The 57,671-nt window shown below is 67.7% G+C and carries 47 protein-coding genes (2 of these 47 only partly in view); 25 read left to right on the top strand and 22 right to left on the bottom strand.

All coding sequences use genetic code 11. The features are described 5' to 3' along the window. Both ISP14_RS01170 and ISP14_RS01165 read left to right on the top strand, forming a co-directional pair. Positions 1-355, top strand: partial view of an Lrp/AsnC family transcriptional regulator gene (locus tag ISP14_RS01170; RefSeq protein WP_404535363.1) — the 3' portion only. 116 nt of this gene lie to the left of the window's left edge; 355 of the gene's 471 nt are visible here — the last part of the coding sequence; its start codon lies off the left edge, out of view; its stop codon occupies positions 353-355. An 88-nt stretch (positions 356-443) separates the two neighbouring features. Next, the gene (locus tag ISP14_RS01165) at positions 444-854 is read left to right on the top strand and encodes a hemerythrin domain-containing protein (RefSeq protein WP_404535361.1); all 411 of its coding nucleotides are present in this window, start codon (positions 444-446) and stop codon (positions 852-854) included. A 24-nt stretch (positions 855-878) separates the two neighbouring features. On the opposite strand, the gene kynU is transcribed toward ISP14_RS01165, so the two are convergent. From kynU to ISP14_RS01150, 3 genes are read right to left on the bottom strand one after another with little or no spacing between them, the layout of a single operon-like run. Continuing rightward, positions 879-2,153, bottom strand: a complete 1,275-nt coding sequence (kynU, locus tag ISP14_RS01160) for a kynureninase (RefSeq protein WP_404535359.1) — start codon at positions 2,151-2,153, stop codon at positions 879-881. A gap of 52 nt (positions 2,154-2,205) precedes the next feature. Beyond that, complete coding sequence (locus tag ISP14_RS01155; RefSeq protein WP_404535356.1) at positions 2,206-2,736, bottom strand: hypothetical protein; 531 nt, start codon at positions 2,734-2,736, stop codon at positions 2,206-2,208. A 9-nt stretch (positions 2,737-2,745) separates the two neighbouring features. Next, positions 2,746-3,768, bottom strand: a complete 1,023-nt coding sequence (locus tag ISP14_RS01150; protein ID WP_404535354.1) for an amidohydrolase family protein — start codon at positions 3,766-3,768, stop codon at positions 2,746-2,748. Positions 3,769-3,937: 169 nt separating this feature from the next. Here ISP14_RS01150 and ISP14_RS01145 point away from each other — a divergent pair, with 169 nt between their 5' ends. Together ISP14_RS01145 and ISP14_RS01140 are read left to right on the top strand one after the other, a co-directional pair. Beyond that, on the top strand, positions 3,938-6,763 hold the full coding sequence (locus ISP14_RS01145) for a serine/threonine-protein kinase (protein WP_404535351.1): 2,826 nt from the start codon (positions 3,938-3,940) through the stop codon (positions 6,761-6,763). Further along, complete coding sequence (locus ISP14_RS01140; RefSeq protein ID WP_404535347.1) at positions 6,760-7,320, top strand: ECF-type sigma factor; 561 nt, start codon at positions 6,760-6,762, stop codon at positions 7,318-7,320. Before ISP14_RS01145 ends, ISP14_RS01140 begins: the two co-directional genes overlap by 4 nt. A 6-nt stretch (positions 7,321-7,326) precedes the next feature. Here ISP14_RS01140 and ISP14_RS01135 read toward each other — a convergent pair whose 3' ends face one another. Continuing rightward, the gene (locus ISP14_RS01135) at positions 7,327-9,402 is read right to left on the bottom strand and encodes an FUSC family protein (protein ID WP_404535344.1); all 2,076 of its coding nucleotides are present in this window, start codon (positions 9,400-9,402) and stop codon (positions 7,327-7,329) included. Between ISP14_RS01135 and ISP14_RS01130 the strand changes: the two genes are divergently transcribed. Continuing rightward, positions 9,401-10,051 (top strand): DinB family protein, encoded by a 651-nt coding sequence (locus ISP14_RS01130; protein WP_404535342.1) that lies wholly within the window; start codon positions 9,401-9,403, stop codon positions 10,049-10,051. The genes ISP14_RS01135 and ISP14_RS01130 overlap by 2 nt on opposite strands. Before the next feature lie 33 nt (positions 10,052-10,084). On the opposite strand, the gene efpL is transcribed toward ISP14_RS01130, so the two are convergent. From efpL to ISP14_RS01115, 3 genes are read right to left on the bottom strand one after another with little or no spacing between them, the layout of a single operon-like run. Then, positions 10,085-10,648, bottom strand: a complete 564-nt coding sequence (gene efpL / locus ISP14_RS01125) for an elongation factor P-like protein EfpL (protein ID WP_404535340.1) — start codon at positions 10,646-10,648, stop codon at positions 10,085-10,087. Then, a complete protein-coding gene (locus ISP14_RS01120) occupies positions 10,645-11,541 on the bottom strand; it encodes an alpha/beta hydrolase (RefSeq protein WP_404535338.1) in 897 nt (298 codons plus the stop codon). Before ISP14_RS01120 ends, efpL begins: the two co-directional genes overlap by 4 nt. 28 nt (positions 11,542-11,569) lie before the next feature. Further along, on the bottom strand, positions 11,570-12,337 hold the full coding sequence (locus tag ISP14_RS01115) for an SDR family NAD(P)-dependent oxidoreductase (RefSeq protein ID WP_404535336.1): 768 nt from the start codon (positions 12,335-12,337) through the stop codon (positions 11,570-11,572). Between the two features lie 206 nt (positions 12,338-12,543). On the opposite strand from ISP14_RS01115, the gene ISP14_RS01110 reads away from it, so the two are divergent. After that, positions 12,544-12,975 (top strand): RcnB family protein, encoded by a 432-nt coding sequence (locus tag ISP14_RS01110; protein WP_404535334.1) that lies wholly within the window; start codon positions 12,544-12,546, stop codon positions 12,973-12,975. A gap of 46 nt (positions 12,976-13,021) precedes the next feature. Here the strand turns inward: ISP14_RS01110 and ISP14_RS01105 are convergent, their stop codons facing one another. The 8 genes from ISP14_RS01105 to ISP14_RS01070 all read right to left on the bottom strand — a co-directional run bounded on the left by ISP14_RS01105 (position 13,022) and on the right by ISP14_RS01070 (position 20,865). Beyond that, positions 13,022-13,594, bottom strand: a complete 573-nt coding sequence (locus ISP14_RS01105) for a GNAT family N-acetyltransferase (RefSeq protein ID WP_404535331.1) — start codon at positions 13,592-13,594, stop codon at positions 13,022-13,024. 13 nt (positions 13,595-13,607) lie between these two features. Continuing rightward, a complete protein-coding gene (locus tag ISP14_RS01100; protein ID WP_404535329.1) occupies positions 13,608-14,210 on the bottom strand; it encodes a YdeI/OmpD-associated family protein in 603 nt (200 codons plus the stop codon). A gap of 254 nt (positions 14,211-14,464) precedes the next feature. Further along, on the bottom strand, positions 14,465-14,953 hold the full coding sequence (locus tag ISP14_RS01095) for a GNAT family N-acetyltransferase (protein ID WP_404535327.1): 489 nt from the start codon (positions 14,951-14,953) through the stop codon (positions 14,465-14,467). After that, on the bottom strand, positions 14,950-16,266 hold the full coding sequence (locus tag ISP14_RS01090; RefSeq protein WP_404535324.1) for a metal-dependent hydrolase family protein: 1,317 nt from the start codon (positions 16,264-16,266) through the stop codon (positions 14,950-14,952). The genes ISP14_RS01095 and ISP14_RS01090 overlap by 4 nt, the downstream gene beginning before the upstream one ends. A 63-nt stretch (positions 16,267-16,329) precedes the next feature. Continuing rightward, positions 16,330-17,232: a hydroxymethylglutaryl-CoA lyase gene (locus tag ISP14_RS01085; RefSeq protein ID WP_404535320.1), complete on the bottom strand. Its 903-nt coding sequence runs from the start codon at positions 17,230-17,232 to the stop codon at positions 16,330-16,332. A gap of 8 nt (positions 17,233-17,240) precedes the next feature. Further along, positions 17,241-17,954 (bottom strand): alanyl-tRNA editing protein, encoded by a 714-nt coding sequence (locus tag ISP14_RS01080; RefSeq protein ID WP_404535318.1) that lies wholly within the window; start codon positions 17,952-17,954, stop codon positions 17,241-17,243. Between the two features lie 18 nt (positions 17,955-17,972). Beyond that, positions 17,973-19,961: an acetyl/propionyl/methylcrotonyl-CoA carboxylase subunit alpha gene (locus tag ISP14_RS01075; RefSeq protein WP_404535315.1), complete on the bottom strand. Its 1,989-nt coding sequence runs from the start codon at positions 19,959-19,961 to the stop codon at positions 17,973-17,975. Between the two features lie 112 nt (positions 19,962-20,073). After that, positions 20,074-20,865, bottom strand: a complete 792-nt coding sequence (locus ISP14_RS01070) for an enoyl-CoA hydratase-related protein (protein ID WP_404535313.1) — start codon at positions 20,863-20,865, stop codon at positions 20,074-20,076. 124 nt (positions 20,866-20,989) lie between these two features. Between ISP14_RS01070 and ISP14_RS01065 the strand changes: the two genes are divergently transcribed. The 3 genes from ISP14_RS01065 to ISP14_RS01055 are packed head-to-tail and all read left to right on the top strand — an operon-like array spanning position 20,990 to position 23,414. Further along, a complete protein-coding gene (locus tag ISP14_RS01065) occupies positions 20,990-21,235 on the top strand; it encodes a FeoA family protein (RefSeq protein ID WP_404535311.1) in 246 nt (81 codons plus the stop codon). Then, complete coding sequence (gene feoB, locus ISP14_RS01060; RefSeq protein ID WP_404535309.1) at positions 21,232-23,067, top strand: ferrous iron transporter B; 1,836 nt, start codon at positions 21,232-21,234, stop codon at positions 23,065-23,067. Before ISP14_RS01065 ends, feoB begins: the two co-directional genes overlap by 4 nt. Next, on the top strand, positions 23,064-23,414 hold the full coding sequence (locus ISP14_RS01055; protein WP_404535307.1) for a DUF6587 family protein: 351 nt from the start codon (positions 23,064-23,066) through the stop codon (positions 23,412-23,414). Before feoB ends, ISP14_RS01055 begins: the two co-directional genes overlap by 4 nt. Positions 23,415-23,429: 15 nt before the next feature. Here the strand turns inward: ISP14_RS01055 and ISP14_RS01050 are convergent, their stop codons facing one another. From ISP14_RS01050 to ISP14_RS01040, 3 genes are all read right to left on the bottom strand, one after another. Continuing rightward, on the bottom strand, positions 23,430-25,037 hold the full coding sequence (locus ISP14_RS01050) for a carboxyl transferase domain-containing protein (RefSeq protein WP_404535305.1): 1,608 nt from the start codon (positions 25,035-25,037) through the stop codon (positions 23,430-23,432). A gap of 175 nt (positions 25,038-25,212) precedes the next feature. Next, positions 25,213-25,488: a hypothetical protein gene (locus tag ISP14_RS01045; RefSeq protein ID WP_404535303.1), complete on the bottom strand. Its 276-nt coding sequence runs from the start codon at positions 25,486-25,488 to the stop codon at positions 25,213-25,215. 164 nt (positions 25,489-25,652) lie between these two features. After that, the gene (locus ISP14_RS01040) at positions 25,653-26,837 is read right to left on the bottom strand and encodes a thiolase family protein (protein WP_404535301.1); all 1,185 of its coding nucleotides are present in this window, start codon (positions 26,835-26,837) and stop codon (positions 25,653-25,655) included. Positions 26,838-27,076: 239 nt separating this feature from the next. Here ISP14_RS01040 and ISP14_RS01035 point away from each other — a divergent pair, with 239 nt between their 5' ends. Further along, complete coding sequence (locus ISP14_RS01035) at positions 27,077-29,851, top strand: S8 family serine peptidase (RefSeq protein ID WP_404535298.1); 2,775 nt, start codon at positions 27,077-27,079, stop codon at positions 29,849-29,851. Between the two features lie 34 nt (positions 29,852-29,885). Here ISP14_RS01035 and ISP14_RS01030 read toward each other — a convergent pair whose 3' ends face one another. The 4 genes from ISP14_RS01030 to ISP14_RS01015 form a co-directional block, all read right to left on the bottom strand. After that, the gene (locus ISP14_RS01030) at positions 29,886-30,755 is read right to left on the bottom strand and encodes a DoxX family protein (RefSeq protein ID WP_404535296.1); all 870 of its coding nucleotides are present in this window, start codon (positions 30,753-30,755) and stop codon (positions 29,886-29,888) included. A 92-nt stretch (positions 30,756-30,847) separates the two neighbouring features. Next, positions 30,848-31,663, bottom strand: coding sequence for a DeoR/GlpR family DNA-binding transcription regulator (locus ISP14_RS01025; protein WP_404535293.1), 816 nt, complete (start codon positions 31,661-31,663; stop codon positions 30,848-30,850). Next, a complete protein-coding gene (locus tag ISP14_RS01020; protein ID WP_404535291.1) occupies positions 31,660-32,883 on the bottom strand; it encodes an amidohydrolase family protein in 1,224 nt (407 codons plus the stop codon). Before ISP14_RS01020 ends, ISP14_RS01025 begins: the two co-directional genes overlap by 4 nt. A gap of 169 nt (positions 32,884-33,052) precedes the next feature. Next, positions 33,053-33,970, bottom strand: a complete 918-nt coding sequence (locus tag ISP14_RS01015) for a class I fructose-bisphosphate aldolase (protein WP_404535289.1) — start codon at positions 33,968-33,970, stop codon at positions 33,053-33,055. Between the two features lie 56 nt (positions 33,971-34,026). Here ISP14_RS01015 and ISP14_RS01010 point away from each other — a divergent pair, with 56 nt between their 5' ends. The 15 genes from ISP14_RS01010 to ISP14_RS00940 form a co-directional block, all read left to right on the top strand. Then, the gene (locus tag ISP14_RS01010) at positions 34,027-35,268 is read left to right on the top strand and encodes an SIS domain-containing protein (RefSeq protein ID WP_404535287.1); all 1,242 of its coding nucleotides are present in this window, start codon (positions 34,027-34,029) and stop codon (positions 35,266-35,268) included. Continuing rightward, the gene (locus ISP14_RS01005; protein WP_404535285.1) at positions 35,265-36,191 is read left to right on the top strand and encodes a carbohydrate kinase family protein; all 927 of its coding nucleotides are present in this window, start codon (positions 35,265-35,267) and stop codon (positions 36,189-36,191) included. Before ISP14_RS01010 ends, ISP14_RS01005 begins: the two co-directional genes overlap by 4 nt. After that, positions 36,188-37,120: a 1-phosphofructokinase family hexose kinase gene (locus ISP14_RS01000; protein ID WP_404535282.1), complete on the top strand. Its 933-nt coding sequence runs from the start codon at positions 36,188-36,190 to the stop codon at positions 37,118-37,120. Before ISP14_RS01005 ends, ISP14_RS01000 begins: the two co-directional genes overlap by 4 nt. Before the next feature lie 121 nt (positions 37,121-37,241). Next, on the top strand, positions 37,242-40,265 hold the full coding sequence (locus tag ISP14_RS00995; protein WP_404535280.1) for a TonB-dependent receptor: 3,024 nt from the start codon (positions 37,242-37,244) through the stop codon (positions 40,263-40,265). A gap of 301 nt (positions 40,266-40,566) precedes the next feature. Further along, positions 40,567-43,635 (top strand): TonB-dependent receptor, encoded by a 3,069-nt coding sequence (locus tag ISP14_RS00990; protein ID WP_404535278.1) that lies wholly within the window; start codon positions 40,567-40,569, stop codon positions 43,633-43,635. A gap of 82 nt (positions 43,636-43,717) precedes the next feature. Next, complete coding sequence (locus tag ISP14_RS00985; protein WP_404535276.1) at positions 43,718-44,671, top strand: formylglycine-generating enzyme family protein; 954 nt, start codon at positions 43,718-43,720, stop codon at positions 44,669-44,671. A gap of 62 nt (positions 44,672-44,733) precedes the next feature. Next, positions 44,734-46,311: a sulfatase family protein gene (locus tag ISP14_RS00980; protein WP_404535274.1), complete on the top strand. Its 1,578-nt coding sequence runs from the start codon at positions 44,734-44,736 to the stop codon at positions 46,309-46,311. A 120-nt stretch (positions 46,312-46,431) separates the two neighbouring features. After that, positions 46,432-48,450, top strand: a complete 2,019-nt coding sequence (locus ISP14_RS00975) for an enterotoxin (protein ID WP_404535271.1) — start codon at positions 46,432-46,434, stop codon at positions 48,448-48,450. 2 nt (positions 48,451-48,452) lie between these two features. Then, positions 48,453-49,913: a hypothetical protein gene (locus ISP14_RS00970; protein WP_404535268.1), complete on the top strand. Its 1,461-nt coding sequence runs from the start codon at positions 48,453-48,455 to the stop codon at positions 49,911-49,913. Between the two features lie 46 nt (positions 49,914-49,959). Continuing rightward, entirely contained in the window at positions 49,960-50,946 is a 987-nt protein-coding gene (locus ISP14_RS00965; RefSeq protein ID WP_404535265.1) for a metallophosphoesterase, read from the top strand. Beyond that, the gene (locus ISP14_RS00960; protein ID WP_404535261.1) at positions 50,943-52,700 is read left to right on the top strand and encodes an alpha-L-fucosidase; all 1,758 of its coding nucleotides are present in this window, start codon (positions 50,943-50,945) and stop codon (positions 52,698-52,700) included. Before ISP14_RS00965 ends, ISP14_RS00960 begins: the two co-directional genes overlap by 4 nt. A 6-nt stretch (positions 52,701-52,706) precedes the next feature. After that, complete coding sequence (locus ISP14_RS00955) at positions 52,707-53,927, top strand: metallophosphoesterase (protein ID WP_404535256.1); 1,221 nt, start codon at positions 52,707-52,709, stop codon at positions 53,925-53,927. A 27-nt stretch (positions 53,928-53,954) separates the two neighbouring features. After that, on the top strand, positions 53,955-55,415 hold the full coding sequence (locus ISP14_RS00950; RefSeq protein WP_404535254.1) for a GH1 family beta-glucosidase: 1,461 nt from the start codon (positions 53,955-53,957) through the stop codon (positions 55,413-55,415). Further along, positions 55,412-57,607 (top strand): alpha-N-acetylglucosaminidase, encoded by a 2,196-nt coding sequence (locus ISP14_RS00945; RefSeq protein ID WP_404535252.1) that lies wholly within the window; start codon positions 55,412-55,414, stop codon positions 57,605-57,607. The genes ISP14_RS00950 and ISP14_RS00945 overlap by 4 nt, the downstream gene beginning before the upstream one ends. 25 nt (positions 57,608-57,632) lie before the next feature. Then, positions 57,633-57,671 carry the 5' end (the start) of a right-handed parallel beta-helix repeat-containing protein gene (locus ISP14_RS00940; protein ID WP_404535250.1) on the top strand. The gene runs 1,827 nt beyond the window's last position, so only the first 39 of its 1,866 coding nucleotides appear in the window; it begins with the start codon at positions 57,633-57,635; its stop codon lies off the right edge, out of view.

The following is a 57,671-nucleotide window of genomic DNA, read 5'->3' as shown; positions in this document are numbered from 1 at the left end:
GGTGCAGCGTCGGCTGAAGCGCCTGCGCCAGCTGGGCGTGATTACTGCGGAGATCGCGCTGCTCGATCCCGCCGCGGTGGGGCAGGCGATGGCCTTCGTGGTGTCGGTGGAGATGGAGCGCGAGCGCGCCGACGTGCTGGACGCCTTCCGCCGCGCCGCACGCGCCGACCCCAATGTGCAGCAGTGCTACTACGTCACCGGCGCGGCGGATTTCGTGCTGATGGTGACGACGCGCGACATGGCCGATTTCGAGGCGTTTTCCCGCCGCCTGCTGTTCGACAACGAGAACATCCGCCGCTTTACCACCAACGTGGTGATGGCGCGCGACAAGGTGGGGCTGGCGGTGCCCGTGTAGCGAGGCCAGGTGCGGACCGCCGGGAACTCTCCTAAAGCGCGTGTCGTCGTTGCCGATATCTTGGCCGACAACCACTGGGAGGGGTGGCATGGATATCGAAAAGCTCAGGCGGCAGCACGGGGAGTTGCTGTTGGCGATCGGTGGCCTGCGGGAACTGGTGCAGGCGGGTGCGCGCGAGCATGCGACGGCGATCCACGATCAGCTGGTTGCGATCAGCTCGGCGATCAAGCTGCACCTCGCCGTCGAGGATCGCGTGCTTTATCCGGCGATGGAACACGCGGCCGACAGTGACGTGGCGCGGACCAGTCGACAGTTCCGCGAGGAGATGGGCGGTCTGGCAGCGGCCTATGCGGCTTTCGCCGGGCGCTGGAGCCTCAGCACGAGGATTGCCCAGGATCCGCAGGGTTTCCGCGACGATGCCAACGCCGTGTTCAAGGCGTTGCACCAGCGCATCCAGCGCGAAAATAAGGAGCTCTATCCGCTGGCCGAGCGGGTTTGAGAGCCTGTGGACAGGCTCTGAAGCTCAGCCGGCCCACTTCCGCACCGTCTGCGCAAACGTCAGGCAGTCGGTGTGGCGGTTGTACAGCGGCGCCGGCGAGATGCGGATCACGTCGGGCTCGCGCCAGTCGCCGATCACGCCATTCGCCATCAGATGCTCGAACAGCGAGCGGCCGCGTTCGCGGCCGCCGAGCACGCGGATGGAGAGCTGGGCGCCGCGCCGTGCGGGGTCGGTGGGCGTCACCACTTCCAGCACGTCGGCGAGCTGGGTGTTCACCAGCCACTCCAGGTAGCCGGTGAGCTGCAGCGATTTGGTGCGCAGCCGCGTCATGCCGGCGCGATGGAAGATTTCCAGCGACACGCGCAGCGGCGCGAGCGCGAGGATGGGCGGGTTGGACAGCTGCCAGCCGTCGGCGCCCGGCGTGGGCACGAATTCGGGACCCATGCGGAAGCGGGTGGTCTTGTCGTGGCCCCACCAGCCGGCGAAGCGCGGCAGCGCGGCACGCGCGTGGCGCCCGTGCACGAAGGCGCCGCCCACCGCGCCGGGGCCGCTGTTGAGGTATTTGTAGCTGCACCAGATCGCGAAGTCGGCGCCGCTGTCGTGCAGCGCCAGCGGCAGGTTGCCCACGGCATGGGCAAGATCGAAGCCGACGCTGCAGCCGTGCTTGTGCGCGAGCGCGGTGATCGCCTTGAGGTCGAAGGCCTGGCCGGTGCGGTATTGCACGCCGGGCAGCAGCACCAGCGCGATGCGCGAGCCGTGTTCGGCCAACGCGCGTTCGATCGCCGCCATCGACAGCGTGCCGTTCGGCTCATCGGCTTCCAGCTCGATCAGGGCATCGGCGGGGTCGTAGCCGTGGAAGCGCACCTGCGATTCCAGTGCGTAGCGGTCGGTGGGGAAGGCGCCGGCCTCCATCAGGATGGCGGGGCGCTCGGCGGTCGGGCGGTAGAAGCTCACCATCATCAGGTGCAGGTTCACGCCCAGGGTGTTCATCGCCACCACTTCGGTGGCTTGCGCGCCGACCACTTCCGCGAGGTGGTCGCGCACGAACTCGTGGTAGTCCATCCACGGCAGGCGTCCCTTGAAATGGCCTTCCACGCCCAGCTCGGCCCAGTCGTCCAGCTCCGCGGCAAGCGCGGCGCGCACCGCGCGCGGTTGCAGCCCCAGCGAATTGCCGCAGAAATAGGCGCTGTCGTGGCCTTCGTGCGGCGGGATCAGGAACTCGTCGCGGAACGAGCGCAGCAGGTCGGCATCATCGGCGGCCTGGGCCCAGGCGGCGGTGGCTTGGTAACTGGAGGTCATCGGCAATCCTTTGGGACAGCTTCTCCCCGCGTGCAGGGGAGAGGCGAAGGCGTTACTTCAGCCGCGCGGCGATCGCGTCGCAGCCGCGGTCGAAGGCGGCGACCCAGGCGGCGCCCGCCTGGCTCTGCTGGGGGCGCACGCAGCGCAGCTGGATCGCGTGGCCGTCCCGGTACCAGTAGCGTTCGCGGTAGCTGGACGCCACGCCGGCTTCGCGCGCGATGTAGCTGTAGCTGTTCGGTTCGGCCGCCTTGGCCACGGCCTGGTAGCCGGGCAGCGCCATCGCCTTGGCGTTGGCTTCGTCCATGTAGGAGTGGAAGTCGCTGGCGTCGGGTTCCTGTTTCACCGTCACGGTGATGCGGGCCAGCGTGGTGTGGCCGGTGGGCGAGGGATCGGGTACCTGGAACACGCGTACTTCCGGATCGCCGTCGGTCTGCAAAATGTCCAGCCAGCCGTCCGGCGTGCTGAAGTTGACGCTGCCGTTGGCCATGTTGACCTCGGCGGCCGGAGCGGCCGGGGCGGGAACGGTCGCCAGCAGGCCGGCGGCGAGCACGACGGCGGCGACGGTGGAGCGCAGATAACCCATGCAGAATCCTCAGGCGTTGGTATCGGGTGCGAAGCGGTGCTTGGGCAGGCCCAGCCATTCCAGCGCGGTGCCGTGGAACAGGCGGGCACGGTCGGCGTCGCCCAGCCCGAGGGCCTCGATGCCGCTACCGGGCACCTGCTCACCCAGCGGGAAAGGATAATCGGTGCCCAGCATCACCTGCTCGACGCCCGTCACATCCAGCAACCAGCGCAACGCGCGGTCGTCGTGCACGCAGGAGTCGAAGTAGAAGCGCTTGAGGTATTCGCGCGGGTTGCGCGGGTTGTCGGTGGCCACCAGGTCGGGGCGCATCTGGAAGCCGTGTTCGATGCGGCCGATCGTCCACGGGAAGCTGCCGCCGCCGTGGGCCAGCATCACGCGCAGCTTGGGCAGCCGCTCCAGCACGCCGCCGAAGGCAAGGCAGCAGGCCGCGCGCGCCTGCTCGGCGGGCATGCCCACCAGCCAGGGCAGCCAGTATTTCGGCATGCTGGCCATACCCATCATGTCCCAGGGATGCACCAGCACGGCGGCGCCGAGGTCGGCGGCGGCCTCGAAGAACGGGAACAGTTCCGGCGCGTCGAGATTCCAGTCGTTGCAGTGTGAACCGATCTGCACGCCTTGCAGGCCCAGCTCGTCGATACAGCGCTCCAGTTCGCGGACGGCGAGGTTCGGCGCCTGCAGCGGTACCGTGCCGATGCCGGCGTAGTGGCGCGGGAAATCGCGGCAGATGCCGGCCATGTGCTCGTTGAGGTGCCGGTGCAGTTCCAGCGCCTGGTGCCCCTGCGCCCAGTACGAGAACAGCACCGGCACAGTGGAGATCACCTGCACGTCCACGCCGAAACGGGCGTAGTCGTCGATGCGGGTTTGCGGATCGAAAGCCGAATCCCACACCTCGCGAAAGAACTTGCCGTCCTTGTAGATGCGGTGGCGGCCGTCGCTGTGGGTCATCACCGGGAAACGCTCGTCGCCATGCTTGGCGGCGAGGTTGGGCCAGTCGCGGGGCAGGATATGGGCGTGGCTGTCGATCTTGAGCATCCCGGCAGTTTAGAACGTCGGGATATATCCAGTCGTGCCGCGAGCGCACATCACGGCGCCGGCATGCCTTGTGCCGGCCCGGCCCGGCACGTGCACACGCGGATGGCGGAAGCCTATACTCCGCGGGTCCAGGAGCGCGTCGCGGAGCGATGCGCACAGGGGGACTGCAGTGAACGAGGAGCGACGATTACGCTACCTCCGCGCGAAGCCGATCGCACTGGCCGCACTGGATCTGGTCGAAGCGGAGCGTGAACCCTACGTCGTCGCGAACTGCGGCGGTGACGACACCTTGCGCAACGAAGTGCGCTGGATGCTGGAGGCCGCCGAGGCGACCGTAGGCTACAGCCTGCCGCGGCTGGTGGCGGCGCAGGAGGCCATCGGCACCACGATCAGCGCGGCGGGCAGCAGCGGTTACCGCATCCTGCGTCGCCTGGGCGAGGGCGGCGGCGGCGTGGTCTATCTGGCCGAGCGGGCGCTGGGCGAGGGGACGCCGGACGAATTGCGCCAGCAGGTGGCGATCAAGTTCCTGCACACCGGCGGCATCTCCGGGCGCGAACCATTGCGGCGTTTCGCGGAAGAGCGCCGCATCCTGGCTACGCTCAACCATCCCAACATCGCGCACCTGATCGACGGCGGCACCACCAGCGACGGCCGCTCGTTCCTGGCGCTGGAGTACGTGCAGGGCGAGCGCATCGATCGCTGGTGCGAGCGCCAGGATCTGCCGTTGCGCGAGCGGGTGGCGCTGTTCCTCAAGGTGTGCGCGGCAGTGCATTACGCGCATCAGCACCTGGTGATCCACCGCGACCTCAAGCCGGGAAACATCCTGGTCACCGACGAGGGCGAGCCGAAGCTGCTGGACTTCGGCATCGCCCGGCTGCTCGACCACGTCGGCGGCGTGGCCGCCACCCGCACGCAGACCGACATGCGCAGCCTGACCCTGGCCTACGCCAGCCCCGAACAGCTGCACGGCCGGCCGCTGGGCACCAGCGCCGACGTGTGGTCGCTGGGCGTGGTGCTGTACCAGCTGGTGTGCGGCGTGCGTCCGTTCGGGGAAAGCGACGAGGTTTCCCCGGCGAGCCTGTCGCAGGCCATCGACACCGGCAAGTTGCTGCCGCCGAGCAAGCGCCTGCGCAAATCCGAGGTAACGTCGCTGCGGCGCGAGGTGCCGGCGGACATCGACGCCATCGTGATGAAGTCGCTACGGCGCGATCCTTGCGAGCGCTACGCGGGCGTGGATGCGCTGGCGGCCGACCTGCAGCGCTATCTCACCGCGCGGCCGGTGCGCGCCCGGCACGGCGCGGCCTGGTATCGCGCGCGGCTGTTCGTGCGCCGGCATGCGGTCGGTGCGGGCGCGGCGATGCTGGTGCTGACGCTGCTGGGGACTTTCGCGACGCAGCGGATGCAGCAGGTGCGTCGGCTGGAGCTGGAACGCGACAAGACCGCGGCGATTGCCGGATTCCTGCAGAACCTGTTCGAGAACGCCGACCCCACCCATGCGCATGGCAGCAATGTCACGGTGCGCGAAGTGCTCGACCGCGGCGCTGCCACGTTGATGTCGCGCAAGGGCATCGCTGCGCCGGTACGGGTCAGTTTGCTGCTGTCGATGGGGCGTGCGTACAACCAGCTGGGGCTGGGCGGCCAGGCGATTCCGCTGCTGCAGGAAGCGCGCAGTCTGCAGGCTTCCTACGATGCCGGTGCGCTGGAACGCGGTCGGGTGCTGGCGGCGCTGGGCCGGGCCTACTCCACGGTGATCAATCTGCCGGCGGCGATTCCGCTCGACCGCGAGGCCATGGCGTTGCTGGCACAGGTGCCCGGCGACCACGCCGACGAGATCCTGCGGGTGCGCATCAATCTGCTCTACAACGAGTTGGGTGGCCCGGCCGAGGCGGCCGGGCCGATCGCGCGCGAGGCGCGCCAGATACTCGCCCAGCTCGACGGACACGCGTCGCCCGATCGCGAACTGCGCCTGCAGGCCGAGGCCGTGCTGGCGATGGCGCAGGGCTCGATGAACGACGATGCCGGGGCCATCGCCAGCGCGCGGCAGGCGCTGGACGAGGCGCGGCATCTGTATGTGCAGGACGACCCCGCGCTGGTCTATTACCGCTTCGTACTGGCGCTGGTATCGATGCGCCAGGACCCCGCCGGCTCGGTGCAGCTGTTCCGCCATGCCATTGCCGACTACGACCGGCAGGTGGGTTCGGCGGGTCCTGGCATGTCCGGCCTGCTCACCTATTTCGGCGTGGCGCTGGCCCAGGTCGGCAGCCTTGCGGACGCGCGCGACGCGCTGGAACGGTCGGCCAGACTCACGCAGTCCTTCGCCGGCGAGTCGCCCGATTTCCAGCTGTACACGCTGACCGAACTCGCCAACGTGTACATGCGGCTGGGGCGAAGCGCCGATGCCGTCGCCTTGCTGCAGCCGCAGCTGGCGCAGTTGGATGCGCGTGCGCGCACCGGCCAGGCGTGGGCCCAGGACAACCGGGTCAGCGCCCTGGTCGTGCTGGGCGAGGCGGCACTGGTCCGCGGCGAGGCGGATACGGCCGTGCGGGATTTCAGCGAAGCGCAACTGCAGATGGGCACGCGCGGGCCGCAGGAAATGACGGACGCCTGGGGCCGGATACTGGCCGGGCAGGGCGAGGCGGCGCTGCTCGGCGGGCGCGCCGGCCAGGCAGCGCAATGGCTGGCGCAGCTGGTGGACTTCAACCGCACAAGCAAGGCCAGTCCCGCCGATCGGCGCACGCTCGATGCGGCGCGCCTGGACGCCCGCTTGCGCCAGGCGCGCAACGGCGCAGCGCAGCTCACCGCGATGGGTGGGCAGACGTCGGGGGCACAGGCGCCTGAGCGGGACTGCCGTCCCCCGGCGGCGTCGGTCCAGCCGTTGCGGGAGGGTACGGCCACGCCAGGCGAGCCGGCAGTCGATTCGTCATCGGCGTCGTGTCACGATTCGCTGCTGATGGTTGCCGAGAAGGCCGCCGATGGAACAGGAGCGAAGCATTGAACGATCCGGTGGAGGTGACCCGACTGCTGCACGACGCCCAGGCCGGCGATCCGGTCGCCCTGAACGAAGCCTTGCGCCAGATGTACGACGCGCTGCACGGCATCGCCCGCGCACAGCTTGGCAACGAACAGATGGAGCGCACGCTGAGCGCCACGGCACTGGTCAACGAGGCCTACCTGAAGGTCTTCGGCGGCACGCAGGCGCCGGACTGGGCAAATCGCCGACACCTGCTGGGCGTGGCCGCGCGCGCGATGCGCGAGGTGCTGGTGGACTCGGCGCGCCGCCGCAATGCCGCCAAGCGGCCGCGCGAGGCAGACCGCCTGCAGATCACCGAAATCTCCATGGAGCTGTCCGACGGAGTCGACTACAGCGCCCTGGTCGAGTGCCTGGACATGTTGGCCACGCTGGATCGCCGCCAGGCGGACATCGTGGCGATGCGTTTTTTCATGGGCATGAGCGCGGAGCAGATCGCCATGGCGCTGGAGATTTCCACCAGCACCGTGCAGCGCGAATGGCGGATGGCGCGGGCCTGGCTGCAGCGCGAGCTGGCCGGCTGAGCCCGGTCATGCGTCTGCGGGGGCCGGGTAGGCGCGCCGGAGCACGTGAGCCAGCGTGTCGATATTGTCGGTCAGGCGGTCGCTGAGCCGGATCAGCGACTCGGCTTCGGGGTGGCTGTCAGCCTGGCGCAGCGTAGCGAGCAGCGACTGCTGCAGTGCGCGCAGATCGGGCAAGGCATCGGGCGCTCGCCGCTCGCGGAGGGCAACGGCGGCCAACTGCACGGCGTTCGCGCAGGTGGCGACGAATGCGTTCACCGCGGCAGGCCGCGTTGCCGGTTCGTCGCCAAGGGCTTCCAGCGCCATCGCGGTGCGCACCAGTCGGTTGCCGTTGGCGAACAGCGTGCGCGCCAGCTCCAGCAGCGTCTGCGGCGTTCCCGGTTCCGCCCGCATCCGCTCCAGCGAGGCGAGCGCATTGCTGCGTGCGGTACGTGCCAGGCTGCGCGTCTCGCGCTGCGCCTCGCCTTGCTCCGGCTGGGCCAGCGCGCGCAGGTAGCCGGCGTAGGCATCCAGCATCTCGGCCAGCGCGCCGTGCGTGCGTCCGCGTTCCCAGGTGGGCCACGCCAGGTAGGCCAGCATCGCCATGCCGCAACCGAGCGCGGTGTTGATCACGCGGTCGGTGACCGCTACGCCGGAGTCGACGCCTTCGAACGCGAGCAGGATCACCACGGTGCCGGTGAGCGCGGCCACCGCGATGCCGTAGTGCGCGTTGGCCAACCAGCGGAACACCATGCACAGCAGCGCCATCAGCGCGAGGTGCGCCCATGGCGAGTGTGGCGTGAAGTGCAGCAGCGCCGTGGTCAGCACCAGGCCCAGCACCGTGCCCACTACGCGCAGCAGGCCGAAGTTGAAGGTGGCGGAGAAATCCGGCCGCAGCACGATCGCGGTAGTCATCGGCAACCAGTAGCCGTGCGGCAGCGCGAGCAGGCGCGAAACCAGCAGCGCCGCGCTGAGGCAGACCGCCATGCGTACCGCGTGCCGGAATGCCACCGAACGCGGCGTGAGATTGGCGCGCAGCATGGCGCGCGCCGAGCCGCTTTGCAGCGAGCGGGGCAACTGCGTTTCCGCCGCTGCCGCGCGCAACTCGCCGCGGCTGCCCGCCCAGTTCGCATTGCGCACTGCGGCGGCCAGCTGGCCATCCAGGGCACGCAGGTGCGACGCCAGCCAGCCGGTGCCTGCGCTGCGGCCGGACTCGGCCTGCACGTCGTGGTGCAAGGCGGCCAGCGCCTGTTCTGCCTGGTGGGGCGGCTCGCCGTTTTCCAGTGCGTGCGCGACATCTTCCAGCACGCGCGCGGCGGCGTCGCGGTAGCGTGCATGCTCGGCGGGACCGGCATGCAGTTCGGGCAGCGCCATCAGCTCCAGCCGGATGCGCTCGGCCAGCTCCAGCAACACGGCGAACGCTTCCATCGCGCGACCGTGTGCGCGATCGCGCCCGAGCAAGGTGTGCTGCAGCGACGTCATCGCGTCGGTGAGTGCGAGGTTCGCGTGATCGTCCTGGTTCGGTTGCCGCGCCAGTGCCGCGAGTCCGGCATACACCTCGGCCAGCGCATGGCGTTCCGGCCGGTAGCGCTGCAGCGGCCAGGCAGCCACCGCGAACAGCGTGAGCAGCAGGCCGCCGCAGGTGATCAGGCCGGAAGCGAGCAGGGCGTTCTTGGACGAGATCGGCGTGGCAGCGGCGATCACTAGCAGGATCATGCTGGTCATGCCCACGCGCGCGGCGTCCGTGCCGAACACCACCAGCATGCCGCCACAGAAGCCGAACGCGGCGGTGGCCAGCAGCATCGGCAGCAGCTGGCCGCCGATGGTGAAGCCCAGCAGTGCGGCCAGTCCCGCCGCCAGCGCCGCCAGCAGCAGCCGGCGCATGCGCTGGCGATAGGGGCCGGGCTGGTCGGAGAACATCGTGTCCAGCGCACCGGCGCCCACGCTCAGGCCGACTTCCGGGTAGCCCGTGGCCAGTCCTGCGCCCAGCGGCAGCACCACCGCCAGGGTATTGCGCAGTACCACCCACAGCGGCACGTCCGGACGCTTGATGACCGTCAGGGTTTCGACGAACTGGGCACGCAGGGAATAGCCGCTGGCGGGCATGGGGTCCGGACGCTGGAGGGGAGGTCGGAATTCTGCCCTAAGCCGGTTGAAACTGTCGTGCCGGTGCGCGGTTTCGTTACCATCGGTTGCACGCTTCGACCATGCCATGACCATGTCGCTCAAGAATCATTTCGAACTGATGGCCGGATACAACCGGTGGATGAACGACAAGCTTTACCACGCCGCGTCACGACTGGACGTGCAGGCCTTGCATGAGGATCGCGGCGCGTTCTTTGGTTCCGTATTCGGCACGCTCAACCACCTGCTGGTGGCCGACACGATCTGGCTGAAGCGCTTCGCCGATCATCCGGCGGCGTTCCGCTCGCTCGATCCCGTGCGTGGCTTGCCGCATCCGTACACGCTCGCAGAGGTCCTCTATCCCGAGTTCGACCAGCTGCGCGCGGCGCGCCGGGACATGGACGAAACGATCATCCAGCTCTGCGCAGAAGCGACGGATGATGCATACGGTCAGGCGTTGACCTATCGCAACCGCTCGGGCCAGGCGTTCGTCAGGAAGTTCGGGCATCTGATGCAGCACTTCTTCAACCACCAGACGCACCATCGCGGACAGGCCACGACCTTGCTCAGCCAGTCCGGCATCGATGTGGGCGTGACGGACTTGTCCGCGATGCTGCCCGAGGCCGGTTGACGGCGCCGGCTTGCCCGGCGCCGCCGTCGTGCATCAGGCGCGACCGGCGAACTCGCCCGTCAGCGTATTCACCCACACCTTCTCGTCGTTGGTGATGTACTCGGGCACCTGGATTTCCACGCCAGTATTGAGCTTGGCGGGCTTGGTGCGCTTGGTGGCGCTGGCACCCTTCAGTTCCGGCGCGGTGTCGACCACGGTGAGCACCACGCTGGTGGGCACCTGCAGCCCCACCGGGGCGTCGTCGATCAACTGCACGTAGAAGCCTTCCACCTCTTCCACGATGTAGCCGGCGTTGTCGCCGACCAGTTCGGGGCCGAGCAGGTATTGGGTGTAGTCCTCCGCGTCCATGAACACGAAGGCGTCGCCGTCCTTGTAGGAGAAGTTCGCGGCGCGGCGCACCAGTTCCATTTCTTTCAGGTCGTCGTCGGCGCGCAGGCTGAGGTCGAACTTGCGGCCGCCGGGGATGGAGTACAGGGTGAAGCGGAAGGTGACATTGCCACCACGCGCGGTCGGCGAGCTGCGCTCGATGTCGCGCACCTGGTACACGGTGCCTTCGTGTTCGACCACGTTGCCTTTCTTGACGTCGGAAGCTTTCATCGATTGGGTGCCTTGCTGCCAGTTTTGATTGAGATGAATCCCTGGTCCATCAGGAATCGTTGTTCGCGTCGATGGGCATCCGCAACTGCGGCCGGGTCCGGATCGAAATCGTCTTCCTGGTTGTCCAGCTTGCGCGTCAGCAGATGCCCCAGGTTCGGGTACAGCGCCAGTTCGCAGGTGACTTGCGCTGCATGCATGCGCTCGCAGAATGCCTTGGCCCCGCCGGGGCGGGTCAACGTATCGGCCTCGCCCTGTACGATCAGGGTGGGGGGCGTGGACGCGCCGGCGTGATCCAGCGGCGAGTACGCGGCAGGTTCCGCGCGCCCCTGCAGCAGGTGGCGGAACCAGCCGTCGCGGGCGGTGTTCACCGCCGGCGAGACCAGCAGCATCGCGTCCGGCCGGGTCTGTTGCAGGCTTCCGGTGTCGCTGGGGCAGGCGAGCGTGCCCGCGCTGGCGACCAGGTGGCCGCCGGCAGAAACGCCGTAGCCGGCGACGCGCGCCGGATCCAGTCTCAGCTCGGCGGCGTGCCGGCGTGCCCAGGCGAATGCGGCACAGGTATCAGCGAAGGCGTCGATCGGTGTGGCCTTGTCGCCCGACAGGCGGTAGTCGATCGCGATCGCCACCATGCCCAGCGCGGCGAAGCGACGCGCATCGTCGAAACTCCATTCGGCGCTGCCGCCACGCCAGCCACCGCCGTGGAACAACAGCACGGCGGCACGTGGCGCGGATGACACTGCCGGCGGCTCGAACACATAGGCACCGAGCGATGCCCCACCTACCGTCTGGTAGACATGGTGTTGCGGTGGTGTGGCGACCGGCGCCGTGGCGGCCGACGCCATGCCAGCCGTCAGCGCCATCACTGCCAGTCCGAGCCACTTGCACGATGCATCCATGACGCCGTCCCCCGTTGGATGTAGCGAATTACTTCGGCTGCAACCGCACCGCGCCGTCGAGGCGGATCGTCTCGCCGTTGATGTAGCGGTTGCCGAGGATGAAGGCTACGGTCTGCGCGAATTCCTCCGGCTTGCCCAGGCGCGAGGGGAACGGGATCGAGGCGGACAGCGACTCCTGCACCTGCGGCGGCATGCCGTCCACCATCGGCGTCCAGAAGATGCCCGGCGCGATGGTCGCGACGCGGATGCCAAAGCGCGACAGTTCGCGCGCCATCGGCAAGGTCATGCCCACCACACCACCCTTCGACGCGGAATAGGCGGCCTGGCCGATCTGCCCTTCATAGGCGGCCACGGAAGCGGTATTGACGATCACGCCGCGCTCGCCGTCCTCGCCCGCCTCGTTGTGCTGCATCAGCGCGGCCGCGGCCTTGGCCACATTGAAGCTGCCGACCAGGTTCACCATCACGGTGCTGGCGAAGGTGGAGAGCGGCATCGGGCCTTCCTTGCCCAGCACGCGGCCAGCGCCGAGGATGCCGGCGCAGTTCATCACCACGTTGAGGCCGCCCAGCGCCTCGCGCGCGGCAGCCACGTTGGCGGCCACGCCGTCTTCGCTGGTGACGTCGGTCTTGTAGAAGCGTGCGACGTCGCCCAGCGCCTTGGCGGCGGCCTGGCCTTTTTCCTCGTTGACGTCGAACAACGCCACCTTGCCGCCGTGCGCGACGAGATGCTGCGCCACTGCGTGGCCGAGACCGGAGGCGCCGCCGGTGATGATCGCCTTGACCTGATTGAGCTGCATGGGAGTCCCCGGAACAAATGCCGAAAGACGATAATGTTAGCCGAGCGGAGGCGGTTGCTGCAGGCTGAACGCGATACCGGCCGTCCCCCGGCGGTTCATGCCGGGTTGGGGCGCCGGGGGCGAATTTTGTGCCGGGCCGCCCGTGGGAGCCAGGCGACTGCCGGTACGATGCGGACGGGTTCCATGATCCATCGAGGGAGATCGACATGAAGAAGCTGCAGAGTCTGTCTGTCGTGTGCGGCGTGATGCTGATGTTGGCGGGCGGCACTGCGCTGGCGCAGGACTACGATCACGGGCACGACCGGGGGCATGACCGTCAATACCAGGACGATGGCGATCGCGGTCACGATCACGACCGTGACCGTGGCTACGACCGCGACGACCATGGCCACGGACACGGCCATGCGTATGGCCATTACAAGAACTGGCACGATCGTGGCGAACACGAGGGCTGGTACAGGCGCGGCGGTTATCTGCCGGTGGAATACCGCAGCACCCGCTACGTGGTGTACGACTGGCGCGCCGACCGTCTGCGCGAGCCGCCGCCTGGCTACCGCTGGGTGCGCAGCGACAACGGCGACTTCCTGCTGGTGGCGATCACCACCGGCGTGATTGTCGACTTGCTGCTCAACCACTGAGCCACATCGGAACGAGTGGCGCGCCCGCAATGCGGGCGCGCCATTTTCATGTGGTCCGGTCCAGCAGGGCGCGCAACGCCGGTGTCGCGGCAAGCGCGGAGAACGGCGTCACCGCCGGTGGTGGGAAGGCCGCGGGTTGCAGGGTCTTCTGCCATACCCCCACGTCCCACCACTGGTCCAGCTTCCAGCCGCACTGCCGCCACACGCCCGCAGGCGTGAAGCCCAGCGATTCGTGGAACGCCACGCTGCTGGCGCCGGGCAGGGTGATCACGCCTACTGCCTGGGTAAGGCCTTGCAGGCACATCGCTTCGAGCAAGGTGCCATAGAGCCGGCGCGCGATACCGCGACGCTGCCCGTCGGGGTGCACGTAGATCGAGGTTTCGGCGATCCAGTCGTAGGCGGCGCGCTCGCGGAAGCGGCCGGCGTACGCATAGGCCAGCACCTCGCCGGATGCCTCCCACACCAGCCATGGGTAGTGCGGCAGGCGGGCCAGGATGCGTTCGCGCATCGCGTCGGCGCCGGGCAGCACGTTCTCGAAGGTGGCGACGCCGCTTTCGACGTGCGGCGCGTAAATCGCGTGGATGGCGGCGGCGTCCGCGGCCTGGGCGATGCGGATCATCGGGAGGAGGCTCTCAGCATGCTTCGTATTTCCAGTTGCGCCGCTTGCCCTCGGCCAGCCATTCCAACGTGGTGGCAAGGCGCTTCTGACGAGTGGCGTCGGTCTTGGCTTCGGTGATCCAGTCGATGTACTCGCGCTGGGCACCGGGCGGGAAGCCTGCCCAGGTCTTGCGCGCGGCGGCGTGCGGCCGTTTCGCGAGCAGGGCGGCGAGATCATCGGGCAGGGCCGGCGGCGCTTTGCTGCCGGCCTTGGGGCGTACCTGCTTCACGCCGGCCTCGTTCAACGCCATCGCCTTGCGGAGCAGGGCGGCCAACTCCTTTTTCGGCGGCAGATCCTGCAACGACGCCAGCTTGCCGAACTGGCCCATGCCCTCTTCGCTGCTGCTTCCGGTGACTTCCTTCGACAACCAGAAGCCGAAGCTGCAGTGCTGCTTGAACGCGGCCATGTGGCACATCGGCGCGCCCTTGTAGCTGAAGAACGGCATGCTCCATTTGATGCCTTCCTCCACCTCGGGGCAGGCGGCGTGCACGGTAGCGCGCAGGTGTTCGAGGATCGGCCGGGCGAACTCGGCGGACTTGGCGATGTAGGCGTCGATGCGGGGTTCGTGCGTGCTCATGGCGTCACCTTAGAGCTTGTTCAATGTCCCCACATGGCCCGCGCCGGGATCTGTTGGCGCACAGCCAAGGAAGAACGAAGGAGTGGACGTCCGTCCACGACGGAGTGATGACGCAGGCATGCGGGCAAACAGACCCGGCCCGCACGCGGGGAGAGTCCATGGATGGACTCGGCCTTGAGGAGCGAGGAAGGGTTGCTCGCGCATGGCGGCCACGGCAAGGCAACGCGGGTTATGTGGGGACATTGAACAGGCTCTTACAGCTCACGGATGAACCAGCGGTCGCAGCCGTGATGGCCGGTGCCGCCCATGGGAGCGCAGATCGGCACGAAGCCGCTGCGCCGATACAGCGTTTGCGCTGCGTCCATGCCGGTGAGTGTTTCGAGGTAGCAGCGCCTGAAACCGTGCATGCGCGCCGCGTCCAGGCAGCGCTGCATCATCGCGCCGCCGGCACCGATGCCGCGCGCCGCGGGCAGGAAGTACATCTTGCGCAGCTCGCACACGTCCGGCTCGCCGTCCGCCAGCGGCGCCACGCCGCCGCCGCCGACCACCACGCCGTCGCGTTCGACCACGAAGTAGCTGCAGCGTGGTTGCGCGTAGGCCGCATGCATCGCGTCGACCTCGGCATCGTGGATCGCGAAGCCGGGGCCGTCGGCGCCGAATTCGGGCATGACCGCGCGGATGATCGCGGCGATCGCGGCGTCGTCGCGCGGTTCGATGGGGCGGATCAGGAAGGCGTCGCTCATGGCGTGCCCGCGGGCGTGCGGTACACCACGCCGTCCTTCATCACGAACACCGGATGGGCGAGATCGCCGATGCGTGCGCTGGGGTCGCCCGCAAAGGCGGCGAGGTCGGCATGCAGGCCGGGCGCGACGCGGCCGAACTCCGTCTGCTGGCGCAGGATGCGCGCGGCCACGTCGGTGGCGGCGTGCAATGCCTGGGCTGGCGTCATGCCGTCGGCCACCATCGCGGCCGGCTCGCGCCAGTTCTCGCCGTGCGCGAACACGCCCACATCGCTGCCGTTGCCGATCGTCACGCCCAGCTTCAGCGCGGTGCGGAACGCGTGTGCGGCTTCCTGCATGGCCGGCGTGGGCGGCGATTGCCCGGGCACGTAGTGCTGGAAATACTCGGAGGTGGCTTCCACCGCGGTGAGCGTGGGCTCGTAGGCCACACCTTTCTGCTTCATCAGCTGAAAGGTGGCCTCGCTGGTGCCGTAGCCGTGCTCGATGGTATCCACGCCGCCTTCCACCGCGTTGCGCACGCCGGCCTCGCTGGCTGCATGCGCGGCGACCGGGCGGCCGATCTGGTGGGCGGCCGCCACGATAGCCTTGATCTCGGCCGGGGACAGCGTGGGCATGGTTTCGCCATGGTCGCCCACGCGGTAGTCGGCGTACAGCTTGATCCAGTCCGCGCCGCGCGCCGCCTGTTCGCGCACGGCGGCCACGGCGGCATCCACGCCGGTCACCGGTTGCGCGCCTTGCGGCAGATCCAGGTCGGGCCGGAAGCCGCGGGGCCCCGGTCCGTAGCTGGCGGTGGCGACGATGGCGCGCGTGGCCACGAACAGGCGCGGGCCGGGAATCAACCCTTCCTCGATCGCACGCTTGATCGATACGTCGGCAAAACCGGCACCCTCGGTGCCCAGGTCGCGCAAGGCGGTGAAGCCGGCGAGCAAGGTGTCGCGCGCGTGCTTCGCGGCTTCAAGCGTGCGGTAATCCTGCGGCTCGGTGAGGACCTGGTCGTTCCACAGCGTCTCGTTGTACGGATGCAGGAACAAGTGCGAATGCAGGTCGGCCAGGCCGGGCGTGAGCGTGGCGCCTGGCAGCGCGATGCGCTGCGCGCCGGCCGGCGCGTCGATCGACGCCACCGGGCCTACTGCGGCGATCCGGCCATCGTGCACCAGTACGGCCCAGCCGGCATGCGCGGCGTCACCGTCGGCGGTCCACACCCGGTCCGGCAGCAGCAGCCAGTCGCCCTTGGGCGTGGTCGCGGCGGCGGCCATGGAACACAGCAGGGGCAGCAGCAGTGCCGCCGTCCACCGGAGCATCGGGCTTGTGCGCATCGTTCGTCCCCTTGCCGATCGAACGGTCGATGATAGCGAGCGCGCCAGGGATTGCGCGAAGGCTCAGCCCGCGGCCGTGCGCGCCTTGGTGACGCGGCTGGCGGTGTCCTTGTGCAATTGCGCGGCCAGCCAGGCGCCGGTGGCGACGAGCAGGTCGAGGTCGACGCCGGTTTCTATGCCCATCCCGTGCAGCATGTAGGCCACGTCTTCGCTGGCCACGTTGCCGGTCGCGCCCTTGGCGTAGGGGCAACCGCCGGTGCCGGAGACCGCGCTGTCTACCACGCGCACGCCTTCTTCGAGGCAGGCCAGGATGTTGGCCAGCGCCTGGCCGTAGGTGTCGTGGAAGTGCACGGCCAGCGCGGCCATCGGCACTTCGCGGGACACCGCGCGCAGCATCGCACGCGCCTTCGCCGGCGTGCCGACGCCGATGGTGTCGCCCAGGGAGATCTCGTAGCAGCCGAGCGCGTGCAGGCGTTGCGCCACGCGTACCACGTCGCTCACCGGCACTTCGCCCTGGTAGGGGCAGCCGAGCACGGTGGAGACATAGCCGCGCACTGCCACGCCGTCGGCCTTCGCCCGCTCCAGCACCGGCACGAAGCGTTCGATGGACTCGTCGATCGAGGCGTTGATGTTCTTGCGGTTGAACGCTTCGCTGGCGGCGGTGAACACCGCGACTTCGCCGGCACCAGCTTCGCGCGCCCGTTCGTAGCCTTGCAGGTTGGGCACCAGCACCGGGTAGCTCACGCCCGGTACCTTGCGGATACCGGCGAATACTTCGGCCGCATCGGCGAGCTGCGGCACCCACTTCGGGCTGACGAAGCTGGTGGCTTCGATGGTCTTGAGTCCGGTGGAGGAAAGGCGGTCGATCAGCGCGATCTTCACTTCGGCCGGTAGCAGGGTCTTCTCGTTCTGCAGACCGTCGCGGGCACCAACTTCGACGATGCGTACGTGCTTGTCAGTATTCATGGGTTGGCTCAATCCGCGAAAGTCACGGCCACGCGTTTGTTGTGGCTGCCCTTGTTCTCGATCTTGCTCACGCGTAGCGCGCCGATTTCGCCGGTGCGCGCCACGTGAGTGCCCCCGCAGGGCTGCAAGTCCACGCCCTCGATCTCCACCAACCGGATCTGCGGCAGGTGCAGCGGCGGGGTGACCGACATGGTGCGGATAAGCTCCGGCTGCGCAGCCAGTTCGGTGCCGCTGATGTGGCTGACGTGCAGCGGCGTGTCGGCGGCCACGAGGCGCTGGAGGCCTGCGGTGAGTTCGTCCGCATCGAGTGTGATGCCCAGGCCGCCGAGATCAAAGTCCAGCCGGCCGCCATGGTCGGTGAGGTTGCCGCCAGTGACGCCGGCTTTGACCAGCGAGCCGAGCAGGTGCAAGCCGGTATGCATGCGCATGTGGCGGTGGCGGCGCTCCCAGTCCAGCGTCAGCGTGACCGCCGTGCCCGGCACCAATCGCGGTGCGTCGGTGGGAAGCTGATGCAGGATTTCGCGCGTCTCGCGGTCGCGGCGGGTATCGAGGACGGGCCACGCGCTACCGTTGGCCAGGCGCAGCGTGCCCGTATCGCCCGGTTGGCCGCCGCCGACCGGATAGCAGACGGTGTCGGCCAGCACCAGGCCGGCTTCGTCGTGGCGCACCACCTGCGTCTCGCATTCGCGCAGATAGGGATCGCGGTAGAACAGCTCGGCCACGGCAACCTCCTCGCTGGATCAGCTGGCGAAGCGCACCAGCACCGCATCGGCCTCAACGAAATCGCCTTGCGCGGCCGACACGCTCTCGATGGTGCCGGCGCGCGGAGCCTTCAAGGCCAGTTCCATCTTCATCGCCTCCATCACCAGCAGCTCCTGGCCTTCCTCGACGGTGTCGCCGGGGCTGGCCTTCACCAGCACGATGCGGCCGGGCATGGGCGCGACGACCTGGTTGCCGCCCGCGGCATCCTTCGATGTCCAGGCGTAGGCGGCGGCGCGGTCGAGCCGCCAGCGGCGGCCGTCGGCGTCGTGCAGCAGCACGCGGCGCGCGTTCGCAAGCACGTCGTGACGTTCGGCCTCGTCGTCGAAGCGGGCGCTGAGCGCGTCGCCGCCCAGCCGCGCACCGCGCACTTCGCAGGCGCTGTCACCGTGGTGCAGGCGGTAGTCGCCGGCATGGCCGTAGGCTTCGATCTCGAAACGGGATTCGCCGCGCGTGAACGCAACGACGCGCTTGCCGGCGTGGCCGACGCGCCACGCGTCGGCGCTGGCCCAGGGCGAATACGGGTCGGCGGGATTCGCCGCGACGTGCGCTTCGTCGTGCAGCAGGGCGGCGGTGGCGGCGGCGAACAGCGTGCGCACATCGGGTTCGCTGTGACCGGCGACGAATTCGTCGAGATGGCGGTCGAGGTAGCCGGTGTCGATGCGCGCCTCGACGACGGCGGGATGGCGTGCAAGCCGTTCGAGGAAGGCGATGTTGGATTTCGGTCCCTCGATCTCGCACCCGGCCAGCGCCTCGCGCAGGCGCTCCAGGGCTTGCGGGCGATCCGCATCCCACACGATCAGCTTGGCGATCATCGGGTCGTAGAAGATCGTCACCGTGTCGCCCTGGATCACGCCGCCGTCCAGGCGCACGTGGCGTGAGGGCGCGGGCAGGCGCAGTGCCTGCAGCTTGCCCGAGCCGGGCAGGAAGTTCTGCTCGGGATCCTCTGCGTACAGGCGCACCTCGATCGCATGGCCGTGCGAGGCCACTTGCTCCTGCACCAGCGGCAGCGGCTCGCCATGGGCGACGCGCAACTGCCATTCCACGAGGTCGATGTCGTGGGTGAGCTCGGTGACCGGATGCTCGACCTGCAGGCGCGTGTTCATCTCCATGAAGTGGAAATCGCCGGCGGGGCCGACGATGAACTCCACCGTGCCCGCGCCGACGTAGTTCACCGCGCGTGCGGCGGCGACGGCGGCGGCGCCCATCGCGGCGCGCTTCTCCGGAGTGAGGAAGGGCGAGGGTGTTTCCTCCAGCACCTTCTGGTAGCGGCGCTGCGCCGAACACTCGCGCTCGCCCAGGTGGATGATGTTGCCTTGGCGGTCGCCGAACACCTGGAATTCGATGTGGCGCGGCTGCTCGATGTAGCGCTCCAGCAGCATGCTGGCGTCGCCGAACGCGGACTGCGCCACACGCTGCGCGGTCGCCAGCGCCTCGGGGAATTCGGCGTCCGAGCGCACGATCTGCATGCCTTTGCCGCCGCCGCCCGCCGAAGGCTTGATGATCAGCGGGTAGCCGATCCGGTGTGCCTGTTCGGCGAGGAAGGCGTTGTCCTGGTTGTCGCCGTCGTAGCCCGGCACCAGCGGCACGTCGTGCTTTGCCATCAGCTGCTTGGCGGCGGCCTTCGAGCCCATCGCCTCGATGCTCTCGGGGTCGGGCCCGATGAAGACGATGCCGGCCTCCCGGCAGGCGCGCGAGAACGCGGTGTTCTCGGAGAGGAAGCCGTAGCCGGGATGGATGGCTTGCGCGCCGCTTTTTTTCGCCGCGTCGAGGATCGCGTCGATACGCAGGTAGGACTCGGCCGGCTGCGGGCCACCGATCGGCCAGGCCTCGTCGGCGAGGCGCACGTGCTGTGCGTCGCGGTCCGCTTCCGAATACACCGCGATGCTGCGGATGCCGAGCCGGCGGCAGGTGCGGATCACACGGCAGGCGATCTCGCCGCGGTTGGCGATCAGTACGCGTTCGAACATGCGAGTTCCTTGGCCCGGGCGGTGCAAAGCCCCGGAAATTTAGCAGATGCGCGCCACCGCGCCGATTCGCAGCGCAGCAAAGGCCCAGCTTGTGCGGAGATGGTGGACGGCTCTAAGGCGCGATCCATGCCGGCGCGCGCTTGTCGAGGAAGGCGGTGAGCCCTTCCTGGCCTTCCGGCGAAACCCGCAGGCGGGCGATCAGCGCCGCATTGTCGCGGTCGAGCTGCTCGGCGGCGCGCTCGTCGAGGCCGCCCATGCGGAACGCCAGCTGCTTGGCCTGGCGCTGTGCCTCGGGGCCGGCCTTGGCGAGCTGCTTGAGCGTGGAGGACACGGTGTCGTCCAGCGCCTCGGATGCGACGGCCTGGTGCAGCAGCCCGATGCGCTGCGCGTCGAAGGCGTCGAACACCTCGCCGGTGAGGAATAGCTTGCGCGCCTGGCGCAGGCCGATGGCGGCGACCACGTAGGGCGAGATCGCTGCAGGCACCAGGCCCAGCTTCACTTCGGTGAGGCCGAACTTCGCGCCATCCGCGCCAATCGCGATGTCGCAGCAGGCGACCAGGCCCACGCCGCCGCCGTAGGCCGCGCCATTGACCCGGGCGAGGGTGGGCTTGGGGCAGAACTGCAGGCTGCGCATCAGCCGCGCCAGGCGCAGCGAGTCGTCGCGGTTCTCCTGCTCGCTGGCCCGGGCCATGCCGCGCATCCAGTTGAGGTCCGCCCCGGCAGAGAAGCTGGCGCCGCTGCCGGTGAGCACCAGGGCGCGCACCGCCGGATCGCGGCCGGCAGCCTCGATGGCGGCGGTGAGTTCGGCGATCAGCGCGTCGTCGAAGGCGTTGTGCACCTCGGGGCGATGCATGGTGAGCGTACGCACGCCGGCACGATCGGAGATCAGGACAGAGGCGGTCATCGACGGATCCTGCAAGGGGAGGCGGACATCTTAAATCGTCGTGCGACGCCGGCCGGGCAGCACTGCAACAAATGCGAAATGTGGTTACAATGCGAACCATTCTTATTTGTAAGCGGATCGATCCGTGCGCTTGTCCGACTTGCCGAAGGGTACTGAGGCCGTGGTGGATCGTGTGGACGATGCCCACACGAACGATCCGATCGCGCAGCGCCTGCGCGACCTCGGCTTCGTCGACGGCGAGGCGGTGCGGGTGGTCGCCTGCGCCCCGTTGGGAGGCGATCCGCTGTTGATCCAGATCGGCTTCACCCGCTTCGCGCTGCGCCGCGCCGAGGCCGCCCGGGTCAGCGTGCGCTCCGAGGTGGCGGCATGAGTGCGAACGCGCTGCGCATCGCCCTGGTGGGCAACCCGAACTGCGGCAAGACCGCGCTGTTCAACCTGCTCACCGGCGGCCGGCAGAAAGTGGCCAACTATGCCGGCGTCACCATCGAACGCAAGGAAGGGCGTTTCATGGCGCCGTCCGGGCGCGTACTGCAGATCCTCGACCTGCCTGGCGCCTACAGCTTCGACACGGTCAGCCCCGACGAGCAGATCACCCGCGACGTGCTGGAGGGCAATTATCCCGGCGAGGCGCCGCCCGACCTGATCGTCTGCGTGGCCGACGCCACCAATCTGCGCCTGCATCTGCGCTTCCTGCTGGAGGTGCGGCGGCTGGGCCGTCCGGTGGTGCTGGCGCTGAACATGATGGATGCGGCGCGCCGGCGCGGCATCGCGATCGACGTGCCGGAACTGTCGCGCCGGCTGGGCTTGCCAGTGGTGGAAACCATCGCGGTGAAACGCGGCGGCGCGAAGGCGCTGGTGGAGCGCGTGGACGGCGAGCTGCCCACGCCCGCGCCGGCGCAGCCCGATGATGCGGCCAGCCGGGCGGACCTGCACGCCGAGGTGCGCGAGCTGCTTGCCGCCACCGTGAGCATGCCGCGCCGCACGGCGGAGCTGGACGACGCGCTGGACCGCTGGGCGCTGCATCCGGTGTTCGGCCTGGCGATCCTCGCGGTAGTGATGTTCCTGGTGTTCCAGGCGGTATATGCCGCCGGCAAGCCGATGAGCGACCTGATCGGCGACGGCTTCGCCTGGCTGGGCGGACACGTGGCCGCGCTGCTGCCGTCGGGGCCGCTGCAAGGCCTGGTGGTCGACGGCCTGTTCGGCGGCCTCGGCACCGTGCTGGGCTTCCTGCCCGAGATCCTGGTGCTGTTCTTCTTCATCCTCACGTTGGAAGAGTCCGGCTACCTGCCGCGAGCGGCCTTCCTGCTCGACCGGCTGATGCTGTCGGTGGGCCTGACCGGGCGTTCGTTCATCCCGCTGCTGTCCAGTTTCGCCTGTGCGATCCCCGGCATCATGGGCACGCGCAGCATCCAGGATCCACGCGACCGCCTCGCCACCATCCTGGTGGCGCCGCTGATGACCTGCTCGGCGCGGCTGCCGGTGTACGCACTGCTGATCGCCGCGTTCATTCCCTCGCGCGCCGTGCTCGGCGTGTTCAACCTGCAGGGCCTGGTGCTGTTCGCGCTGTACGCCGCGGGCGTGCTCGGCGCGATGACGGTGGGCTGGGTGATGAAGCACCTGCATCGCGACCGCAGCGAACACGCCTTGCTGATGGAGCTTCCGGCGTATCGCCTGCCGAAGACGCGCGACGTGGCGATCGGCATGTACGAGCGCGGCATGGTTTTCCTGAAGCGGCTGACCGGCGTGATCCTCGCGCTCACCGTGCTGATGTGGGCGCTGTCCAGCTTCCCCGCGCCGCCGGCGGGCGCCACCGGGCCGGCGATCGACTACAGCTTCGCCGGCCACCTGGGCCACGGGCTGGCGCACATCTTCGGACCGATCGGCTTCAACTGGCAGATGAGCCTGGCGCTGATCCCGGCCTTCGCCGCGCGCGAAACCGCGGTGGCCGCACTGGCCACGGTGTACGCGGTGGGCGGCGACGCAGGTGCACTGGCGCCGGCCATGGCCTCGCACGTATCGCTGGCCAGCGCGCTGTCGCTGCTGGTGTGGTTTGCCTATGCGCCGCAGTGCATGTCGACGCTGGCCGTCATCAGGCGCGAGACCGGCGAATGGCGCAATGTGGCAGTTTCGTTCGGCTACCAGTTCGTGATGGCGTACGCGGCGTCCTTCCTCGTCTACCAGATCGCGAGTGCGCTGGCATGAGCACCGGCCTGCTGATCCAATACATCGTGCTCGGCCTGATCGTGGCGGCCAGCGTGCTGGTGGTGTTCCGCAAGCTGGCGCCGCAGCTCACCAACCGCTGGCTGGCGGCCGCTTCCATCCGCCTCGCGCGCCGGCGCGACTCGCGCTTCGCCCAAGTGCTCAGTCGCCGTCTGCAGCCGAAACAGGCTACCGGCAACTGCGCCGACGGCTGCAGCACCTGCGGTGCCTGCGGGCCGAAGAAGCCGGCTTCGGTATCGCCTTCGGCATCGCGCGGCCCCGGCGGTTCCGGGCAAGCCCGGATCGCGGTGGAGCCGATGCCGCTGCATTTCCGCCCGCGTTCGCGCTGAGCCACACCGCGGCGTTTACATGCGGAACACGCCGTAGCGCTGCGGTTCGATCGGCGCATTCATCGATGCGGAAATCGCCAGCCCAAGCACGCGGCGGGTGTCGGCCGGGTCGATGATGCCGTCGTCCCACAGTCGCGCGCTGGCGTAGTAGGGATGGCCTTGGCGCTCGTACTGCTCCCGGATCGGCGCCTTGAAGGCGTCCTCTTCCTCCGCGCTCCATGACTTGCCGGCGGCCTCGATGCCGTCGCGCTTCACCGTGGCCAGCACGCTGGCGGCCTGTTCGCCGCCCATCACGCTGATGCGCGCGTTCGGCCACATCCACAGGAAGCGCGCGCCGTAGGCGCGGCCGCACATCGCATAGTTGCCGGCGCCGAAGCTGCCACCGATCACCACGGTGAACTTCGGCACGTGCGAGCAGGCGACGGCGGTGACCATCTTGGCACCGTCTTTGGCGATGCCGGCCTGTTCGTACTTCTTGCCGACCATGAAGCCGGTGATGTTCTGCAGGAACACCAGCGGTACGTTGCGCTGGTTGCACAGCTCGATGAAGTGCGCGCCCTTGAGCGCGCTTTCGGCGAACAGGATGCCGTTGTTGGCGACGATGCCCACCGGGTAGCCGTGGATGTGCGCGAAGCCGGTGACCAGGGTCTTGCCGTAGCGCGCCTTGAATTCATGGAACTCCGAGCCGTCCACGATGCGTGCGATCACCTCGCGGATGTCGAACGGGCGGCGGGTGTCTTCGGGAATCACGCCGTACAACTCGTCGGCCGGGTATTTCGGCTCCGCCGGTTCGCGCAGGGCCAGCGGCACGGCCTTCTTGCGGTTGAGGCTGGCGACGATGTCGCGCGCGATGCTCAGCGCGTGCGCGTCGTTCTCGGCGAAGTGGTCGGCCACGCCCGAGATGGAGGTATGGACGTCCGCACCGCCCAGCGTCTCGGCATCGACCACTTCGCCGGTGGCCGCCTTCACCAGCGGCGGGCCGCCCAGGAAGATGGTGCCTTGCTCGCGCACGATGATGGTTTCGTCGCTCATCGCCGGCACGTAGGCGCCGCCGGCGGTGCACGAACCCATCACCACGGCGATCTGCGGGATGCCGAGGCCGGACATGCGCGCCTGGTTGTAGAAGATGCGGCCGAAGTGTTCTTTGTCCGGGAATACCTCGTCCTGCAGCGGCAGGAAGGCGCCGCCGGAGTCGACCAGGTAGACGCAGGGCAGGCGGTTCTCCAGCGCCACTTCCTGCGCGCGCAGGTGCTTCTTCACCGTCATCGGGAAATAGGTGCCGCCCTTGACGGTGGCGTCGTTGGCGACCACCACCACTTCGGTGCCGTGCACCCGGCCGATGCCGGTGATGATGCCGGCGGCGGGCGCTGCGTCGTCGTACATGCCGTGCGCGGCCAGCGGCGAGAGTTCGAGAAACGGCGAGCCGGGATCGAGCAGGGCGCGGATGCGCTCGCGCGGCAGCAGCTTGCCGCGGGCGACGTGCTTCTCGCGTGCCTTGGCGCCGCCGCCTTCGGCGCTGTTCGCCAGTTCATGGCGCAGTTCGTCGGTGAGCTGGCGCAGGCGTCCGCTGCTGGCCTGGAACTCGGGAGAACGCGGATCGATCTGCGAGACGATGACACTCATGCGCGGCGGCCGTCGAGATGAAACCGTGGATGATAACGGCTGCGCCGTGCGGTGAATCGTGCGGCCCGAAAGCGGGCTCGGCGCTACCCGGCCAGATCCCAGGGATGAGCGTACCGAAACGGCCAAAAAAAACGGCCGCGCGAGGCGGCCGTTTTCCGAACCACGGTAACGTGGATCAGTGCGCGGTGCTGGCGGCAGCCGGAGCAGCGGCGGTGGAAGCCGGAGCAGCAGCGGTCGAAGCCGGGGCAGCAGCGGTCGAGGCCGGAGCAGCAGCCGGAGCAGCGGCGGTGGCCGCCGGAGCAGCCGCGGCAGCCTTCTGGGCCTGGTCAGCGGACTGCTGAGCCTGGTCAGCAGACTGCTGGGCGTTCTGCGCGGAATCCTGCGCGCCGTTGCTGCAAGCCGCCAGCAGCGCGACGAGCGCGGAGGCGAGTAGGGTACGCGTAAACTTCATGGTGGATCTCCTTTGCCGTGGAATGCCGTTTGGCCGTGTATTAATACCGCTTTCGCGGGTCTTGCGCCATATCTTTCGAAGCGCGGCTTCAGACTCCGTTGAAAGCCGGTTCAACGCAGTTTAAGTGGATGCGTATCAAAACGCGGGCGCCGGGGCCGTGCGATTCAGTCCAGGCATTCTACCGCGATCGCCGTGGCCTCGCCGCCGCCGATGCACAGGCTGGCGATGCCGCGCTTGAGGCCGCGGGTTTTCAAGGCATTGAGCAGGGTCACTACCAGGCGGGCGCCGCTGGCGCCGATCGGATGGCCGAGGGCGCAGGCGCCGCCGTTGACGTTGAGCTTTTCGTGCGGAATGCCGAGTTCGCGGATCGGCGCCATGGCCACTACCGCAAAGGCCTCGTTGACTTCGAACAGGTCGACATCGCTGATTTTCCAGCCGGTTTTATCGAGCAGCTTCTGGATGGCGCCCACCGGGGCGGTGGTGAACCATTCCGGCTCCTGCGAATGGGTGGCATGGGCGACGATGCGGGCCAGCGGCTTGAGGCCGCGCGCCTTGGCGTCGTCGGCCGACAGCAGCACCACGGCTGCGGCGCCGTCGGAGATGCTGGACGAGCTGGCGGCGGTGATGGTGCCGTTCTCCTTGCGGAAGGCCGGCTTGAGCGTGGGGATCTTGCCGATGTCGGAGCGGCCGGGCTGCTCGTCGGTGTCCACCACCACGTCGCCCTTGCGGCCGGCCACGGTGACCGGGACGATCTCGCCGGCGAACGCGCCGGACTGCTGCGCCGCCAGGGCGCGCTTCACCGATTCCGTCGCGAACGCATCCTGCTCCTCGCGGCTGAAGTGGTACTTGTCGGCGCACAGCTCGCCGAACACGCCCATCGCCTTGCCGTCGTAGGGGTTGGTCAGGCCGTCCCAGGCCATGTGGTCGACCAGCTTGCCGTCGCCGTAGCGGATGCCGGTGCGCGCCTGCACCATGTGCGGGGCGTTGGTCATCGACTCCATGCCGCCGGCCACCACGACCGCCGCCGAGCCGGCCTTGATCAGGTCGTGGCCGAGCATGATCGCCTTCATGCCCGAGCCGCACACCTTGTTGATGGTGGTGCAGCCGGCGCCCGCCGGCAGGCCGGCTTCCAGCGAAGCCTGGCGGGCCGGTGCCTGGCCCAGGTTGGCGGGCAGCACGCAGCCCATGATGACCTCGCCGACGTCGGCGGCGCCCACGCCGGACTGCTCCAGCGCGGCGCGGATCGCCGTGGCGCCCAGCTTCGGCGTGGGCACGCCGGTGAACTGGCCGAGGAAGGAGCCGATGGCGGTGCGCTTGGCACCGGCGATGACAACGCTGACGTCGGACATGGGGATCTCCGCAGAATCTACGAATGGCGCGTGGCGCCGGGGAAGCAACTAGTTGATTATCGCAGCCGATGGCGCAGTGCGGCAAACCGGGCGGACGGCGTCGCTCCGGGAGGCTTAATCGCAGCCTGTTGCGCCGGTTGTTGTGCCACACTGGATCGTCGCCGGAGTGCCGCCCGCACGCATGCGGGCCAGCGGCCTCCAACTAGTGAATCCGGGGTGGAGCGGTCAGGGGAAAGATCATGAAACCGCATGGGGAAACGGCCGCGCGCGGCCTGCGTTGTCGCCAGCTGGCATATGCCATCGGCCTGACCCTGAGTCTGGCTGCCTGCGGTGGCGGAGGAGGCGGAGGCAACGTCAAGTCGACGCCTACGACGCCGACGTCGTCATCCACCGCGCCGCCGCCGCCGCCCATCGACGCCCAGCTGTCGATCACCAACACCTACGCCGCCCACAACCAGGGCTACACCGGCGCGGGGGTGACCATCGGCGTGGTCGACAGCGGCATCATGTCGAGCAATCCGGCGGTGTCGGGGCGAGTACTGCAAGAGCTGGTCTACGTCGATCCGACGCAGAACAACACCAGCATCCAGGATGTGGTCGGCCACGGTACCTGGGTTTCCGAGATCGCCGCCGGCCAGCCGTTCGGGCAGTTCGCCGGCGGCATTGCGCCGGGCGCCAGTCTGGTTTCGGCCCGCATCATTGCGGACAACGCACCGGACGACAACGGTTCCGCGCCACCGGCACAGGTCACCACCAGCGATGCGCAGTTCTTCGGCCAGGTCAACACCGACCTGATCAATAACGGCGTCAAGGTGATGAACAACTCCTGGGGCGGTATCACCTGGGACACCACCAATGCCAGCCTCAACCAGGCCTTCGATCAGGCCTACACCACCTTCGTGAACCAGCAGGGCGGCCTGGTGGTGTTCGCCGCCGGCAACGATTCGCAGGCCAACCCCAGCACGATCGCCGCGCTGCCCAACGTGGCGCCCGACCTTGCCAAGGGCTGGCTGGTGGCGGTGGCGGTGAACAGCAACAGCCCCACCCAATTGGAAGGCTATTCGAACAAGTGCGGCAGCGCGATGAACTACTGCCTGGCCGCGCCCGGCGACGTGATCGTGCTCGACAAGAACACCACGTCCACCACTGCCAGCCCCTCCTATTACATCGTCGAAGGCACCTCGTTCGCCGCGCCGCAGGTATCCGGCGCCGCCGCGCTGGTATGGCAGGCCTATCCGTATTTCAGCAACGACCTGGTGCGGCAGACCTTGCTCGGCACCGCCACGCCGCTGGGCGGCTCGCAGCCCAACCCCACCTTCGGCTATGGCGAGCTGAACGTGGGCCGCGCGGTGAACGGCCCGATGCAGTTCAATTGGGGCGACGTCACCGTCAGTTTCAGCGGCAATTCGAACTGGAACAACCCGATCTCCGGCGCGGGCGGCCTGATCAAGCAGGGCAGCGGCACGCTCAATCTTACCCAGCCGTCCAGCTACACCGGCCTCACCCAGGTGCAGGGCGGCACATTGACTGCCAAGTCGCTGGCCGGCGCGGTCACGGTGGCCAGCGGCGGTACGCTGGCGGTCGCCGGCAGCAATCTCGCGGTGGGCGGCAGCTACGTGCAAGCTGCCGGCGGCACGTTGGCGGTATCGCTGGGTTCGACCTTGGCTGTGACCGGCACCGCCACGATCGCCGGCAACCTGCTGGTGACCGGCACCAACTCCGGCTACACGATGAACTCGCATACCGTCGTGCTCAGCGCCCAGCAGGGGCTCACCGGCACCTTCGCCGCGGTGAACGCTGCCTCGAACGTGCTGCTCGCCGCCACCCCCGGCTACGACGGCAACAATGCCTGGCTCAACGTGAGCCAGGTGAGCGTGAGCGCGGTGCAGGGCACCAGCTACAGCGTCGCCTCGTATGGCGCGGCGCAGCGGGTGAACGCGGCCTTCGGGCAGATCAATACGCAACTGGCCGGCGCCGCGGCGACCGGCTCGCCGGTGGCCAGCGACTTCGTCGCCGGCGCAGCCACCTTGCAGCAGACCGCCACGCTGGCCAACCTGCAGCAATCGCTGGAAAGCCTCTCCGGCCAGTTGCACGCAGCCAGCGCGGCGATGACCTTCGAGGCGATCGACGCCGGCACGCGCGCGCTGACCAACCATTTCGACCAGATGCTGTCCACGCCGCAGCAACCCGTGGGCGCGTGGGTGCAGAGCCTGGGCTACCAGGGCACCATGTCGCGCAGCGGTTACAGCAACGTGGCCTACGACCTCAACGGCTGGATGGTGGGGCAGGACTTCCGCGTGGATGGCAGCGGCGTGGCTGGTTTCGCCTTGAGCGGCACGCACGGCCTGGGGCGCCTGACCGAAAGCGCGGACCAGGGCTACAGTCGCGCGGTCGAAGGCATGCTCTACGGTGCCGCCATGCGCGGTAACTGGTATGCGATGGGTCGCTTCGGCTTCGGCAGCTACCAGGAAACCATGCAGCGCCAGCTGCAGCTGGGCGGTCAGTCCGCCGGCGTAGGCAGTGAGGGCAGCGGCCGCTACGGCGTGGCCTACGGTGAGAGTGGCTATCGCATGACGCTGGGCAATACCCGTGTCACGCCTTACGCGAGCCTGGAATACGCGCAGATCCAGCGCGACGGTTTCGACGAAACGGGCGGCGACGGCTTCGGCCTGAAATCCAGCGCGCTCACCACCGCGCGCTGGCAGGCCGGCCTGGGCCTGCGCGCCAGCCGCAACTGGCAGCTCGGGCGCGCCGGCAGCCTCGATCTGCAGGGGCGACTGGCGTGGCAGCAGTCCTTCGGACTGCGCGGCGAAGTGTTCGATGCCAGCTTCACCGGCGTGAACCAGTGGGCGCCGCTGGGCGGCATCGGCCTGGCGCGCTACGGCGGTTTGGCCGGCGTCACACTGGACTGGAGCGTGAACCCGCGCAGCGATCTGACGCTTGGCTACGACCAGTACTTCGGCCAGGGCCTGCAGGCGACGATGGCCACGCTCAATTACCGCTGGACGTTCTGAGCCGGGCCGGCGGCAGCGCGCCGGGCCGGATGATTCAGTCCTGCGGACCCAGCGTGGTCCAGCCGATACCGCGATACGAATCCGCGACCGCGGCAGCGCCGGCGGCGATCGCGCTGGACATCAGGAACGCCGACCACGCATCGCTGTCGTGTCCCTGCGCAAGCAAGGGTGGCAGCCAGACCAGCAGCGTGATGATGCCGAGCATCGCCGCTTCCACGGTGGCCGCCAAGCGCGGCCAGAACGCGAACAGAAGGGCGAGCGCCGTGGCAAGGCTGCCCGCGCCGGTCAGGTAAGCCCAGCCGTGCCGCCATGGCAGCCATGCCGGCACGAAGCCGGCGGTGATGTCGGCGTAGACGTAGTGCGAGAGGCCGATGGTCGGCAGTGCCAGCACGAGCAGCAGCCGTGCGTTGCGGATGCCGGCGCGACCCGAAAGGAATCGCCCGCCGGAGGCCGCCAGCGATGCGAACACGGCCCATGCACCGGCAAGGATCACGGCGATCTCGCCGGCGCCTAGCCAGGTCGCTTCCATGGATGGGGCGTAGAGGATGGCGGGGAATTTCAGCAGCGCCATCCACAGCAAGGCGAACACCGACAGCGCGCCCGCGGAAACCTTCGCTGTGCGCGGGACCAGGATGCCGATGCCGGTCGCCAGTTCGAGCAGCGCCGCGAGGTAGACGAAAAGGTCGTGCGCCGGCAGGTGTGCGATCGGGATGCGCTGCCAGGTGCCGGCGAAATCGCCGAAGGCCAGCCCGCGCAGGCCCAGTGCGATCATCACCAGCGCCAGCAATACACGGCCGAGGCCCATGCCGCGCACGGCCGGGGCGTTCGCGCCCACCGCGAGGCATCGCGCCAGCCAGGCGCGAGACTCGGCACGCGCGCCCCCCAGATCGGATGCTGCGTTCATCTACCTGCCCCCTTGCAGAGCCGCATGAGCACAAGCCGCCGAGCCTAGTCGGGCCGTTCCGTCCGGGCAACGGCCACTTGGGGCGATTCGCTTCAGACCAATTCGACCTGCAGGCCGGCGTTGCGCAGCGCCTCGACGATCTCGGCCGGTGCGCTGTTGTCGCTGATCACCTTGTGCAGCTGGCGCACCGGCGCGATCACCGACAGGCTGCGCTGGCCCAGCTTGCTGGCGTCCAGTACGGCGACGGTCTGCCGGGCCACGCGGATCATCAGCGCATTGAGCGCGGATTCCAGCGGGTCGGGCGTGGTCACACCCACTTCGGGATCGAGGCCGTCCACGCCGAGGAACAGCCGGTCGGCGGAGAGTTTCGCCAGCGCGTGTTCCGCGTCGGGGCCGACCAGCGAGTAGGAGGTCTGGCGCAGCAGGCCGCCCAGCATCATCACGCGGATCTGCGGCAGGCCGGAGAGCTCCAGCGCGATGTTCAGCGCATTGGTGATCACGGTGAGCGACTCGAACTTGCGCTGGCGGATCTGCCGCGCGATCTCCACCGTGGTGGAGCCGGAGTCGAGGATGATCGTCTCGCCGTCGCGGATCATTTCCGCCGCCGCCTGGCCGATGCGCAGCTTCTGCGCATGGCGGCGGGTTTCCTTGATGTTGAGCGGGATGTCGCTGCTGACCGGCATCACCGGCAGCGCGCCGCCGTGCGAGCGCACGATGGCCGAGGCATTCGCCAGCGCCTCGAGGTCGGCGCGGATGGTGACGGCGGAGGTGTCGAATTTCTTCGCCAGCTCCTCCACCGTGGCACGGCCGTTTTCTTCGACGTGCTCCACGATCAGGCGGCGGCGCTCGCCTAGCAGCAGGCGGTGGGGGGGCTTGGGGGCGGGTTTGGCGGTCTGGGGTTTGCTCATGCGGGCAGAATATGCAGGAGTCGGGCGGCATTGTCATGATAGACCTTGCGCAGCACGGCGTCCGGCAGATTCAGCCCGTAGATCGACCAGCGCCCCTGGGGCGGGACCGGGGAGGGGGCGTAGTCGAAGTATTCGTCCTCGGTTTCGAGGAAGCGATAGTAGATTTCGTAAAGTTCGTCGCCGAACAGCTGCTGGGGCACGTCGTCGCCCCAGGGCGAGGGCACCGCGTCGGTGCCGAACAGGATGCGGTCCTGGTAGCGGTCGAAGAAGCGCTGGGCGATGCGCGGCTGGCGGCCCAGCTCGCCGATACGGGCGCTGATGTCCACCAGGGTATTGGGGAAGCGCGCGAGGCAATCCTCGACGGCGGCCAGGTTCTCGGCGTTGTTGCCCACGTGCAGCAGCACGAAGGTGGTGTTCGGGTGGCGCGCGATCATGCGGTTGCGCGCTTCGATCAGTTCCTGGTGGCTGGGGAATTCCGGCCCGTAGAACGACCAGTCCGGGTGGTTGGCCAGCTCTTCGTAGCGTTCGTTCTCGCCGTCGGTGGGCAGGAAGAACGCTTCCGGGTCGGAAACGTGCAGGAACACCGGCATGTCGTGCGCGGCGCAGGCTTCCCACATCTGATCGAAGCGACGGTCGTCCACACCGACCAGCGGGCCCTCGTCGATGCGCTCGCGCAGGTACAGGCCCAGCGTCTTGAGCAGCTTCAGACCGCGTGCGCCCACGCGCCTGGCGTGTTCGATCGCATCGGCCTGGCGCTGCGGGTAGTCCGGCTCGGGAAACAGCGCGAACGAGGGTTCGGTCAGGGTGAGGAAGCGCCCCGGCGCGGCCTGGTCGAACAGCCGGATGCTTTCCTCCAGTCCCTTGCCGACGCCGCCGGTGAGGTTTACCAGGGTGCGCACGCCTTTGCGGTCCATCACCGGCAGCAGCGCCTCGGGCGTGGTGAATACGGTGATTTCATCACCTACCGACACGCCGCTGCGCACGTTTTTCGACCAGGTGAGGTGGGCGTGCACGTCGATCACCGGGAAGCGCGGCCGCTCGATGTGCGTCTGTGGCACCCGCAGCATGCTGCGGGGCTTGAAATCCTTCAGCCGCAGCTCGCCCTTGCTGGCATCGGGTGCGGTCTGCAGCGGGTTCTTGCTGCTGGCTTCGATACGCACCGTGCCGGCGCCGGTGGGCGGGGCGCAGCAGAGGCAGGATTTCTGGTGGGTCCGGTTCAATCTAATGACTCGCTTTTTGCGTTCGCCTCCTCTCCCCTCTGGGGAGAGGATTGAGGTGAGGGGCGGGTGCTTGCGGGAAACCATGCTAGTGCAAGCCGCTTCGCTGGAAACATGCCGCAATACTGGCCCCTCATCCAGCCCTCTCCCCGGAGGGGAGAGGGGGCAAGCATCAGCGCGGGTACTTCGCCATGATGTCGTGCGCCTGGCGCACGAGATTCACCGCCTGGTCGAACGGGCGCAGCCACATGTTGCGGCCGAACATCACGCCGTTCGCGCCGCTCTGCATGTAGAACTCCACCTTGCGCAGCACTGCCGCGTCGTCGTCGTTCTTCTCGCCGCCGGAGAACAGCACCATGGTGCGGCCGGCCGAGCGGACCACGCGGGCGCAACGGGCGGCGGCGTCTTCCTGCAGCTTGTCGTAGGGCGCGGGCACATTGGCCACGCTGTCGTTCGGCTCGTGCAGCTTGACGATGTCGGCGCCCAGTTCCAGCGCCACGCGTGCGGCGTAGTCCTGCGCATACAAGGTATTGGTGCCGCCCTTGGCGTTGACCGCGCTGCCGCGCGGATAAGACCACAGCACCAGCGGCATGCCGTAGCGCTCGCAGTCGCGGCGCACCTGCTCGAACTGGCGGAACTCGTCGTGCTGGCGCGGCGAGCCCACATACATGGTGTAGCCCACCGCATCGGCGCCCAGTCGCACGGCGTCCTCCACCGAGGCGAACAGCGGCGAGGTGGCCTCGGCGTCGCTGGCGATGTTGGTCTTGCCGTTGAGCTTGAGGATCAGCGGCACGCGGCCGGCGTACTCACGCATGTACTTCTCGGCCAGGCCGATGCCTAGCGCGATAGCAGAAAAGCCGCCGGCCGCGGCGAGTTCGAACTGGTACGAAGGATCCACGGCCGGCGGGTGGGGAAAGAAGTCGGTGGGGCCATGCTCAAGGCCCTGATCCAGCGGCAGCACCAGCAAGCTGCCGTTGCGCGGACCGGAGCCATACAGCAGGCGCCACAGGCGTGCGCGCTTGCCCTGCGACAGCGACAGTTGCGAAAACTTTTCGGAAGCTTGCGAAGGTACTTGTAAGTTCTGTTTCATTTCGAATACGCTGGTCTGGTGGGCGGATGGCTTCACATTCGAACGAAATGAGTCAAATGTCAATACTTGGAAACAAAACGAAAGCATTCGACGGTTTTGCCGCCCTGGCGGCGGCCTCGCCGGAGGCGCAACGCGAGCGCGGCTATGCCGATACCTTGCGCGAAATCCTGCAGCAGCCGGCGACCTGGCAGGCCACGGCAGCGCTGCTGCGCGAGCCGTCGACGCAGGCGCAACTGCGGGCCGTACTGACGCCGCGTCCTGCGCACGTCGTACTGACCGGTTCCGGCAGTTCGATCTATGCCGGCGAATGCATTGCCCCGGATCTGCAGCAGGCGTTGGGCGTACCGGTGCAGGCGATCGCCGCGGGCACCTTGCTCACGCATTGGCGCAGCGCACTGCCGCCGGGCGGCGGCCTGCTGATCTCGATCGCGCGCTCGGGCGACAGTCCGGAAAGTGCCGGCGTGGTCGATCAGCTGCTGGCCCATGCGCCGGACTGGCGCCACCTCGCCATCACCTGCAATGCTAACGGCAAGCTGGCCACGCAGTACCGCGGCGAATCGCGCTACGGCGCGCTGGTGCTGGACGAGCGCACCAACGACCGCAGCCTGGTGATGACCAGCAGCTTCACCAACCTCGTGCTGGCCGGCAGCGGGCTGGGCGGCCGTGCGGATGGGGCCAGCTGGCCGGATGGCGTGCGTCGCGTCGCCGGATGCGTGCAGCACATGTTCGACACCCAGGCCGATGCGCTGGCGGCCGTCGGCTACGGCAGCTTCGACCAGGCGGTGTTCCTCGGCAGCGGCGGCGCCTTGGGTGCCGCGCGCGAAGCCGCGCTGAAGATGCTGGAGATGACCGGCGGTCGCGTGAGCACGATGGCCGAGACCTTCCTCGGCCTGCGCCACGGTCCGATGTCGAGTCTGGACGAAGACACGCTGGTGGTGGCCTTCCTTTCGCCCGACCCGGCAGTGCGCGCCTACGAATACGACTTGTTGCGCGAACTCAGCCGCAAGCGCCTGGGCCAGGTGCGCGTGCTGGTCGGCGAAGGCATCGCCGAAGACGTGATCGGCGCGCAAGACGTGGCAGTGGACCTGCAAGGCCTGCATGCCGGCGACGACGCGCTGCCGTTGCTGGCCGACGTGGCGGTGGGCCAGACCCTGGCGTTTTTCCGCTGCCTGGCACTGGGCGGCAAGCCGGATGCACCTGCGCAGGGCGTGCTCACCCGTGTGGTCGAGTCGTTCGCGCTGCATGCCGCGGGCGCTCCGCCCGGGCAGTCCGCACAAGGAGAGGAGAGCGTCGCGTGAAGCGCATCCTCATTGCCGGCGAACTCAACGTCGACCTGGTGTTCCGGGATTGCCAGTCGTTTCCCGCGCCGGGGCGCGAGGTGCTGGCCGAGGACGCCATGGTCGTGCCGGGCAGTTCTTCGATGATCTGCGCGATGGGATTGGCCCGGCTGGGCAACCCGGTGGCGTTCGCCGGCAAAGTGGGCGTGGACGGCTGGGGCGGTTTCTGCGTATCGGCGCTGCAAGGCGCCGGTATCGACGTGGCGGCGGTGCGGCGCGATCCCGGCCTGCGCACCGGCATCACCGCCTCGTTCTCGACCAGCACCGACCGTGCGCTGGTTACGTTCGCCGGTGCGATCGGCGCACTGCGCGCCGGGGACGTCGGCGACGAACTGCTGGCCGGCGTCGACCACTTGCACGTGTCCTCGTATTACCTGCAAAGCGCCTTGCGTCCGGAGCTCACGGCGCTGTTCGCGCGGGCACGCGCGCTGGGGCTGAGCACTTCGCTCGATCCGGGTTTCGATCCCGAGCAGCACTGGGGCGACGAATGGCGCGATCTGCTCGCCGGGGTCGACTTGTTCCTGCCCAATGACGTGGAACTCGCCGGCATCAGCGGCTTCGAATCGCCGCTGGACGGCTTGCGCGCGCTCGACAACGGCCGCACCCGCATCGTGGTGAAGCGCGGCCGGCACGGCTGCGCCACGCTGGATGGCGCCGGCGGCCTGATCGAATCGCCCGCCTTCGCGGTGGATGCGGTGGACAGCACCGGCGCCGGCGACTCCTTCGACGCTGGTTTCCTGCATGCCTGGCTGCGCGACCTGCCGCTGGCAGACGCCATGCGCTGGGGCAATGCCTGCGGCGCACTTTCCACGCGCGGCGTGGGCGGTACGGCACGGCAGGCCGACGCGGCCGAGGCGAAGGCCTTGCTTGGGGCCGCACTGTGATCACCGTGCTCGGCATCAACACTGCCATCGACCACCTGATGCAGGTGGACACGCTGCATCTGGGCGAGGTCAATCGCACGGTGCACGAGCAGGTGTTGCCGGGCGGCAAGGGCTTGCATGTGGCACAGACCGTCGCCGCGCTGCGCGAGCCGGTGCAGTTGATCGGCTTGATCGACGCGGCGCACCGCAATCTCACTGCGCGACGCATGAGCGAGCGCGGCGTGCTGTTCCACGGTGTGGAGATCGACGCGCCGCTGCGCCACTGCATCGCGCTGCAGGACGCGCGCGGCCAGATCACCGAAGTACTGGGGCAGGGACCGGAGCTCGGCGAGCGCGATCGCGTGGCGCTGCAGCGCGCGTTCCGCCTCGCGCTGGCGGAAAGCGATCTGGTGGTCTTGTCCGGCAGCCTGCCGCGTGGCCTGGCCGCCGATACCTACGCGGAGTTGGCGCAGCAGGTGCGTGCGGCAGGCAAGCGTTGCCTGGTCGACGCCAGCGGTGAGGTGCTGCGACAGGCGGTGTCGGCGCAGCCGTTCCTGCTGAAGCCGAACCGCGACGAGGCCGAGGCGCTGTTTGGCCGTCCAGTCGGCGACCTCGAAGCCGCCGTTGCCGCGCTGCGCGAATTGTCCGCGCGCGGCGTGGCGATGCCGGTGCTGAGCCTGGGCGCGCTGGGTGCGGTGGGCATGGACGGCGACAGCGTGTGGCATGCCGCGGTCGAGCTGGAGCAGGTGCGCAACACCGTGGGCTCGGGCGACTGCTTCCTCGCCGGCATGGCCGTGGCCATCCGGCGCGGCGAGCCGCTGCCCGAGGCCTTGCGCCTGGCGGTGGCCTGCGGCGCGGCCAACGCCATGGATGTGGAAACCGGTTACGTACGTCCGGATCAGGTCGAGGCATTGCTCGGCCGGGTGCGGGTGAAGGAATGGACGCGCTGAGTATTGGCGGAGCCAGCTTGCCGATGAGGATGAGCCATCGGTGTTCGAACCATTCGCGGGGTGCGGGGGTGCAGTCGCTCGCGGATATCCATAAGCGGTTCATTCGTTCAGAGGGGCGGTCATGAAAACCAGTAAAAACATTCCATTGAGGCAGACCGGCTTGGCCACGGCGCTGGGTCTGCTGCTTGCATCGACGGCCGCTTATGGCCAGTCCACCACCGGCAGCATTTTCGGCCACGCGCCGGTGCAGGCAGGTGAGAGCGTGATGGTCAGCAACGGCGCGGGCCTGACCCGTACCGTCGGCATCGACAGCCAGGGCAGGTACAACGCCAGCCAGTTGCCGATCGGCACGTACACCGTGAGCCTGATGCGCGACGGCCAGGTCATCCAGCAGCGTGACAACGTGGCGCTGAAGGTGGGTGCCGGCTCAGAGGTCTCTTTCAGCGCGGAAGCCGCTGCGGGTGGCGCGGCAAACGCGAAACAGTTGTCGGGCGTGAGTGTGTCGGCCAATGCCTTGCCGCCGATCGACGTCAGCTCGGTGGACTCGCGCACGGTGGTTACCTCGCAGCAGCTGGCTGCGCTGCCGCTGCCGCATTCGGCCGAAGCGGCGGCTTTGCTCGCTCCGGGCTCGGTGTCGAACGCCTCCGGTGCCAAGAGCACCACGGGCAATCCGCTGATCAGCTTCGGTGGCGCGGCGGCCCCTGAGAACGCGTATTACATCAACGGCTTCAACACCACCGACCCCAACGGCACCCAAGGTGGCCTCACCTTGCCGTACGGCTCGATCGATCAGGAAGAGGTCTACACCGGCGGCTATAGCGCCCAGTACGGCCGTTCCGACGGCGGCGTGCTGAACATGGTCGGCAAGAGCGGCACCAACGAATGGCATTTCGGTGGCCAGTACCTCTACCAGCCCGAATCGCTGCGCAGCAACCAGGTCGACACCTACTACGCCAACGGCTTGCCGCCTTCGCCCGTGGCCGGCGGCCTGTACCAGCCCAACAGCAAGGACCGGCAGTGGGAGTCGATCTACGACCTCTATGTCGGTGGCCCGCTGATCAAGGACAAGCTGTTCTTCTTCGCCTCGATCGAGGCGAGCACCGAGAGCAACTACAGCGTCAATCCGGTGACTTCCGGGACTTCGGACCACACCACCACGCACCTCCCGAAGTACTACGCCAAGATCAACTGGAACATCAACGCGAACAACCTGCTGGAGCTGACGGCTGCATCGAGCAAGCAGCAGCAGAACGGTTCGATCTACAACTACAACTACGCCAACCTGAGCGACAGCTCGTTCCGCGGCTACCAGCCGAGCACCAAGTCGGGCGGCAACCTCTGGCTGGGCAAGTTCACCAGCTACATCACCGACAGCCTCACCTTGACCGCCTTGTACGGCAAGATGAACACGTTCGCCTACTCGATCCCGGTCGCTTATGACCCGAGCAACCCGTTCATCAACGGGGCGACCAACCAGAACCCTGCCTACAACGGCGGCGTGCCCAACAACGGCGTGCAGACCATCGGCTCGCTGAGCAATCCGCACTATCGCAGCGACAACCTGCGCCTGAGCCTGACCTACACGCTGGGCAACCACACCATCACCGGCGGCATCGACAACGTCACCTACGGCGCTTTCAATGCAGGCTCTGCTTCGTCGGGTCCTGGCTATACCTGGTCCTACGACTACACCACGACGCCCACCGCGCCGATATCGCCGGGCCTCGGCGTTCCGGCGATTGCCGGGTTCCCCAATGGCGCGTCGGGTTACTACGTCGAAAAAGACGTCTTCAACAACCTGTACCGCCTGAAGGCCTACGAGGACGCCCAGTATCTTGAAGACCAATGGCAGGTCAACGACCGCTGGCTGGTGTCCATCGGTATCCGCAACGATACCTATATCAACAAGATCAACGCGGAGCAGGAACCCTACATCCGCCAGACCAAGCCTACCTGGCAGCCGCGCATTGGCTTCAGCTGGGATGTGAATGGCGACGGCACGTTCAAGGTGTATGGCAATGCCGGCCGCTACAACCTCGGCACCCCGCTGGCATCCGGCAATGCCGCCAACGGCTATACCAGCACCCAGCAGTACTTCACCTACAGCGGCATCGCCGCCAACGGCGTGCCGACCGGCCTGACCCAGGTGTCGGTCCCGGTATCGGCCAATGCGGCCTTCGGCCAATTGCCCGATCCCCGTACGGTCACCGCGACAAGCCTGAAGTCGCAGGAGCAGGATGAGTTCATCCTCGGCTTCACCAAGACCGCCGGCGACCATTGGGTGTACGGCTCCAAGTTCACTCGTCGCCTGCTGCGCCACGACATCGATGACTACTGTGATCTGGCCACCGTCTCGGCCGTGGCCGCGCAGCAGGGCATCACCGATGTCAACCAGTCCACCTGCTACTACATCAACCCCGGCGAGGCGAACACCTTTGCCGTACAGGATCCCACCGGCGCATTCCACAGCGTGACGCTGAGCAACGCCCAGATGGCGTTCCCGCACATGGTCCGCAGCTACTACTCGCTGGAAACCTTCCTGGAGCACCCGTTCGACGGCAAGTGGTACGGCAAGGTCGATTACCTGTTCTCGCGTAGCTACGGCAACACCGAAGGCCAGAGCGAGACGGACATCGGTTCCAGCGGCGGCACCCAGAACACCGACTGGGATTTCCCGCAGCTGATGTATTACGCAAATGGTGCGCAAGGTAACGATCACACGCACCAGATCAAAGCATTCGGCTATTACCAGATCACGCCGGAATGGCAGGTCTCCGGCAACCTGGAACTGGTCTCGGGCGGACCGAAGTACTGCCTGGGCCTGTACGGTCCGAACCAGGGCGATCCGGTGGGTTATGGCTCGCTGTATCCGTGGTGCAACGGCCAGCCCTCGCCGCCGGGCGCCAACGGTCGCCTGCCGTGGATGAAGGAGCTTGACCTGGGTGTGCATTACCGCCCGGCCTTTGCCGACCACAAGCTGGCGTTGAGCGTGGAAGTGTTCAACGTGACCAACAGCCAGGTGGCGCTCAACCGCAACTGGCAGCTCAACGCCAACGACACCGGCACGCCGAACCCGCTGTACGGCACCCCGGTGCTGCTGCAGCAGCCGCGCTACGTGCGGTTCGGCATCACCTACGACTACTGAGCATGGACAGCGGCTTGCTGCCCCGATGGTGGCAAGCCGCATCACCCGTCATGCCGGCCGGTGCCGGCATGACGGGCGCGGAAACGGCTCGCGCACATCCGGATCGGATGCAGGCATTGCCCGGCTTGGTCCGGGGGGCACGAGTGAAAGCACCGGCATCAGTGTGATGGGCCATCGACCGATGGGATGAGCCATCGGTCGTCGAACGATTCGCAAGAAGAAGGGGGCAGTCGTTCGCGGATATCCGGAAGCAATTCAATTATTGGAGAGGGGAATAATGGGATCCAGTGCAAATATTTCGATGCGCAAGACGGGCCTGGCTACGGCGTTGGGCTTGTTGCTTGCATCCACGGCCGCCTATGGCCAGTCGACCACCAGCAGCATTTTCGGCCACGCGCCGGTGCAGGCGGGCGAGAGCGTGGTGGTCAGCAATGGCGCGGGCCTGACCCGCACGGTCGGCGTCGACAGCCAGGGCCGCTACAACGCCACCCAGCTGCCGATCGGCACCTATTCGGTGAGCCTGATGCGCGACGGCCAGGTCGTCCAGCGTCGCGACAACGTGTCGTTGAAGGTGGGCGTCGGCGTGGACATTTCCTTCAGCGCCGAGAGCGCCGCAGGCGGCGCCACGAACGCGAAGCAGCTGTCGGCCGTGAGCGTGACCGCCAATGCGGTGCCGCCGATCGACGTCAGCTCGGTGGACTCGCGCACGGTGATCACGGCCGAGCAGCTGGCCAGGCTGCCGCTGCCGCGCACGGCCGAGGCGGCCGCGTTGCTGGCGCCGGGCGCGGTCACTGCCGCCGGCGGCGCGACCAGCACGACCGGCGAGCCGCTGGTCAGCTTCGGCGGTTCATCGTCCACCGAGAACGCGTACTACATCAACGGTTTCAACAGCACCGATCCGTTCAATGCCAAGGGCGGCATCGCGCTGCCGTACGGCTCGATCGACCAGGAAGAAGCCTATACCGGCGGCTACAGCGCCCAGTACGGCCGCACCGACGGCGGCGTGATCAACATGATCGGCAAGAGCGGCACCAACCAGTGGCATTTCGGCGCCCAGGTGGTGTACGCGCCGGAAGACTGGCGCTCCAGCCAGGACAACACCTACTACATGAACGGCCTGCCGCCGAAGCCGGTGGCGGGACGGTTGTACAGCCCCGCCAGCCAGAATGATTCGTGGAACTCCACCTACGACGTGTACGTGGGCGGTCCGATCATCAAGGACAAGCTGTTCATCTTCGCTTCGGCGGAAGCCAACGACACCGGCGGCTACTCGGTCAACCCGGTGACCACGGGCACCTCGAAGCACTACAAGACCAACAATCCGAAGTGGTACGCCAAGGTCAACTGGAACATCAACGACAGCAATCTGCTGGAGTTGACCGGCGCGTCCGAGAAGAACGAGACCACCGGCGCCTTCTACAACTACAACTACAACACGCTGGGCGACAAGAGCTTCAAGGCCTTCGCCAACACGACCAAGCTCGGCGGCGACATGTGGTCGGCCAAGTACACCAGCTACATCACCGACAGCCTCACCTTCAACGCCATGTACGGCAAGATGACCACGGTGAACTACAGCGCGCAGCCGGGGTACAGCCCGCAGTACACCTATGTCGGCGACTACACGAACCAGAATCCGACGCTCAACGGCGGCACGCCGATCACCAACGCGCAGACCAACGCCACCATCGCCAACCCCGGCAACAACTACAAGACCAGCAACCTGCGGCTCAGCCTGACCTACACGCTCGGCGCGCACACCATCACTGCCGGTATCGACAACCTGCGTTCCAACGCCAACAACCAGGGCAGCATCACCACCGGTCCGGGCTATTACTGGGACTACGCCTACACCAACAAGCCCACGTCGCCCATCTCGGCCATCTCGGCAACGGGCCCGGTGACCGTCGGGCCCATCGCCAATTACCCGGGCGGCGCCCCGATCAATGGCACGAGCTACTACGTCACCAAGAACATCAGCGTCTCCGGTGCCGGCCTGCTGACCACCCAGCGCGCCGAGTACATCGAGGACAACTGGCAGATCAACGACCGCTGGCTGGTGTCGATCGGCCTGCGCAACGACGCCTTCAACAACTACAACGGCTCCGGCCAGTCCTACATGCGGCAGACCTCGCCGCAATGGGCGCCGCGACTGGGCTTCAGCTGGGACGTCTACGGCGACGGCACGTTCAAGGTGTATGGCAATGCGGGCCGCTACTACCTGGGCCAGCCGCTGGCGCCGGGCGGCGTCGCCAACGGCGTGCTGCGGACCAGCCAGTACTTCACCTACACCGGCATCGCGGCCGACGGCACGCCGACCGGCCTCACCCAGCTCTCGCCGGCGACCTCGGCGAACAGCTTCTTCGGCCAGGCCCCCGATCCGCGCACGCTCACGGTGCGCAACATCAAGGCGCAGGACCAGGACGAGTTCATCCTCGGCTTCACCAAGACCGCCGGCCAGAACTGGGTCTATGGCGCCAAGTTCACCCGTCGCCTGATCCGCCATGTGCTGGACGACTACTGCGACGGCACCACGGTCGCGGCCAAGGCGGCCTCGGAAGGCATCACCGACATCAACAGCTCCGCCTGCTACTACATCAATCCGGGCCAGGCCAACACCTTTGCGGTGCAGGATCCCAGCGGCGCCTTCCACGATGTGACGCTGTCGAATGCCGAGATGGGTTTCCCGCATGCGGTGCGTCGTTACTACGCGCTGGAGAGCTTCCTAGAGCACCCGTTCGACGGCAAGTGGTACGCCAAGGTCAGCTACACCTTCTCGCGCAGCTACGGCAACAGCGAAGGCCAGGGCCAGTCCGACATCCGCGCGGTCGGCGGCATCCAGAACGAAGACTGGGATTACCCGTCGCTGATGGTCTACGCCGGCGGCCCGCAGGGCAACGACCACACCCACCAGATCAAGGCGTTCGGCTACTACCAGGTCACGCCGGAGTGGCTGGTGTCGGGCAATCTGAGCCTGGTCTCGGGTGGTCCGAAGTACTGCCTCGGCATGTACGGCACCGATCCGAACAACACGGCCATCAACCCGGCCACCGGCGCGCCCTACAACGATCCGTCCGGTTACGGCTCCAACTACCACTGGTGCGACGGCCAGCCGTCGCCGCCGGGGGCGAGCGGACGCCTGCCGTGGATGAAGCAGGTGGATCTGGGCGTGCAGTACCGGCCGGCGTTCGCGGATCACAAGCTGGGCTTCCACCTGGACGTGTTCAACGTGTTCAACGGCCAGGCGCCGCTCAACCTGTATGCGCAGATGTACCAGGGCCACGACGGCACGCTGAATCCGCTCTACGGCACGCCGATGTATCTGCAGCAGCCGCGCTACGTGCGCATGAGCGTCACCTACGACTACTGATCGGTCGTGGGGTTTGTGCGAGTGCGCTGTTTGCGCAGGTGGCCTTGCCGGCAACGGCAAGGCCACCCCGACAGGAGAGGGCATGAACCTGATGTCGTTGCCTGAGGGCAACCCTATGCAGCGTCCGCGCAGTCACTGGCGGGGATTGTTTGCGATCGCGGCAATCGCAGTGGCCCTGAATGCCGGCGCAGGCACTGCCGCCGCTTCCACCATGCCTGCCCCGTCGAAGGCGGCTCGCGCAGGCATGGTGTTCATCCGCGGCGGCAATTTCGCGATGGGATCCGCCGACGACATGGCCGGGCCCGACGAGAGACCGGTGCATACCGTCGCAGTCAAATCGTTCTGGATGGACCGGACCGAAGTGACCGTCGCCCAGTTCCAGAAATTCGTCGATGCCACGCATTACGAGACCGACGCGGAAAAGTTCGGATGGTCCGGCATCTTCAGTATCGCGGATGCCCGCTGGGAGCATGTCGATGGTGCGGACTGGCGCCATCCCGATGGTCCCGGCAGCCGGGCCATGCCGGACAACCCGGTGCAACATGTGTCCTGGAACGACGCCGTCGCCTATGCCCGGTGGACGGGGCATCGCCTGCCGACGGAGGCGGAATGGGAATATGCCGCGCGCGGGGGATTGGCCGGGAAGACCTACAGCTGGGGAGATGTGCTCAACCCCGGCGGGAAGATCATGGCGAACTGGTGGCAAGGGAGCTTTCCCAGCCATAACACCGGGGCCGACGGTTTCGTGGGTATCGCACCGGTCGCCAGCTTTCCACCCAACGGCTACGGCCTGTACGACATGACCGGGAACGTCTGGGAATGGATCGCGGACTGGTTCGGCCAGGATTACTACGCGCGTTCCCCCACGGAGAACCCGCAAGGGCCGGCCAGCGGGAGCGAGCGGGGTCTGCGTGGCGGCTCCTACCTGTGCTCGGAGAATTACTGCACCAACTACCGTGTCGCCGGCAGGAGTCACGCAACGCCCGACACCTCCCTTTCCAATATCGGATTCCGCACAGTCAAGGACATCGACTGAAACCGCCCGACTTCCGTCGCCGGGGTTTCAGGCGCGGTTCGACATATTCAAGGAAATCCGTCATGCGCCGCCTGTTCCCATTTGCCATGCTGCTCGCTGCGTCGCTTTGCGCGCATGCGGCCGGCGCAGCCGCCAGAAAGCCGCCGAATGTCGTCGTCATCCTCGCCGACGACCTCGGTTACGGCGATCTCGCGGCGGACGGGCAGGGCAAGATCCCCACGCCGGCCATGGACCGCCTGGCCAGCCAGGGCGTGCGGATGACCTCCGCCTATTCGGCCGCTTCCACCTGCACGCCGTCGCGCTATGCGTTGATGACCGGCGAGTACCCGTGGCGACTGCAAGGCACCGGCATTCTTCCCGGCAACGCATCGCTGATCATCTCGCCCAGCCGGGTGACCTTGCCCAGAGTGTTCAAGGAGGCGGGCTACGCCACCGCGGCGATCGGCAAGTGGCATCTCGGTCTGGGCGCGGGCACGCCCGACTTCAACGAGCGCATCGTGCCCGGTATCAACGAGGTGGGCTTCGACTACTCGTTCAACATGCCCGCGACGGCGGACCGCATGCCCACCGTGTATATGGAGAACGGCCGGGTAGTGAACCTCAGTCCCGGGGATCCGATCACGGTCAGCTACACGCACAAGGTCGGCGACTGGCCCACCGGTGCCGACCACCCCGAGCTGATGCGGATGAAGTCCAACGAGGGACACCTCGGCACCATCGTCAACGGCATCGCGCGGATCGGCTGGATGACCGGCGGCAAGGCGGCGCTGTGGACCGACCAGACCATGTCGGATACCTACATGAAGCACGCCCTGGATTTCATCCGCGAGCACAAGGATCGCCCGTTCTTCCTCTATTACGCGGCCACCGAGCCGCATGTGCCGCGCGACCCGAATCCGCGCTTCGCCGGCAAGTCCGGCGTGGGCGCGCGCGGCGACGCGGTGGTGCAGTTCGACAGCGAGGTCGCCGCGCTGATGGACGAGCTCAAGCGCGACGGACTGGACGGCAACACCTTGGTGATCCTGTCCAGCGACAACGGCCCGGCCGTCGCCGACGGCTACGCCGACGGCGCGCTGCCGACCGAAACGAAGATGGGCCATCACGCCAACGGCATCTACCGCGCCGGCAAGTATTCGGATTACGAAGGCGGCATCCGCATGCCCTTCATCGCCCGTTGGCCCGGCCACATCAAGCCGGGCACGGTGATCGACCAGCCGGTTTCGCTGACCGACATGGTGGCGACGGCCGCCGCGCTGACCGACCGGAAGCTCGGCCCCGCCGACGCGCCGGACAGCTTCGACATCCTGCCCACGCTGACCCGCGGCGCGCCGTCGCAGCCGTTCCTGTTGTTCGGCAATCCGGACCGCAAATACGGCGAGCAAGCCTCGGCCATCCGCGAAGGCGACTGGAAGCTGATCGTGCATGTGTCGCACGACGAGCACCGCAACCCGGCCAACGGCACGCCGGACCCGCAGGGCCAACCGCAACTGTTCGACCTGTCCACGGACCCGCGCGAAGATCACGACGTGGCCGGCCAGCATCCCGGCGTGGTGGCGCATTTGACACAGGAGCTGGACGCGGCGAGCAAGGCGGGCTTTACCCGTCCGGGCGCGGAAGCGGTCCCGCGCATGCAGAACTGATCGATCGCCGTGTTGCGCGGGCCGCGCCACGCAACGCGCTTGTCGATACCTATTGGATCACTACGAGAGGCAACCATGGCAGCATCGCATTCCCACTCCCTTCGCGCATCGCGCACAACCGTGCTGGCTTCCTGTCTGCTGGCCGTGCTGGCCGGGCTCGGAACGGCGCATGCCGAGGACAGCGTCGCCACCGGCAAGAAGGTGCTCGAGCCCGGCACGGCGGCATTCGTCGACCAGCAGGGGGCGGAGAGTTTCGGCAACGCCGCGATCGAAGCGCGCTGGAAGCTGGACGGCAAGCACCTGGTCGGCATGACGGTGACCGACCGCGTGCACGAGCGCACGTTCGCAGTGTCTGCACCGTTCGCACTGACGATGGCCGACGGCCGCACGATCAAGGCTTCCGACATGGATCTGCAGTCGCCGCCGCGGGCGGTGGCGCTGCCGGTGGATGCGCAGGCCTCGCGGTTTTCCGAGCGGCTGGCCGGCAAGGCGGTGGAGGCCAGCTTCGGCGATGCGGACGGGCGTTTCCGCGTGGACTGGAAGCTGGTGCAGCGCGACGGCTCGCCTTACCTGCGCGAGGAAGTCAGCATCACCGCGCTGAAGCAGGACGAGAAGATCGCCAAGGTATCGCTGCTGCAGTCGCAGGCGAACGCTCCTGAAGTGGTCGGCACGGTGAACGGCTCGCCCATCGTCGACGGCGACGTCTACCTTGGCTTCGAGAACCCGCTGTCCGACAGCACGGCATACCACAATCTGGCAAAGCTCACGCTGTCGCGCACGCTGCCGCTGGAGCAGGGCAAGACGGTGGCGTACTCCGCCGTGGTGGGCGTGGTGCGCGACGGCCAGCTGCGGCGCGACTTCAACAGCTACGTGGAACGCGAGCGCGCACACCCCTACCGTACCTTCCTGCACTACAACTCCTGGTACGACATCGGCTACTTCACCCCGTACACCGAGACGGAGGCGCTGGATCGCATCAACACCTTCGGCCGGGAACTCAGCGTCAAACGCGGCGTGAAGCTCGACTCCTTCCTGTTCGACGACGGCTGGGACGACCGCAGCGGCGCCTGGAACTTCAGCAAGGATTTTCCGCACGGCTTCGTACCGCTGCGCGACGCTGCCGCGAAGTACGACGCCGCGCCGGGCATCTGGCTGTCGCCATGGGGCGGTTACAGCAAACCGCACGACGAGCGCATCAGCAGGGGCAAGGCGGCCGGCTACGAGATCATCGACAACGGCCTTGCACTGTCCGGGCCGAAGTACTACCCGCGCTTCCATCAAGTCGTGATGGACATGATCGACAAGCAGGGCATCAACCAGTTCAAGTTCGACGGTACCGGCAACGTCAGCAGCGTGTTCCCCGGCAGCCGCTTCGACAGCGATTTCGCCGCGGCGATCCAGCTGATCGACGACATCCGCAAGGACAAGCCGAACACCTTCATCAACCTCACCACCGGTACCTGGGCCTCACCGTTCTGGCTGGGTTACGCCGACACCATCTGGCGCGACGGCGAGGACGACTGGTACACCGGCGTGGGCAGCATGCGCGAGCAGTGGATCACCTACCGCGACCAGCAGACCTACCAGAACATCGTGTTGAAGGGCCCGTTGTTCCCGATCGACTCGCTGATGCTCCACGGCATCATCTACGCGCAGAAGAACCCGCGCCTCAACACCGATCCGGGCCACGACTTCGCCAACGAGGTGCGTTCCTACTTCGCTACCGGCACCGAACTGCAGGAGATGTACATCACGCCCTCGCTGCTCACGCCGCAGGACTGGGACACGCTGGCCAGCGCGGCGAAGTGGTCGCGCGCCAACGCCGCAGTGCTGCGCGACGCGCACTGGATCGGCGGCGATCCCGGCCGTCTGGACGTCTACGGCTGGGCTGCGTGGTCGCCGAAGAAGGCCATCGTCACCTTCCGCAATCCCGACAGCAAGCCGCAGCTCGCAGTGATCGATCTGCAGCGGCAGCTGCAATTGCCGCCGGGCGTGGCACGCCGCTTCAGCGTGCATGATGTGTGGCAGAGCGGCGGCGCCGGCGTACCGAAGGCACTGGATGCCGACCACACGGGCACGATCAAGCTGGCGCCATTCGAAGTGCTGACGCTGGAGCTGACCCCGACGAACGGAGGCTGAGCATGACCGACCTGACCCGCCGACACCTGCTGCAGGCCGCCGCCCTCCTGCCGTTGGCCACCGCCTGCGGCGCCCGGGCCTCGGACGCGAATGCATCCGCAGCACAAGCCAGCTTCGCGCTGGACACGACTCGCCCCGGGCGGCGCGTCGATCCCGGCCTCGCCAGCCTGAGCTACGAAACGCTGGAGCTGTCCGACCCCACCTTCTTCGCCGCGGACAACCATGGCCTGGTGCAACTGTTCCGCGAGATGAATCCGCACGGCGTGTTGCGCATCGGCGGCAATACCAGCGACGACACCGTGTGGGGTGGCTACAAGGGCCGCATGCCGACCTATGTCCCCCGCAGGCACGGCAAGCTGCTGCAGCCGCACGTGCTGAAGCCGGAGGGCCTGCAGGCGCTGGCCGGTTTCGTGCGCGCCACCGGATGGAAACTGGTGTTCGGCGTGAACCTGCGCATCGGTTCGCCAGAGATGGCGGTCGACCTGGCGCAGACCGTCCAGCGCCTCGTGGGCGACCAGCTGTTGGCGATCCAGATCGGCAACGAGGCGAACAACTACGAACACGACTACGCCGAGTTCGATGCGGCGTGGGTGCCTTATGCCAAGGCGCTGCAGGCCGCCGGCCTGCCCATCGCCGGGCCGGACACCGGCGCGAACACCGACTGGGTGATCGAGTACGCCAAGCGGCACGCCAAAGAGAACGTGTTTCTCAGCCGGCACTACTACCGCGAGGCGGCGGAAAACGGTTCGATCCCGGACATGCTCGCCGGCGATCCCGGTTTCTTCGGCGAGGTCGAGCAGATCATGCAGGTGGCGGACCAGTATGCGCTGCCGTTCCGTGTCTCGGAGGGCAACTCGTACTACAACGGCGGCCGCGACGGCACCAGCAACGTGTTCGCGTCCGCGCTGTGGGGCGCGGATTTCATGCTGGCGCTGGCGCAGCACGGCGCGGCGTCCATGCATTTCCACGGCGGCACGCTGCTCTCGGTGGAAACCTCGCTGGGCCGCGTGGCGAAGGCACCCGAGGGCGGCGACATCGTGGCGCAACGCGACGCGCAGGCATCGCGCTATTCCGCCATCGCCGGCAGCCGTGCGCTGGGCTACCAGCCGCGTCCGCTGTTCCACGGCATCGCACTGGCGCAGCGCTTCGCCGGTGCGCAGATGCTGCCCGGCCAACTGGGCGCCGGCGGCGCGAATCTCACCGCTTACGCGGCGAAGCGGGGCGACGAGGTGCTGGTCGCGCTGATCAACAAGGATGCGCAGCGCGATGTCACGGTGGCGCTGAGCGGCTTGCCGCACGGCGCCAGCGGCGAGCTGATGCGCCTGCGCGCACCCGCGTTGGACAGCCGTCGCGACGTGAGCTTCGCGGCGGATGGCCGCGCCTCCGCCGACGCCAGCGGCACGAGCCGCATCGCGCTGCGGCGTGGCAGTGCAGTGCTGGCGAGTTGGAAGGGGCGCGGTTGAACACGATCGCGCAGGTGTCGCACGCAGGAATCACGGGCGCGGCGCCGTGGCCATAGACAGGAGATCGTTCCTGAAGGCAGGTCTGCTGGCGCTGGCGCCGCTGGCGTCGCGCGCCGCGGCATTTGGCGCTCGCCCCTCACAAACATCGGCGCCGCTGTTCTCGTTCGGCGTCGCCGCCGACATCCAGTACGCGGACAAGGCCACGGCCGGTGCGCGGCACTACCGCGATTCGCTGGCGAAGCTGGACGACTGCCTCGGCTTCTGGAATGCCGCGCCACTCGATTTCGTCATCCAGCTCGGCGACTTGGTGGACACCGGCGGCCTGGCCACCCTGGACACGACCTGGGCGGCCTATGCCAGGGCACGGGCGAAGTCATACAGCGCGCTCGGCAACCACGATTTCGTGGCGCCGCGCGACCAGGTGATCGGCGCGCTGCACATGCCTTCCGCGTATTACAGCTTCAAGGTCCGTGGCTGGCGTTTCGTCGTGCTGGACGGCATGAACGTGAGCATCGACGGCGGTTGGCCGAAAGACGATGCGCATTTCCTGGAAGGGCAGAAGATCAACGCGGCGCTGGAGCAATCCGGCGCGCCGATCGCCGGCGAATGGAATGGCGCAGTGGGCGAAGCACAGCGGCACTGGCTCGCCGGCGAGCTGGCCGAGGCCACGGCGAAACGCGAGAAGGTAGTCGTGTTCTGCCATCTGCCGACATTGCCCGGCTCCTGCCAGCCGGACCTGCTGCTGTGGGACCACGACAAAGTGGTCGAGCTGCTGGACGCTTGCCCGACGCTGGTTTCCTACATGTGCGGGCACGACCACCATGGCGGGTACGCCGAGCGCAACGGCGTGCACTACATGACCTTCCCCGGCATGGTCGAACATGCCGCCAAGGACAGCAGCTTCATCGTCGACGTCCATGCGGACCAGCTGGTCGTGCGGATGATGAGTGGTTGGGAGCGGCGGCTGGCCTTTCCCGCGAAGGCGTTGCAAACCGGTGCGACTGCAAAGCTGACAAGAGGGCATCACGCATGAGGCTTTCACGATTCGCCGCCGCTGGTCTGCTGGCGCTTGCCGCCAGCAGTGGCATGGCTGCCACCGGCGCGAACGTGCCGACGGACCGTCCCTTGCCCTTGGCCGGCCCGCGCCCCGACGCCGCGACCGTGCAGGCGTGGCAGGCGCGCAAGTTCGGCCTGTTCATCCACTTCGGCTTGTACTCGCAGCTGGGCGGCGTGTGGGACGGCAAGCGCATCACCCAGGGCTACAGCGAGCAGATCCAGTCCTTCGCGCCGGTGCCGATCGACCAGTACGAAGCGCTGGCGAAGCGTTTCGACCCGGAGAAGTTCGATCCCGATGCCATCGTGGCGCTGGCGAAGGCCGCGGGCATGAAGTTCATCGTGCTCACCGCCAAGCACCACGACGGCTTCGCGATGTTCCACACCGCGCAGAACCCCTACGATATCGTCGATGCCACGCCGTACAAGCGCGATGTGGTGAAGGCGTTGGCCGACGCCTGCGCGCGGGCGCGCATGCCGTTCGGCGTGTACTACTCCACTATCGACTGGCACTGGATGCACGGCCAGTACCGGCCCGACAACGACAACCCGATCACGCCCGCGCAGGCCGACTTCAACGTGGCGCAGATCCGCGAGCTGATGAGCCACTACGGCTCGATCAGCGAAGTATGGTTCGACATGGGCATGCCCACGCCGGCGCAGAGCGAGCGCTTCGCCCGCGCCGTGCACGAGCTGCAGCCACAGACAATGGTGTCCGGCCGCGTGTGGAACCACCAGGGCGACTTCACCGTGATGGGCGACAACCGCGAGCCGGACGAGGGCATGGAGAAGCCCTGGCAGTCGCCCGCGTCGATGTTTCCCGAGACCTGGGGCTACCGCTCCTGGCAGCGGCGCGACGACCTGCAAGGCAAAGTCCGCGAGAACATCGCGCGCCTGGTGCGCGTGGTCAGCGCCGGCGGCAACTACATCCTCAACATCGGGCCGGAAGGCGATGGCTCGGTAGTGCCCTACGAGGCGGACGTGCTGCGCGGCATCGGTGCGTGGCTGAAGCCGCACGGCGAAGCGATCTACGGCACGCATGCCGCGCCGCTCGGGAAGCTCGGCTTCGGCTATGCCACGCTGGGTGCGCATACGCTGTATCTGTTCGTGGAGAAGCCGCCGGCTGACGGCGTGCTGCATCTGCCCGGGGTTGCGGATACCCGCTTCGGGCAAGGGCGGGTGCTGGGCGATGCGCAGGCACGCGTCGGCGGTGTCACGGTCGATGCGTCGGGTGCGCACGTGGAAGTGGCAGGCCTGGACCGTGCGGGCTACATGCCGGTGGTGGCGATTCCCTTCGATGGTGCCTTGCACGTGCGACCCGATGCCGTCGCGCCAGGCACGGATGGCCATCTGCAACTGGCGGTAGCGCAGGCCGAGCATTTCCTCAATTACAACGGCTACGGCTACGAAGACCCGTCCACGGTCTACAAGCTGCGCTGGCATGCCCAGGCCGGCGCAGGCGACTACACGTTGACCGTGCATTACCGCGATGCGCATGCGGCGGCGAAGCTGGATGTCTGGGTGGACGGCCATCCGCAGGCGCTGGCCTTGCCGGCCGGCGACGGCACGGCTCGCCTGCGCGTGAGCCGCGACCCGCATGCGTTCCCGTATGCGATGCAGGTGGAGCTGACTCCCGTGGCGCCTTTCCACAAGGGCGACCGCTTGCCGGCCATCGTCGAAGCGGTGGAGCTTGCGCCACTCGCGCAGCCGGCCATTCCGCCCCATGGAGGATGAAGATCGATGCCTGATGCCCGTTTGCTGCGTTCGTCTTGCTGGCCGCGTCTCGGCTTTGCTCTGTTTGGCCTGTTGCTGAGCTTGCCGGCACTGGCCGCCACGAAGCAGGCTCAGCCTTTCCATGACGATGACGCGGACGCACCGTACAAAGTGTGGAACAGCACGTCGGCGATCACCATGCCGCCGCTGCTGCTCGATGTGTCCGACACCTCGGTGGTGGTGGAATGGATGACCGACAGCGACGCCGACGGCAGCGTGCGCTACGGCGAGCACGCACTCGACCGCACGGCATGGGCCGCGCACGACGGGCTGCGCGACGTCGGCACCTTCCATCGCGTGGTGATCGACGGCCTCGCGCCCGGCCATACCTACCAGTACCAGGTGGCCTCGCGCCGCGTGGTGGCGCTGAAGCCGTACTGGCCCGAGCGCGGTAATACCGTACAAGGCGAGACCCTGCACTTCGCCACGCTGGATGCCGCGCGCGGCACCGCACGCTTCGCGGCGATCACCGACACGCACGAGAAGGTGTCGCGCATCGACACGCTGCTCGCCGCCATCCGCAGGACACCCGTGGATTTCGTGGCGCACCTGGGCGATACGGTGAACTGGGCGGCGAGCGAGCCGCAGTTCAAGGACGTGTTCCTCGCACCGACCGCCGGCGGCCTCGGCGGCACCGTGCCGCTGCTCTACGTGCACGGCAACCACGAATACCGCGGCCCGTTCGCGCGGCAACTCGGCGCGTACCTGCATGCGCAGGACGACCGCTACGACTACGCCCGCGACGACGGCCCGCTGCACCTGATCGCGGTCGACACTGGCGAAGACAAGCCTGACGACACCAACGTCTACGCCGGCCTCAACGACTTGCGCGATTACCGCCGCGAGGGGCTGGCGCGCTTCGGCCTGGCGCTGGCGGCACCGCGCACCCGTGGCGCGCCGTTCACCGTGGTGCTCGGCCATCAGCCCGACTGGGGCTGGACCGGCGGCGACAACGCCAAGTGGACGCAGTTGGCGAACGCAGCGCATGTCGACCTGTACATCGCCGGCCACGAACACCGCTTCATGCACATCAAGCCCGGTGAACGCGGCAACGACTTCCCGATCCTGGTGGTGGGGCAGGACCAGGTGGCCTGGGTGGAAGCCAGCGACACCGTGCTGAAGGTCAAGGTGACCGACGGCAACGGCAAGCTGATCGACGCGTTCACGCTGGCGCGCAAAACCAAGTAACCGCAGCAATTTTCCGGAGGCTCCCGCATGAACCCCTTTTTGTCGCGCCGGCAATTCGCCAAGGCCGTTGGTGGACTCTTGGCGGCGTGCGCCGTTCCGATGGCGGCGGAAACGCGGGCGGCCGCAGGCCCGAAAAACGACACGGCGACGAAACGCGCCTTTCCCCCGGGCTTCGTGTGGGGCACGGCTACGGCGGCGTACCAGGTGGAGGGTGCGGTCAAGGCCGACGGGCGGGGCCAGTCGATCTGGGACGCGTACACACACACGCCAGGCAAGGTCGCCGACGGCAGCAACGGCGACATGGCCGACGACGATTACCACCGCTACCCCGAGGACATCGCGCTGATGCGCTCGCTCGGCGCGGGCGGGTACCGGTTCTCGGTGGCGTGGCCGCGTATCTTCCCCAATGGCGGTGGACGCCCCAATCCCAAGGGCGTGGATTTCTACAAGCGGCTGGTCGATGCCCTGCACGAGGCAGGCATCGAGCCGTACTGCACGCTGTACCACTGGGACCTTCCCGAGGCGCTGCAGCGCAAGGGTGGCTGGCAGAACCGCGACACCGCCAAGGCCTTCGCCGACTACGCCGGCTACATGGCCGGCCAGCTGGATGGCCGCGTGCAGCACTTCATGACGATGAACGAGATCAGCACCTTCATCGGCAACGGCTACGGCGGCACGACGATGGCGCCGGGGCTGGGGCTGAAAGGACAGGCGCTGGCACAGGCGCGGCACCATGCGCTGCTAGGCCACGGGCTGGCCGTGCAGGCGATCCGCGCGGCCACCGGTGCGAAAACAAAGGTGGGTTCGGCCGAAGGCATCGACGCGCCCATGCCGGCCTACGACGCGCCCGAGCACGTGGTTGCCGCGCGCAAGGCCGCGCTGGAGGAAAACGCCGGGTACCTCACCGCCATGCATACCGGTCGCTACACCGACCTTTACCTCAAGACCCTGGGCGCGGACGCACCGAAGTTCACCCCCGAGGAGATGCGCATCATCGGCAGCAAGACCGATTTCCAGGGTCTCAACGTCTACACCGGCAACTACTACATCGCGGCGGATAACGAGCGTGGCTACGAGGCCGTGCCGTTCCCTTCATCGTATCCGCGCATGCAGAGCAGCTGGATCCAGTTCGCGCCGGACGCCATGTACTGGGGGCCGAAGCTGATGGCGGAAGCGCTGGGCATCAGCGACATCTACATCACCGAGAACGGTACCTCCAGCACGGCGGCGCCGGACGCCGAAGGCCGCGTGCTGGACATCGATCGCGTGATGTTCCTGCGGCAATACCTCGGCGAATTGCAGCGCGGGATCGCCCATGGCGCGCCGGTGCGCGGCTATTTCCTGTGGAGCCTGCTGGACAACTTCGAATGGAGCCGCGGCTACTCCGAACGCTTCGGTATCACCTGGGTGGATTTCGCCACGCAGAAGCGCACGCCCAAGCTCAGCGCGATGTTCTACCGCGACGTGATTGCGAGCAACGCCGTATGAAACGACGACTGCAGCAACTGCTTATCGGCCTGCTGCTGACAGGTGCCTGCGCGCCTGCCGGTTTCGCCGCCACCCCGGCAAAGCCGGCCTTCGATACCGCTCCGGCGCACGCCGCACTGCAGCGCCTGCTGCCGCAGCAACAGGCGCAGTTCACCCTGGTCGCGCTGGATCGCGGACAGGGCGGCGATCGCTTCGAGGTCCGCGGCACGCCGGGGCACATCGTGGTGGCAGGCACCTCGCCCGCGGTGATCCTGACCGGGGTGGAAACCTATCTGGAGCGGGTGGCGCACGTAGGCATCGGTTGGCCGGGCGACAGCCTTTTCCGCTTGCCGGCCACGCTGCCGGCACCGGCCGCGCCGATCGCCAGCCATGCCGTGGTGCCGGACCGCTACGCGCTGAACGACACCGACGACGGCTATTCGAATGCCTATCTCGACTGGCCGGCGTGGGAACGCAAGATCGATCTGCTCGCGCTGCACGGCATCGACGAGGTGTTCATGCCGGTCGGCACGGAGGAGGTGTATCGCCGCAGCTTCCGCGACTTCGGCTACAGCGACACGGAAATCCGCGCGTGGATTCCCGCCACCGCGCACCAGCCGTGGTGGCTGCTGCAGAACATGTCCGGTTTCGACGCGCCGGTGCCGCCGCAGCAATACGCGCGGCGCGTGGCGCTGGCACAGAAGATCGTGGCGCGCCTGCGCGCGCTGGGCATAACGCCGGTCTTCCCCGGTTACTTCGGCACCGTGCCGGAGGGTTTCGCGGCGAAGCATCCTGGCGCGAAGGTGGTGCCGCAGGGCATGTGGGTGGGTTTCAAGCGGCCGGACTGGCTGGACCCGCGCGATCCGCTCTATGCGAAGCTCGCGGCGGATTTCTACCGCCAGCAGCGCGCGTTGTTCGGCGACAGCACGATGTACAAGATGGACCTGCTGCACGAGGGTGGCCGCGCCGGCGACGTGCCCGTGGCGGATGCCGCGCGCGGTGTAATGGACGCGCTGCAGGCCGCGCATCCGGGTGCGCGCTGGGTAATGCTGGGCTGGCAGCACAATCCGCTGCCGGCGGTACTCGACGCGGTGGACAGGCAACACCTGCTGATCGTCGACGGTCTGTCGGACCGCTACGACGGGTTGGACCGCGAGAAGGACTGGCACGGCGTGCCGTACGCCTTCGGCAGCATCCCCAACTTCGGCGGCCACAGCACGCTGGGCGCGAACGCCGGCGTGTGGCTCGAACGCTATGCGCAATGGATCGGCAAGCCTGGCAGCAAATTGCGCGGCATCGCCTGGATGCCCGAGGCCAGCGGTATCGACCCGGCGGCGTTCGCGCTGTTCGCCGCGCTGGCCTGGGAGCCGGTGCCGCACGACAAGGCTGCGTGGTTCAAGGCCTATGCCGACAGTCGCTACGGCGGCGCCGACGCGCATGCCGAAGCTGCGTGGCGCATCCTCGGCGACACCGCTTACGCCATGCCGTCCAACGGCGACTCGGAGCCGCAAGACAGCCTGTTCGACGCGCGTCCTTCGCGGAGCGTGGGCTCGGCGGCGAGCTGGTCGCCGAGGGCGATGCGCTACGACGCCGGGCAGTTCGGGCAAGCCCTGTGCGAACTGCTGCAGGTGGCACCCGCGTTGCGCGGCACCAGCGCCTACCGCCACGACGTGGTGGACGTGGCGCGGCAGGCGCTGGCCAACCACGCCCGTGTGCTGATGCCGCGGATCGAGGCGGCTTACGACGCGAAGGACGCCGCGCGCCTGCATGCGCTCGATACCGAATGGCTGGACGACATGGCGCTGCTGGATCGCCTGCTCGCCAGCGATCCGGATTTCCTGCTCGGCGCTTGGCTTGCACCGACGCGCGCGGCGGCGGACAACGCGGCCGATGCCGCACGGTTCGAGTACGACCAGCGCACGCTCATCACCGTCTGGGGCGACCGCCAGGGCGCGGACGAAGGAGGCCTGCACGACTACGCCAACCGCGAGTTGTCCGGTCTGGTGAGCGGTTTGTACGCGCCGCGCTGGCGACGTTACTTCGCGTCGCTGGAGCAGTCGCTGGCGACGGGCAAGCTGCACGAAGCGATCGACTGGTATGCGATGGAGCATGCATGGGCTGTTGCGCGCGATGCGCAGCCGACCGCGCCGCAGGGCGATCCGTGGCAACGGGCGTCCGAAGTGGCGCGACGGCTCAGCGTCTGCGGGCGATGAAACCGTGATCGAACGAGGAATACCCATGACCGTACGCGCTCCATCCTCCTGGCCGTGGCGGCCG

It is taken from the genome of Dyella agri (genome assembly GCF_044904705.1).
Classification (GTDB): Bacteria; Pseudomonadota; Gammaproteobacteria; order Xanthomonadales; family Rhodanobacteraceae; genus Rhodanobacter_A; species Rhodanobacter_A agri.
The sequence above is the reverse complement of the archived record's forward strand: the minus strand, read 5'-3'. Positions and strand labels throughout refer to the sequence as shown.

Bases quoted from the DNA above. Each gene is read 5' to 3' on its own strand.
- ISP14_RS01150 (WP_404535354.1), bottom strand. From the start codon at position 3,768: ATGCTCAAGATCGACAGCCACGCCCATATCCTGCCCCGCGACTGGCCC.
- ISP14_RS01100 (WP_404535329.1), bottom strand. From the start codon at position 14,210: ATGAGCACGCACGAACCCCGCATCGACGCCTACATCGCCAAGTCCGCC.
- ISP14_RS01115 (WP_404535336.1), bottom strand. From the start codon at position 12,337: ATGCAGCTCAATCAGGTCAAGGCGATCATCACCGGCGGCGCCTCCGGT.
- kynU (WP_404535359.1), bottom strand. From the start codon at position 2,153: ATGACCTCCAGTTACCAAGCCACCGCCGCCTGGGCCCAGGCCGCCGAT.
- ISP14_RS00980 (WP_404535274.1), top strand. From the start codon at position 44,734: ATGCGCCGCCTGTTCCCATTTGCCATGCTGCTCGCTGCGTCGCTTTGC.
- ISP14_RS01070 (WP_404535313.1), bottom strand. From the start codon at position 20,865: ATGACCGCCTCTGTCCTGATCTCCGATCGTGCCGGCGTGCGTACGCTC.
- ISP14_RS01055 (WP_404535307.1), top strand. From the start codon at position 23,064: ATGAGCACCGGCCTGCTGATCCAATACATCGTGCTCGGCCTGATCGTG.
- ISP14_RS01130 (WP_404535342.1), top strand. From the start codon at position 9,401: ATGGGGTCCGGACGCTGGAGGGGAGGTCGGAATTCTGCCCTAAGCCGG.
- ISP14_RS00950 (WP_404535254.1), top strand. From the start codon at position 53,955: ATGAACCCCTTTTTGTCGCGCCGGCAATTCGCCAAGGCCGTTGGTGGA.
- ISP14_RS01025 (WP_404535293.1), bottom strand. From the start codon at position 31,663: ATGAGCAAACCCCAGACCGCCAAACCCGCCCCCAAGCCCCCCCACCGC.
- ISP14_RS00985 (WP_404535276.1), top strand. From the start codon at position 43,718: ATGAACCTGATGTCGTTGCCTGAGGGCAACCCTATGCAGCGTCCGCGC.
- ISP14_RS00990 (WP_404535278.1), top strand. From the start codon at position 40,567: ATGCGCAAGACGGGCCTGGCTACGGCGTTGGGCTTGTTGCTTGCATCC.
- ISP14_RS01105 (WP_404535331.1), bottom strand. From the start codon at position 13,594: ATGATCCGCATCGCCCAGGCCGCGGACGCCGCCGCCATCCACGCGATT.
- ISP14_RS01040 (WP_404535301.1), bottom strand. From the start codon at position 26,837: ATGTCCGACGTCAGCGTTGTCATCGCCGGTGCCAAGCGCACCGCCATC.
- ISP14_RS01095 (WP_404535327.1), bottom strand. From the start codon at position 14,953: ATGAGCGACGCCTTCCTGATCCGCCCCATCGAACCGCGCGACGACGCC.
- ISP14_RS01045 (WP_404535303.1), bottom strand. From the start codon at position 25,488: ATGAAGTTTACGCGTACCCTACTCGCCTCCGCGCTCGTCGCGCTGCTG.
- ISP14_RS01120 (WP_404535338.1), bottom strand. From the start codon at position 11,541: ATGGATGCATCGTGCAAGTGGCTCGGACTGGCAGTGATGGCGCTGACG.
- ISP14_RS00960 (WP_404535261.1), top strand. From the start codon at position 50,943: ATGAGGCTTTCACGATTCGCCGCCGCTGGTCTGCTGGCGCTTGCCGCC.
- efpL (WP_404535340.1), bottom strand. From the start codon at position 10,648: ATGAAAGCTTCCGACGTCAAGAAAGGCAACGTGGTCGAACACGAAGGC.
- feoB (WP_404535309.1), top strand. From the start codon at position 21,232: ATGAGTGCGAACGCGCTGCGCATCGCCCTGGTGGGCAACCCGAACTGC.
- ISP14_RS01050 (WP_404535305.1), bottom strand. From the start codon at position 25,037: ATGAGTGTCATCGTCTCGCAGATCGATCCGCGTTCTCCCGAGTTCCAG.
- ISP14_RS01015 (WP_404535289.1), bottom strand. From the start codon at position 33,970: ATGAAACAGAACTTACAAGTACCTTCGCAAGCTTCCGAAAAGTTTTCG.
- ISP14_RS01135 (WP_404535344.1), bottom strand. From the start codon at position 9,402: ATGCCCGCCAGCGGCTATTCCCTGCGTGCCCAGTTCGTCGAAACCCTG.
- ISP14_RS00970 (WP_404535268.1), top strand. From the start codon at position 48,453: ATGACCGACCTGACCCGCCGACACCTGCTGCAGGCCGCCGCCCTCCTG.
- ISP14_RS00955 (WP_404535256.1), top strand. From the start codon at position 52,707: ATGCCTGATGCCCGTTTGCTGCGTTCGTCTTGCTGGCCGCGTCTCGGC.
- ISP14_RS01110 (WP_404535334.1), top strand. From the start codon at position 12,544: ATGAAGAAGCTGCAGAGTCTGTCTGTCGTGTGCGGCGTGATGCTGATG.
- ISP14_RS01075 (WP_404535315.1), bottom strand. From the start codon at position 19,961: ATGTTCGAACGCGTACTGATCGCCAACCGCGGCGAGATCGCCTGCCGT.
- ISP14_RS01155 (WP_404535356.1), bottom strand. From the start codon at position 2,736: ATGGGTTATCTGCGCTCCACCGTCGCCGCCGTCGTGCTCGCCGCCGGC.
- ISP14_RS00945 (WP_404535252.1), top strand. From the start codon at position 55,412: ATGAAACGACGACTGCAGCAACTGCTTATCGGCCTGCTGCTGACAGGT.
- ISP14_RS01035 (WP_404535298.1), top strand. From the start codon at position 27,077: ATGAAACCGCATGGGGAAACGGCCGCGCGCGGCCTGCGTTGTCGCCAG.
- ISP14_RS00995 (WP_404535280.1), top strand. From the start codon at position 37,242: ATGAAAACCAGTAAAAACATTCCATTGAGGCAGACCGGCTTGGCCACG.
- ISP14_RS01030 (WP_404535296.1), bottom strand. From the start codon at position 30,755: ATGAACGCAGCATCCGATCTGGGGGGCGCGCGTGCCGAGTCTCGCGCC.
- ISP14_RS01085 (WP_404535320.1), bottom strand. From the start codon at position 17,232: ATGAATACTGACAAGCACGTACGCATCGTCGAAGTTGGTGCCCGCGAC.
- ISP14_RS01165 (WP_404535361.1), top strand. From the start codon at position 444: ATGGATATCGAAAAGCTCAGGCGGCAGCACGGGGAGTTGCTGTTGGCG.
- ISP14_RS01090 (WP_404535324.1), bottom strand. From the start codon at position 16,266: ATGCGCACAAGCCCGATGCTCCGGTGGACGGCGGCACTGCTGCTGCCC.
- ISP14_RS01010 (WP_404535287.1), top strand. From the start codon at position 34,027: ATGTCAATACTTGGAAACAAAACGAAAGCATTCGACGGTTTTGCCGCC.